At 41.9% G+C, this 57183-nt stretch carries 63 protein-coding genes (1 of these 63 only partly in view); 37 read left to right on the top strand and 26 right to left on the bottom strand.

All coding sequences use genetic code 11. From position 1 onward, the window contains the following. From BLS28_RS11335 to BLS28_RS11300, 8 genes are all read left to right on the top strand, one after another. On the top strand, positions 1–199 hold the 3' portion of the coding sequence (locus BLS28_RS11335) for a sigma factor-like helix-turn-helix DNA-binding protein (RefSeq protein ID WP_143020736.1). Its footprint begins 185 nt before the window's first position; only the last 199 of its 384 coding nucleotides appear in the window; its start codon lies beyond the left edge, outside the window; its stop codon occupies positions 197–199. Then, the gene (locus BLS28_RS11330) at positions 183–680 is read left to right on the top strand and encodes a hypothetical protein (protein ID WP_091166777.1); all 498 of its coding nucleotides are present in this window, start codon (positions 183–185) and stop codon (positions 678–680) included. The genes BLS28_RS11335 and BLS28_RS11330 overlap by 17 nt, the downstream gene beginning before the upstream one ends. A gap of 110 nt (positions 681–790) precedes the next feature. Then, positions 791–1345 carry a DUF1572 domain-containing protein gene (locus BLS28_RS11325; protein ID WP_091166776.1) on the top strand — a complete coding sequence of 185 codons (555 nt, stop codon included), beginning with the start codon at positions 791–793 and terminating at the stop codon, positions 1343–1345. A gap of 291 nt (positions 1346–1636) precedes the next feature. Continuing rightward, positions 1637–1957, top strand: coding sequence for an ArsR/SmtB family transcription factor (locus tag BLS28_RS11320; protein ID WP_090528388.1), 321 nt, complete (start codon positions 1637–1639; stop codon positions 1955–1957). Beyond that, positions 1954–2919: an SRPBCC domain-containing protein gene (locus BLS28_RS31320; RefSeq protein ID WP_091166773.1), complete on the top strand. Its 966-nt coding sequence runs from the start codon at positions 1954–1956 to the stop codon at positions 2917–2919. The genes BLS28_RS11320 and BLS28_RS31320 overlap by 4 nt, the downstream gene beginning before the upstream one ends. A gap of 541 nt (positions 2920–3460) precedes the next feature. Next, positions 3461–4990 (top strand): glutamine-hydrolyzing GMP synthase, encoded by a 1530-nt coding sequence (guaA, locus tag BLS28_RS11310; RefSeq protein WP_091166967.1) that lies wholly within the window; start codon positions 3461–3463, stop codon positions 4988–4990. After that, positions 4947–6200: an ABC transporter substrate-binding protein gene (locus BLS28_RS11305; protein WP_143020735.1), complete on the top strand. Its 1254-nt coding sequence runs from the start codon at positions 4947–4949 to the stop codon at positions 6198–6200. The genes guaA and BLS28_RS11305 overlap by 44 nt, the downstream gene beginning before the upstream one ends. Next, on the top strand, positions 6197–7369 hold the full coding sequence (locus tag BLS28_RS11300; RefSeq protein ID WP_091166770.1) for an RsmB/NOP family class I SAM-dependent RNA methyltransferase: 1173 nt from the start codon (positions 6197–6199) through the stop codon (positions 7367–7369). The genes BLS28_RS11305 and BLS28_RS11300 overlap by 4 nt, the downstream gene beginning before the upstream one ends. Positions 7370–7972: 603 nt before the next feature. Here BLS28_RS11300 and BLS28_RS11295 read toward each other — a convergent pair. From BLS28_RS11295 to BLS28_RS11285, 3 genes are all read right to left on the bottom strand, one after another. Further along, the gene (locus BLS28_RS11295; RefSeq protein ID WP_091166768.1) at positions 7973–8545 is read right to left on the bottom strand and encodes a MarC family protein; all 573 of its coding nucleotides are present in this window, start codon (positions 8543–8545) and stop codon (positions 7973–7975) included. Positions 8546–8557: 12 nt separating this feature from the next. Beyond that, on the bottom strand, positions 8558–9721 hold the full coding sequence (locus BLS28_RS11290; protein ID WP_091166765.1) for an MFS transporter: 1164 nt from the start codon (positions 9719–9721) through the stop codon (positions 8558–8560). A 97-nt stretch (positions 9722–9818) separates the two neighbouring features. After that, positions 9819–11375: an amino acid permease gene (locus tag BLS28_RS11285; RefSeq protein ID WP_091166763.1), complete on the bottom strand. Its 1557-nt coding sequence runs from the start codon at positions 11373–11375 to the stop codon at positions 9819–9821. 83 nt (positions 11376–11458) lie between these two features. Here BLS28_RS11285 and BLS28_RS31140 point away from each other — a divergent pair, with 83 nt between their 5' ends. Next, positions 11459–11632, top strand: coding sequence for a hypothetical protein (locus tag BLS28_RS31140; protein WP_189549455.1), 174 nt, complete (start codon positions 11459–11461; stop codon positions 11630–11632). A gap of 13 nt (positions 11633–11645) precedes the next feature. Here the strand turns inward: BLS28_RS31140 and BLS28_RS11280 are convergent, their stop codons facing one another. Continuing rightward, positions 11646–12008: a hypothetical protein gene (locus BLS28_RS11280; protein ID WP_091166760.1), complete on the bottom strand. Its 363-nt coding sequence runs from the start codon at positions 12006–12008 to the stop codon at positions 11646–11648. A gap of 151 nt (positions 12009–12159) precedes the next feature. On the opposite strand from BLS28_RS11280, the gene BLS28_RS11275 reads away from it, so the two are divergent. The 3 genes from BLS28_RS11275 (at position 12160) to BLS28_RS11265 (ending at position 13853) form a co-directional block, all read left to right on the top strand. Further along, positions 12160–12498: a single-stranded DNA-binding protein gene (locus tag BLS28_RS11275; protein WP_091166759.1), complete on the top strand. Its 339-nt coding sequence runs from the start codon at positions 12160–12162 to the stop codon at positions 12496–12498. Between the two features lie 262 nt (positions 12499–12760). Then, positions 12761–13213, top strand: coding sequence for a hypothetical protein (locus BLS28_RS11270; RefSeq protein WP_091166757.1), 453 nt, complete (start codon positions 12761–12763; stop codon positions 13211–13213). A gap of 160 nt (positions 13214–13373) precedes the next feature. Continuing rightward, entirely contained in the window at positions 13374–13853 is a 480-nt protein-coding gene (locus BLS28_RS11265) for a hypothetical protein (protein WP_091166754.1), read from the top strand. 177 nt (positions 13854–14030) lie between these two features. Here the strand turns inward: BLS28_RS11265 and BLS28_RS11260 are convergent, their stop codons facing one another. Continuing rightward, a complete protein-coding gene (locus BLS28_RS11260; protein WP_091166753.1) occupies positions 14031–14648 on the bottom strand; it encodes a class I SAM-dependent methyltransferase in 618 nt (205 codons plus the stop codon). 41 nt (positions 14649–14689) lie between these two features. Here BLS28_RS11260 and BLS28_RS11255 point away from each other — a divergent pair, with 41 nt between their 5' ends. Next, positions 14690–15175: a rhodanese-like domain-containing protein gene (locus tag BLS28_RS11255; protein ID WP_091166751.1), complete on the top strand. Its 486-nt coding sequence runs from the start codon at positions 14690–14692 to the stop codon at positions 15173–15175. A 239-nt stretch (positions 15176–15414) separates the two neighbouring features. On the opposite strand, the gene BLS28_RS11250 is transcribed toward BLS28_RS11255, so the two are convergent. The 5 genes from BLS28_RS11250 to BLS28_RS11230 all read right to left on the bottom strand — a co-directional run bounded on the left by BLS28_RS11250 (position 15415) and on the right by BLS28_RS11230 (position 21255). Continuing rightward, a complete protein-coding gene (locus BLS28_RS11250) occupies positions 15415–15942 on the bottom strand; it encodes a DUF6624 domain-containing protein (RefSeq protein ID WP_143020734.1) in 528 nt (175 codons plus the stop codon). A 146-nt stretch (positions 15943–16088) separates the two neighbouring features. Continuing rightward, positions 16089–17522 (bottom strand): PAS domain S-box protein, encoded by a 1434-nt coding sequence (locus BLS28_RS11245; protein ID WP_091166746.1) that lies wholly within the window; start codon positions 17520–17522, stop codon positions 16089–16091. A 68-nt stretch (positions 17523–17590) separates the two neighbouring features. After that, a complete protein-coding gene (locus BLS28_RS11240) occupies positions 17591–18295 on the bottom strand; it encodes an SDR family NAD(P)-dependent oxidoreductase (RefSeq protein ID WP_091166744.1) in 705 nt (234 codons plus the stop codon). 118 nt (positions 18296–18413) lie between these two features. Beyond that, positions 18414–20195 carry an aromatic amino acid hydroxylase gene (locus BLS28_RS11235; RefSeq protein WP_091166742.1) on the bottom strand — a complete coding sequence of 594 codons (1782 nt, stop codon included), beginning with the start codon at positions 20193–20195 and terminating at the stop codon, positions 18414–18416. A 100-nt stretch (positions 20196–20295) separates the two neighbouring features. Continuing rightward, on the bottom strand, positions 20296–21255 hold the full coding sequence (locus BLS28_RS11230) for a lysylphosphatidylglycerol synthase transmembrane domain-containing protein (RefSeq protein ID WP_091166740.1): 960 nt from the start codon (positions 21253–21255) through the stop codon (positions 20296–20298). 255 nt (positions 21256–21510) lie between these two features. On the opposite strand from BLS28_RS11230, the gene BLS28_RS11225 reads away from it, so the two are divergent. From BLS28_RS11225 to BLS28_RS11215, 3 genes are read left to right on the top strand one after another with little or no spacing between them, the layout of a single operon-like run. Then, the gene (locus BLS28_RS11225; protein WP_091166739.1) at positions 21511–22380 is read left to right on the top strand and encodes a carbon-nitrogen hydrolase; all 870 of its coding nucleotides are present in this window, start codon (positions 21511–21513) and stop codon (positions 22378–22380) included. 17 nt (positions 22381–22397) lie between these two features. Beyond that, entirely contained in the window at positions 22398–22769 is a 372-nt protein-coding gene (locus tag BLS28_RS11220; protein ID WP_091166965.1) for a four helix bundle protein, read from the top strand. Positions 22770–22780: 11 nt separating this feature from the next. Next, entirely contained in the window at positions 22781–23848 is a 1068-nt protein-coding gene (locus tag BLS28_RS11215) for an agmatine deiminase family protein (RefSeq protein ID WP_091166737.1), read from the top strand. Between the two features lie 206 nt (positions 23849–24054). Here the strand turns inward: BLS28_RS11215 and BLS28_RS30780 are convergent, their stop codons facing one another. After that, the gene (locus BLS28_RS30780; protein ID WP_176844434.1) at positions 24055–24225 is read right to left on the bottom strand and encodes a hypothetical protein; all 171 of its coding nucleotides are present in this window, start codon (positions 24223–24225) and stop codon (positions 24055–24057) included. A 14-nt stretch (positions 24226–24239) separates the two neighbouring features. Between BLS28_RS30780 and BLS28_RS11210 the strand changes: the two genes are divergently transcribed. Further along, positions 24240–24647, top strand: a complete 408-nt coding sequence (locus tag BLS28_RS11210) for a LiaF transmembrane domain-containing protein (protein WP_091166735.1) — start codon at positions 24240–24242, stop codon at positions 24645–24647. A gap of 86 nt (positions 24648–24733) precedes the next feature. Here BLS28_RS11210 and BLS28_RS11205 read toward each other — a convergent pair whose 3' ends face one another. From BLS28_RS11205 to BLS28_RS30775, 3 genes are read right to left on the bottom strand one after another with little or no spacing between them, the layout of a single operon-like run. Then, positions 24734–25117 carry a hypothetical protein gene (locus tag BLS28_RS11205; RefSeq protein ID WP_091166733.1) on the bottom strand — a complete coding sequence of 128 codons (384 nt, stop codon included), beginning with the start codon at positions 25115–25117 and terminating at the stop codon, positions 24734–24736. 36 nt (positions 25118–25153) lie between these two features. Next, complete coding sequence (locus BLS28_RS11200) at positions 25154–26359, bottom strand: hypothetical protein (RefSeq protein WP_091166730.1); 1206 nt, start codon at positions 26357–26359, stop codon at positions 25154–25156. 29 nt (positions 26360–26388) lie between these two features. Further along, on the bottom strand, positions 26389–26526 hold the full coding sequence (locus BLS28_RS30775) for a hypothetical protein (RefSeq protein WP_167516053.1): 138 nt from the start codon (positions 26524–26526) through the stop codon (positions 26389–26391). 50 nt (positions 26527–26576) lie between these two features. Between BLS28_RS30775 and BLS28_RS11195 the strand changes: the two genes are divergently transcribed. The 6 genes from BLS28_RS11195 (at position 26577) to BLS28_RS11170 (ending at position 31796) form a co-directional block, all read left to right on the top strand. Next, complete coding sequence (locus BLS28_RS11195) at positions 26577–27431, top strand: LiaF transmembrane domain-containing protein (RefSeq protein ID WP_091166729.1); 855 nt, start codon at positions 26577–26579, stop codon at positions 27429–27431. 36 nt (positions 27432–27467) lie between these two features. After that, positions 27468–27803 (top strand): DUF4288 domain-containing protein, encoded by a 336-nt coding sequence (locus tag BLS28_RS11190; RefSeq protein ID WP_090528450.1) that lies wholly within the window; start codon positions 27468–27470, stop codon positions 27801–27803. Between the two features lie 28 nt (positions 27804–27831). Next, positions 27832–28866 (top strand): sensor histidine kinase, encoded by a 1035-nt coding sequence (locus BLS28_RS11185; protein WP_256337400.1) that lies wholly within the window; start codon positions 27832–27834, stop codon positions 28864–28866. Next, the gene (locus BLS28_RS11180; RefSeq protein ID WP_091166727.1) at positions 28863–29609 is read left to right on the top strand and encodes a LytR/AlgR family response regulator transcription factor; all 747 of its coding nucleotides are present in this window, start codon (positions 28863–28865) and stop codon (positions 29607–29609) included. The genes BLS28_RS11185 and BLS28_RS11180 overlap by 4 nt, the downstream gene beginning before the upstream one ends. A gap of 371 nt (positions 29610–29980) precedes the next feature. Then, a complete protein-coding gene (locus tag BLS28_RS11175; RefSeq protein WP_091166725.1) occupies positions 29981–30523 on the top strand; it encodes a L,D-transpeptidase family protein in 543 nt (180 codons plus the stop codon). Between the two features lie 229 nt (positions 30524–30752). Next, positions 30753–31796, top strand: coding sequence for a ligand-binding sensor domain-containing protein (locus BLS28_RS11170; protein ID WP_091166723.1), 1044 nt, complete (start codon positions 30753–30755; stop codon positions 31794–31796). A gap of 44 nt (positions 31797–31840) precedes the next feature. Here BLS28_RS11170 and BLS28_RS11165 read toward each other — a convergent pair whose 3' ends face one another. Together BLS28_RS11165 and BLS28_RS11160 are read right to left on the bottom strand one after the other, a co-directional pair. After that, on the bottom strand, positions 31841–32731 hold the full coding sequence (locus tag BLS28_RS11165) for a flavin reductase family protein (protein ID WP_091166721.1): 891 nt from the start codon (positions 32729–32731) through the stop codon (positions 31841–31843). Between the two features lie 355 nt (positions 32732–33086). After that, positions 33087–34082: a fumarylacetoacetate hydrolase family protein gene (locus BLS28_RS11160; RefSeq protein WP_091166719.1), complete on the bottom strand. Its 996-nt coding sequence runs from the start codon at positions 34080–34082 to the stop codon at positions 33087–33089. Between the two features lie 564 nt (positions 34083–34646). On the opposite strand from BLS28_RS11160, the gene BLS28_RS11155 reads away from it, so the two are divergent. The 6 genes from BLS28_RS11155 (at position 34647) to BLS28_RS11130 (ending at position 40635) form a co-directional block, all read left to right on the top strand. Further along, positions 34647–35804: a homogentisate 1,2-dioxygenase gene (locus BLS28_RS11155; protein WP_091166718.1), complete on the top strand. Its 1158-nt coding sequence runs from the start codon at positions 34647–34649 to the stop codon at positions 35802–35804. 86 nt (positions 35805–35890) lie between these two features. Further along, a complete protein-coding gene (gene hppD / locus BLS28_RS11150; RefSeq protein ID WP_091166716.1) occupies positions 35891–37036 on the top strand; it encodes a 4-hydroxyphenylpyruvate dioxygenase in 1146 nt (381 codons plus the stop codon). A gap of 127 nt (positions 37037–37163) precedes the next feature. After that, entirely contained in the window at positions 37164–37634 is a 471-nt protein-coding gene (locus tag BLS28_RS11145; protein WP_091166714.1) for a YciI family protein, read from the top strand. Then, entirely contained in the window at positions 37635–38291 is a 657-nt protein-coding gene (locus tag BLS28_RS11140) for a DNA alkylation repair protein (protein WP_091166712.1), read from the top strand. A gap of 441 nt (positions 38292–38732) precedes the next feature. Beyond that, positions 38733–40214: a PAS domain-containing sensor histidine kinase gene (locus BLS28_RS11135; RefSeq protein WP_091166710.1), complete on the top strand. Its 1482-nt coding sequence runs from the start codon at positions 38733–38735 to the stop codon at positions 40212–40214. Between the two features lie 16 nt (positions 40215–40230). Continuing rightward, entirely contained in the window at positions 40231–40635 is a 405-nt protein-coding gene (locus BLS28_RS11130; RefSeq protein ID WP_091166708.1) for a response regulator, read from the top strand. A 54-nt stretch (positions 40636–40689) separates the two neighbouring features. Here the strand turns inward: BLS28_RS11130 and BLS28_RS11125 are convergent, their stop codons facing one another. The 3 genes from BLS28_RS11125 to BLS28_RS11115 all read right to left on the bottom strand — a co-directional run bounded on the left by BLS28_RS11125 (position 40690) and on the right by BLS28_RS11115 (position 43535). Next, positions 40690–41160: a hypothetical protein gene (locus BLS28_RS11125; RefSeq protein ID WP_091166706.1), complete on the bottom strand. Its 471-nt coding sequence runs from the start codon at positions 41158–41160 to the stop codon at positions 40690–40692. A 25-nt stretch (positions 41161–41185) separates the two neighbouring features. Further along, positions 41186–42166 (bottom strand): type I phosphomannose isomerase catalytic subunit, encoded by a 981-nt coding sequence (locus BLS28_RS11120; RefSeq protein WP_091166704.1) that lies wholly within the window; start codon positions 42164–42166, stop codon positions 41186–41188. A gap of 139 nt (positions 42167–42305) precedes the next feature. Further along, positions 42306–43535, bottom strand: a complete 1230-nt coding sequence (locus tag BLS28_RS11115) for an NADP-dependent isocitrate dehydrogenase (protein WP_090529643.1) — start codon at positions 43533–43535, stop codon at positions 42306–42308. A gap of 212 nt (positions 43536–43747) precedes the next feature. On the opposite strand from BLS28_RS11115, the gene BLS28_RS11110 reads away from it, so the two are divergent. Both BLS28_RS11110 and BLS28_RS11105 read left to right on the top strand, forming a co-directional pair. Next, positions 43748–44458 carry a hypothetical protein gene (locus BLS28_RS11110; protein ID WP_091166703.1) on the top strand — a complete coding sequence of 237 codons (711 nt, stop codon included), beginning with the start codon at positions 43748–43750 and terminating at the stop codon, positions 44456–44458. Positions 44459–44540: 82 nt separating this feature from the next. Next, positions 44541–44963: a hypothetical protein gene (locus tag BLS28_RS11105; protein WP_091166701.1), complete on the top strand. Its 423-nt coding sequence runs from the start codon at positions 44541–44543 to the stop codon at positions 44961–44963. A 73-nt stretch (positions 44964–45036) separates the two neighbouring features. On the opposite strand, the gene BLS28_RS11100 is transcribed toward BLS28_RS11105, so the two are convergent. The 4 genes from BLS28_RS11100 to BLS28_RS11085 form a co-directional block, all read right to left on the bottom strand. Continuing rightward, positions 45037–46830 carry a DNA polymerase III subunit gamma/tau gene (locus tag BLS28_RS11100; protein WP_091166699.1) on the bottom strand — a complete coding sequence of 598 codons (1794 nt, stop codon included), beginning with the start codon at positions 46828–46830 and terminating at the stop codon, positions 45037–45039. A gap of 94 nt (positions 46831–46924) precedes the next feature. Next, complete coding sequence (locus BLS28_RS11095; protein ID WP_091166697.1) at positions 46925–48373, bottom strand: capsule assembly Wzi family protein; 1449 nt, start codon at positions 48371–48373, stop codon at positions 46925–46927. A gap of 401 nt (positions 48374–48774) precedes the next feature. Continuing rightward, a complete protein-coding gene (locus BLS28_RS11090; RefSeq protein ID WP_090528506.1) occupies positions 48775–49011 on the bottom strand; it encodes a hypothetical protein in 237 nt (78 codons plus the stop codon). 86 nt (positions 49012–49097) lie between these two features. Further along, entirely contained in the window at positions 49098–49718 is a 621-nt protein-coding gene (locus BLS28_RS11085; RefSeq protein WP_129571863.1) for a hypothetical protein, read from the bottom strand. 148 nt (positions 49719–49866) lie between these two features. Between BLS28_RS11085 and rpsF the strand changes: the two genes are divergently transcribed. The 5 genes from rpsF (at position 49867) to BLS28_RS11060 (ending at position 53037) form a co-directional block, all read left to right on the top strand. Continuing rightward, positions 49867–50235, top strand: coding sequence for a 30S ribosomal protein S6 (gene rpsF, locus BLS28_RS11080; protein WP_090528512.1), 369 nt, complete (start codon positions 49867–49869; stop codon positions 50233–50235). Then, positions 50235–50498 (top strand): 30S ribosomal protein S18, encoded by a 264-nt coding sequence (rpsR, locus tag BLS28_RS11075; protein WP_022833472.1) that lies wholly within the window; start codon positions 50235–50237, stop codon positions 50496–50498. The genes rpsF and rpsR overlap by 1 nt, the downstream gene beginning before the upstream one ends. A 15-nt stretch (positions 50499–50513) precedes the next feature. After that, positions 50514–50957 carry a 50S ribosomal protein L9 gene (rplI, locus tag BLS28_RS11070; protein WP_091166691.1) on the top strand — a complete coding sequence of 148 codons (444 nt, stop codon included), beginning with the start codon at positions 50514–50516 and terminating at the stop codon, positions 50955–50957. A gap of 206 nt (positions 50958–51163) precedes the next feature. After that, the gene (mtgA, locus tag BLS28_RS11065) at positions 51164–51835 is read left to right on the top strand and encodes a monofunctional biosynthetic peptidoglycan transglycosylase (protein ID WP_218117281.1); all 672 of its coding nucleotides are present in this window, start codon (positions 51164–51166) and stop codon (positions 51833–51835) included. A gap of 116 nt (positions 51836–51951) precedes the next feature. After that, a complete protein-coding gene (locus BLS28_RS11060) occupies positions 51952–53037 on the top strand; it encodes an alpha/beta hydrolase (protein WP_091166689.1) in 1086 nt (361 codons plus the stop codon). A gap of 2 nt (positions 53038–53039) precedes the next feature. Here BLS28_RS11060 and BLS28_RS11055 read toward each other — a convergent pair whose 3' ends face one another. The 3 genes from BLS28_RS11055 to gyrB form a co-directional block, all read right to left on the bottom strand. Next, complete coding sequence (locus tag BLS28_RS11055) at positions 53040–53336, bottom strand: YciI family protein (RefSeq protein WP_091166687.1); 297 nt, start codon at positions 53334–53336, stop codon at positions 53040–53042. A gap of 32 nt (positions 53337–53368) precedes the next feature. Then, entirely contained in the window at positions 53369–53980 is a 612-nt protein-coding gene (locus tag BLS28_RS11050) for a YdeI/OmpD-associated family protein (RefSeq protein ID WP_091166684.1), read from the bottom strand. A gap of 159 nt (positions 53981–54139) precedes the next feature. Further along, positions 54140–56098, bottom strand: coding sequence for a DNA topoisomerase (ATP-hydrolyzing) subunit B (gyrB, locus tag BLS28_RS11045; RefSeq protein WP_091166682.1), 1959 nt, complete (start codon positions 56096–56098; stop codon positions 54140–54142). 427 nt (positions 56099–56525) lie between these two features. Here gyrB and BLS28_RS11040 point away from each other — a divergent pair, with 427 nt between their 5' ends. After that, positions 56526–57119 carry an OmpH/Skp family outer membrane protein gene (locus BLS28_RS11040; RefSeq protein WP_090528531.1) on the top strand — a complete coding sequence of 198 codons (594 nt, stop codon included), beginning with the start codon at positions 56526–56528 and terminating at the stop codon, positions 57117–57119. The last annotated feature ends 64 nt before the right edge of the window (positions 57120–57183 follow it).

Genomic DNA, 57183 nt, shown 5'->3' with positions numbered 1-57183 from the left:
TATGCCATTCTTAAATAATAAACCTATTAGCCTGATGACACCATTACAGCGTCAGGTTTTTTGCGATATTTATTATCAATGCAAAACAACATCGCATATTGCAAAAGAACTGAACAAAACAGCGGAAGAAATAAGGAAAATATTAAAAGAATGTTTTACCATTATCAGGAACGGGAGGAACGATGAAAAAATACATTGACAGCGGCATTCTTGAAGTTTTTGTAATGGGCGCAGCTACCGACGAGGAAGTAAGGGAGCTAATGTACATGAAGGCCAAGCATCCGGAAGTGGAGGAAGCCCTGAAGCAACTGGAAACTGACATGGAAAAGCTTGCAGGTGAAATGGCTATTGCACCGCCTCCGCATATGTGGGAAAAGATAGAAGATGAGATAGACGGCCTTATCCACCAGGGAAATCCGGCACAACCAATTAAATTCCGCACTTCAGACGATGGCCGTAATAAGCATAAAAAAACACCTCCCGAAGATCAATTCATCCCGATTGAATCGGAATCGAACCATATGCGCCTGCATAAATCGTGGCGCTGGGTCTTTGCTGCTGTGTTTGTGTTAGGGAAGATCTTTTTAGGCTTCGCGATATATTTTTACCTTGAAAACCGTCAAACCAGGCAACAATTACAGGAGTTAAAAACCGAGATCAGGGAATTGAAGAAAAGATAGAGGTTGGTGGTTGGAAATTAGAGGTTAGATTTATTTAAAAAAACATTTGAGGTATCCCGAGGGATGCCTTTTTTGTTGTTTATTAAACCACCACCTCTTAACTTTAACTTATGGAAAACGACTATCTAACCAGTGTAAAAAAGCAGTTTGCCTATTACAAATCCCTCGGCGAAAAAACGTTTGAACAGCTTACCGACGAACAATTATATTGGCAATACAACCCCGAATCAAACAGCATTGCCATGATCGTGAAGCACATGTCAGGCAATATGATTTCCCGATGGACTGATATTTTTACTACTGATGGCGAAAAACCCACCCGTAACCGGGAAGCTGAATTTACCCCTTCTACCCCCACCCGCCAAACAATTACCGAAACCTGGGAACAGGGATGGCAATGCCTTTTTGATACGCTTGATAAACTAACCGCCGACGATCTCGGTAAGATCGTCTATATCCGCAACCAGGGCCATACAGTTATGGAAGCCATTAACCGGCAGCTGGCCCATTACCCCTACCACGTTGGCCAGATAGTTTTTTTAGGTAAGATGTTGTGCAATGAAAACTGGCATTCATTATCTATCCCGAGGGGGCAATCTGAAAACTATAATGCAGATAAGTTCGCCCAGGAAAAACGGAAAGTTCATTTTACTGATGAGAAATAGTTTATCTATCATCAAGTAGTTAAGCTGTCTAAAAACGATAATTATTGAATGTAGAGGCGCATAATTGCGTCTCCTGCTTGCAATTTACGTTACCTGATACGCTTTTGAAATCGGCTTGTCCTTCGGGAGACGCAATTATGCGTCTCTACAAAAAATATTTTCCTTCATTTTTTAATAATACCACAGAACGCTCAACTTTCAATCTCAGCTCTAAAACATTTTCCAAATAAATTTCCGCAACCAATTAATTGCATTTATATTGCAATCGAACGGTTGCAAAAAAAAGATTTTATGAGAAGAGATGTATTTCAGGCCATTGCCGATCCTACCCGCAGGGCCATCATTAGTTTGCTTGCTTTGCAGGCTATGACACCCAATGCCATTGCCGAACATTTTCAAAGCAGCCGGCAAGCTGTATCCAAGCATATCCAAATCCTGAGCGAATGCCAGCTGGTTAATCAAAAACAAACCGGCCGCGAAATTTATTATCATTTTAACGCTCAAAAAATGAAAGAAGTGGATGTTTGGATGGACCAGTTCCGCGCCCTGTGGGAAACCCGTTTTAGCCAGTTAGATAACGTACTACAAAACCTAAAAAACAAACAGTCATGACAAACAACGAAACCGTATTTACCAAAGACCTGCAAAACAGACGGCTTAATGTGGTAAGAACTTTTGACGCGCCACTCAATTTAGTATGGCAGGCATGGACCGAAAGTGAAATTCTTGACCAGTGGTGGGCACCAAAACCTTATCGCACCGAAACAAAAACCATGGATTTTAGGGAAGGCGGCTACTGGTTATACCAGATGGTTGGCCCGGAGCATACTGAACATCCAACATGGTGCAAGGAAGAGTATAAAACCATCGTAGCTCCGCAAAAAATTGCCAATGCTGTTTCCTTTTGTGACGAAAATGCTGTAACCAATACCAATTTCCCTGTTATGAACTGGGAGAAGAACTTTACCGGCAAGGGTGAGCATACTACCGTTAACATCGATATCTATTTTGACAAAGTGGAAGATATGCAAACCATTGTTGGTATAGGCTTCCAGGAAGGCTTCACTGCCGGCTTAAGCAACCTTGATCATTACCTGAGCACAGCTTTCAGAATCAGGAAAGATCTGAAACCGGGCAATGCTGCAAGGGTTACCACTTATTTAAATTTCCCCGGAAACACTGAAGAGGCTTTAACCTTTTACAAAGAGGTTTTTAAGGGTGAGTTTACAGGTAAAAAACTCACGCGGTTCAGCGATATAGAGTTACCGGCTGAGGTCCGGATGAACGAAGCTGATAAAAAATTGATCATCCACGGCGAACTTACCATTATGGGAGGCCACGTACTGATGGCTACCGACGCGCCGGAGAGTATGGGCTTTAAACTGCAGACCGGCAATAATATGCACATCAACGTTGAACCCGAAAGCCGCGAAGAAACCGAGCGCCTGTTCAACGAACTTTCGGTTGGTGGTGTGGTTACTATGCCATTGAGCGATATGTTCTTTGGGGCATACTTCGCGGAGCTTACGGATAAATACGGTATTAACTGGATGCTGAATTATCAGAACGTTTGAACCGGGATTTGGGGGGGGTTGGTTTACTGGGATTTTAATTGCGATTTTAATATAGCTTAACGTCCCATCAGGGTCTCTCGCAGAGGACCCTGATGCATACACCATTCAGGTCCGCTGTTCAATCCACTTGCGCTCGTTTGCAACCTACCGTGTACCCATATCTTTTTATTAAAGAAAATGTCATTTCGAACGAGCCAGCGCAGGGAAAAGCTGGGCGCGAGGAGAAATCTTATACGCCATACATAGCGAGTTTGCTGCTTGTAGAAGATTTCTCCTCACCTCCAGCGCACCATCCCGCCCAGGGTTCGTTCGAAATGACAACTACTTTTGTTTAATCAGAAGGTTTGATAAGATATGGGTACACGGTAGGTTAAAAACGGGCGCTTAACGTGGCTTAGCGATTGCATCGCAACTCGCATTACAAATGCCGAACCATATTAAGCACTCATCACAGATGAGCGCAAGTTCATCGGCAAATCATCAAATAAAAAAATCCGAAATCCCAACTCCCAATTCCGAAATCAAAATCCTATCTTTGCCCATGCAAGAAAAAATCCTCATTCTTGACTTTGGTTCGCAATTCACCCAACTTATAGCGCGCCGTGTCAGGGAGCTCAATATTTATTGTGAGATCCACCCCTTCAATCATTATCCCGAAATTGACAGCACTGTAAAAGGTATCATCCTTTCCGGCAGCCCTTATTCTGTAAGGCAGGAAGATGCTCCTCATTTCGAGTTTGAAAAATTCCACACCACACGCCCTATTTTAGGTGTTTGCTATGGTGCTCAATACGTTGCCCATTTTCATGGCGGCGAGGTATTGCCATCAAGTACCCGTGAATATGGTCGCGCCAATCTGGAATATATCAAAAAGGAGAATCCATTATTTAAGGATGTTCCCGGTGGCTCACAGGTGTGGATGTCGCACGGCGATACCATTGCTACCATTGGCGATAACTTTGAGGTAATTGCAAGTACCGATAGCGTTAAAGTTGCCGCTTACCAGGTAACCGGAACCCAAACTTACGGCATCCAATTTCACCCGGAAGTTACCCACAGTATTGACGGTAAACAATTGCTGCAAAACTTTTTGGTTGACATTTGCGGATGCAAACAGGACTGGACACCTGACTCGTTTATCGAAACCACAGTTGCCGCTCTTCGCGAAAAACTGGGCGATGATAAAGTAGTACTTGGTTTATCAGGCGGTGTTGATTCGTCGGTTGCGGCAGTATTGCTGCACCATGCTATCGGCAAAAACCTGCATTGTATATTTGTAGATAACGGCCTTTTGCGTAAGGATGAATTTGAGCAAGTACTTGATTCATACCAACACATGGGCTTAAACATAAAAGGCATCGATGCCAAACAACGTTTTTATGACGCGCTTGCGGGCTTAACCGATCCTGAAAAGAAACGTAAAGCTATCGGCCGCGTGTTTATCGAGGTATTTGATGATGCCGCACATGAGGTACAGGATGTGAAATGGCTTGGCCAGGGCACTATTTATCCCGATGTTATCGAGTCGGTATCAGTAAAAGGTCCTTCAGCTACCATCAAGTCGCACCACAACGTTGGCGGTCTGCCTGATTTTATGAAACTTAAAGTAGTTGAACCGCTTAACACTTTGTTTAAAGATGAGGTAAGGAAAGTAGGTAAAGCTTTAGGGATCGATCCTAATATTTTAGGTCGGCACCCTTTCCCGGGCCCAGGCCTGGCTATCAGGATTTTGGGAGACATCACACCCGAAAAAGTGGCGATACTACAGGAAGCTGATGCAATTTATATAAACAATTTACGTGCTGCCGGGGTTTACGATAAAGTTTGGCAGGCCGGCGCTATATTTTTACCGGTACAGTCGGTAGGCGTAATGGGCGATGAGCGTACTTACGAAAACGTGATCTGTCTCCGTGCTGTTGAATCGGTTGACGGGATGACCGCCGACTGGTGCCATTTACCGTACGACTTGCTGGCCAAGATCAGCAACGAGATCATCAACAACGTAAAAGGAATTAACCGGGTAGTATATGATATCAGTTCAAAACCACCGGCCACTATTGAGTGGGAATAAGTGGTTACCGTTTTTTTGCATAGCCTTGCTGCTGGCCGCGTGTTCACCCAAAACGCGGCCGGTAGCAACTACCGTAAAAAAACCGACTGATACCGAAAAAAAGCCCGATAATACCTCCGAAAAACCGGTCAAAGCTCCGGAGCAAAAGGTGGCTACTATAGCCATGATCCTGCCTTTGAATCTTGAGCATTTAAATCCGGCTCAAAAATATAGCCCTATACAATTAAGCCAGGCCAATATCGCTGTTGAATATTACCAGGGATTTAAGCTCGCCCTCGATTCGCTTACTGCTTACGGAAATAATTATAGGCTACAAATCTTTGACTCGAAAGACGAAGCCATGCAGGCACATGACCTGGCTTTAAACGCGTTTATACGTTCAAGCGATTTGATAGTGGGCCCGGTTTTCCCGGATGGCGTAAAATCCTTCTCCGGCGCATTGTCGTATTCAAAGGGACCAATTTTATCTCCTTTATCGCCTGCCAATCCAAGCACAATTAAAAGCAAAAATTTAATCACTGCTATTCCTCCGCTTGAATATCACGCATGGGGCGCTGCCGAATACATTAACAGAACGGTTAAACCTAAAAAAATCTTCATTCTGCGTTCGGGCTTTAACCAGGAAAGTGATTACGCTATTAACTTTAAAAAGGCTATTGACAGCTTAAGTAAAAAGAAGGTAAAGGTCACCAACGTATATGTTATACGGGGCAAACTGAGTAGCCTGCTGCCGCAGCTATCAAAAACCGAAAAAAATGTGTTTGTGATCCCTGCAACCGATCAGGCATTTTTAGGTGTAACCCTCCGATCTTTAGATACATTGAACAAACACTATCCGGTTATGGTGTTTGGGCACCCGAGCTGGGAGAAGTTCAGTTTCCTGAAACCGCAACTTTTACAACGTTTGAATACGCATATTACCTCTACCGAAAAAATAAATTACAAAGCGGGGGCTACAATAACATTTTTACGTAACTATAGGCGTGCTTATCACGTTGAACCGACCGAATACGCCATTAAGGGTTTTGATGAAGGATTGTATTTTGGAAAGCTACTCTTTACGGATAAAGGCATGCAATCCATAGAAGGAACGGATTTTACAGGTTTGCATAATGGCTTCCATTTTGTCAAAAAGCCGGGGCAGGGCTGGATCAACACCCACGTAAATATATTAATGTACACTAACTTTGAGCTAAAACAGGTAGAATGAAGGCTATAAATCAGCTTAAAACGTTTCAGCGAATTTTGGGTGAATACCCTGCCGATACGCCACTAAGTAAATTTTTACCCGGCTTTTACCGGCAAAACAAACAAATGGGCTCAACCGACAGGCGGGTTGCCAACCGGTTAGTATACAATTACTTTCGCCTGGGCAGGGCATTGCCTGATGTTTCTGAAGATGAGCGGCTGCTGGTTGCCGAATTTTTATGCAATACCCAAACCAACTCTTACCTGCAACACTTCAAACCAGAGTGGGCTGTATGTGTTGGTTTTAGTGACGATGATAAACTGGCCCTTGTAAAAACCGCCTACCCTGATTTTAAACTGGCAGATGTTTTCCCATGGAGCAGCCAGCTTTCAGAAGGGATTGATAAAGAAGCTTTTCTGAAATCATTTTTTTGCCAGCCCGATCTGTTTATCCGCGTGCGCAACGGTTATGATCATTTGGTAAAAGCCGAACTAACCAAAGCCCAGGTTGTATTTAAAGACGAAGGTAATGGCTGTTATTCGCTGCCAAACGGTACGCGCCTCGAAACCATATTTCCTAAACAACACTGGTTTGAGGTGCAGGATTATTCATCGCAGCAAACAGGGAATTATTTTAAGCCTCAGCGCTGGGATAGCTGGTGGGATGCCTGCGCGGCATCGGGCGGTAAATCACTATTACTGCATGAGGATGAGCCTAATATTAAACTGGTTGTATCCGATATCCGCGAATCTATCCTGGCCAACCTTGATGAGCGCTTTCAATTGGCCGGATTAACCAAATACCAGAAAAAAGCACTTGATCTTACCCAAAACATTGATTCAGTGATGCATGACTACGCTTTCGACGGGATCATCCTGGATGCCCCCTGCAGTGGCTCGGGCACCTGGGGACGTACACCCGAAATGATAGCCCAGTTTGATATGCACAAGATCGAGTTTTTCCAAAAGCTTCAGAAGAGTATTGCCCAAAACGTAGTAAAATACCTCAAGCCCGGTAAGCCGCTCATCTACATTACCTGTTCTGCCTTTAAAGGTGAGAATGAAGATGTAGTTGATTATTTAGTAAACGAGCTTGGTTTAAAACTGGAAGAGAAAGCGGTATTAAAAGGCTATGAGCGTAAAGCAGATACCATGTTTGTGGCGAGATTAAGCCCTTCTCCTATTGTTTAATAAAATATATAATTGCTGCCGTCGCTCGGCTCCAGCCGAGTGACCACTATTAAGCGGCGTCTCGCCGTCGAATTGCTAAGCCTTTTTAAGCGCGCAGGCCAGAGGCCTGGGGATAATCGTCACTCGGCTGGAGCCGAGCGACAGCGTTAGTATTGAATACTATAGTACCCTTTGACGCAAGTCTTGAATAGGGGGATATCGTGGAGGCTGACTTGTGCCTCTGCAAACTCATCTCAGAGAATTTCACATTGGTCTTTTTATCACAGCTGTAATAATCCCCCCTGCAATTAAACCAATAGGCAAAATAATTTGACCGGGTACAACCACCATTGAAACAATAGCTAAAAGAACACCGACTCCTATTTTTAATAGCGCTAAATTAAAGAATGGTTTTTGCGCGTTATTAACGTCAACTATCTTTTGAGCAGTTAAATTTTTAGTACTTGTTCTATCAAATCAGCAGGGATAGCCTGTTTTTCGAGCCGGCATAAATTACCTCATTGTCAAGGCCCTCGTTTTTTAATCTTGAAGCTTGCAGGTAGGCTTTCCTTTTTAGTTCTTCGTCCATTGGTTCAGGTTAAAATATTCAAACAAATCAGGGGATTACAAATGCGTATTACTCCTAAACAGCTTAATAGCTATCGCCAAAAGAATTATCCCAAAGGCCTTACGCAGCACGCTTAACCCAATCGGACCAAGCAGCCTTTCAAGCCATTTTACGTTTTTAAGTACTAAATAAACCACAAGGGTATTCAGTACAATACCTACAAGGATATTCTGCGTTTGATATTGCGATTTAAGGGAGAGCAACGTGGTCATGGTACCGGCGCCTGCAATAAGCGGGAAAGCAAGCGGTACAATGGATGCAGCCTGTGGTAATTCCTCTTTAAAAAAATCGACACCTAAGATCATCTCCATGGCTATAATGAAAATCACCAGTGAGCCCGCTATCGCAAATGAAGAAATATCCAGACCTATTACAGCTAACAGTTCATCCCCTATAAAAAGAAAGGTTACCATAAGCACCAGCACGGCTATACTGGCCTTTTCCGACTCGATATGACCGACACGTTGCCTGAGCTGGATAATTACCGGTATACCACCCAAAATATCAATAATAGCAAAAAGGATCATCGTAACCGAAATGATCTCCTTAAAAATAAATGGGTGCGGCATGGTCTCTTAAATTTATTCTTTTTTCTTTAACCGGATGCTTAGCAGCAACGCAGCTAAAATATAGCATGAAGATAAGAAGAAAATAGCATGTACCGATAGCAAAGCTGCAAAGCCGGCCGTAACCGGACCAAGGGTTTGACCAATGGAAGCATATGACTGATTGATGCCCAATATTTTGCCTTGCTCTTGATGATCAATATGATCGGCAATTATCGCGTTGAGCATAGGATTACGCAGACCGTTAAACAAGCCATAAATACAAATACCTATAACAAAAGGAATAAAATGATTGGTGAGCCCGGTTACAAACATCGCCGCAAGGCAAAGAAAAGTAGAGAGCAACAGGATCATTGATTTAGATGAAAACCATTTGGTGAACAGCGGCACACAAAGCTGCATGATAATACCACTCACGCCGAAACCTGCGTACAGAATACCGATCTGCGTGGGGTTGATCTTCAGTACATCAACAGTAAAAGTTTGAAATGCTATGATCATGGTAAACTGCGCCATGGTAAGCATAAAACCGGTAAACACAGCTGTGCCGATAACCGGTCGTTTAAGGGTAGTTATCAGCGAGGTAAACGAAAATTTAGTTTTTTCTGAATTCTTTTTCGTTTTATCGGGCGGGTTGGTTTCCTTTAAAAAGAACAGGCTGCAAAGTGTGCCTATAAGTGAAATGCCCGCCGCAAAAAAGAAAGGTACCTGCATACCGTACCTGTTAAGGAAGCCGCCCACAGCCGGCCCAATCACAAAGCCAAAGCCAAAGGCCGAGCTCAAAATGCCGAACCTTTTGGCACGGTTATCGGGTTTAGCCGTATCCGATACCATGGCCTGCGCCACGGATACATTACCGCCGGTAAGCCCATCAAGGATGCGGGCTGCAAAAAGCATGATCATGCTCCTCGCTTCGGCAAAAAGGATAAAGGAAATACAGGTACCTGCCAGGCTGATCACTAGCAAAGGCTTCCTCCCCCATTTATCAGACAGGGAACCCAGAACCGGTGTGGCAAAAAACTGAGCTACTGAAAAGGAAGCGGTGAGGATGCCTAATGTTTCGCCGGTAACGCCAAAGGTTTTACCGTATGAGTAAAGTATCGGTACAATAATGCCGAACCCTAACGAGTTGATGATACATACAAATACTAATACCCACAGGTTTTTATCGCCCTTCATGAAGCGGTTTTATTGGTTTACTGGTATAAAAAGAGAATGTAACAAAAAAGGTTCTGAAAATTCAGAACCTTTTTTGTTTATGATAACATTGTTATGATTACTCAACAAATTTAGGGTTGATAGGGTTATTGGCACCTTCAACTTTACCATGGCGTACATGCGAACGTTTGATACTGTAACCAAAGTAAACGGCAAAACCGATCAATAACCAAACGATAAGCCTTGCCCAGTTTTCCCAGCCTTCACTCGCAATCATACACAGGCATATGAGGGCACCAAGCGGGCAAACTATCATATAAGCCGGAGTTTTGAACGGGCGTACAATGTCGGGATCGGTTCTCCTTAAGATAAGGATACCTATACATACGAGCACAAAAGCGAAAAGCGTTCCGATACTTACCATGTCGCCTACATATTTATCGGGAATAAAACCGGCAAATAATGATACGAACACAAAGAATAACCATTGCGATTTATAAGGGGTACGGAATTTAGGATGTAGTTTTGAGAATACTTTAGGAATTAAACCGTCTGTACTCATGGTATAAAATACACGTGTTTGGCCCATAAGCATTACCAGGATCACAGACGAGAAGCCCGCAAGTATAGATACAGTAACAAATGACGCCAACCAACCGTAACCAGGCATAGCGGTTTTGATAGCATAGCTTACTGAAGCTTCTTTACCCTGGATAAGGAAATCTTTGTATGACACTAAACCAGTCAACACATGCGAGAATAAGATATAAAGTACTGTACAAAACACCAATGATATCAAAATACCTTTTGGCATGTCTCTCTGCGGGTTCTTAGCTTCCTGAGCAGCAGTTGAAACAGCATCAAAACCGATAAAGGCGAAAAACACAACGCTTGCACCGCGTAATACGCCAAGCCATCCGTGATTAAAGGTATCGGCATAGTCAACTACACCGGCACTCACTTTAATTTTTCCTGCATCGGCAGGGATGGTATATGGGGTATGGAAAGCCGGGTTAATAAAGTGCCAGCCTAAACCAATGATCATCAACACAATGGCAACTTTTACAATTACGATGATATTATTCACAACTGCCGATTCTGCAGTACCACGAATCAATAACAGCGTTAACAGGAACAGGATCAGAATAGCCGGCAGGTTAACGATACCTCTTGTACCCATCTCGGCGGCGTACATACCTGCAGTGGTATTTGACACTTCCATAAACGAGTGCGACCATGCGTATGGTATATGCACGTTAAAGAAAGTGGTTAAAAATTCATTAAAATACTGCGACCAGCCAATTGCAACTGTAGCGGCACCAAGCGCGTATTCAAGCACTAAATCCCAGCCAATGATCCAGGCAATAAACTCGCCCATGGTAGCGTAAGAGTAGGTATAAGCAGATCCTGCGATGGGGATCATACTGGCAAATTCTGCGTAGCACAATCCGGCCAGGGCGCAACCGGCGGCTGCTATAAGGAAAGAGATGGTAACCGCAGGGCCGGCATGTTCACCTGCCGCGGCTGCCGTACGAACGAAAATACCGGCACCTATAATTGCGCCGATACCGAGTGCTATAAGTGAGCCAACGCCTAAGGTTCTCTTGAGCGACTTCTCCGTCTCTGCCGAAGCAGCCATTAGTTGAGCAATCGGTTTTTTAATAAATAATTTCATTTTAAATTAGTAAGATCAGTCAAAAATTAAAAATTTACATTTCCCCAAACGTACTTAAATTTATTGAAAACATAAAGCGCCGAATGAAACAACAGTTAAGTATTAATTATCAAAATATTAAACTGTTAAATGCTATTAAATCTATAGAGAATCAGATTTTAAAGCTGAATGCAGAACGCCTAAAGCTCAAAGCAAATAAACCGGCAAATCTTACAGCGAACTGCTGCTCACTGCAAACTGTTACTGCCACTCACTGAAAACTGCCCACTGTTATTGCTCCCCTTCCCGTTTCACCAGCAATACTTCATCATTATCTAATAACAGGTAGCCGTACTCATAATTAAAAAAATAGGTCGACCCGGTTTTAGTTTGATAGAGGCTGGTAATATGGTCGAAATCAAAACCTTTTGCGGTGAGTTTTTTACGGGTTGTTTTGGTTTTGCCGGTTGGGTTCAACTCTTCCAGCACACGGCGGTTACGGCGCAGGATATTATTGATATTACGCACCAGGTTATAGCTGTTACTGTTAAGCTGATTGTTATAATTATTGCGGCACAGATCATTACAAAACTTTTTGTCGGCACGGCCTTGTAGTGGTGTACCACAATCTAAGCATACTCTTTCCTGGTTCATGACATAAAGATAGCGATTAATTTATCCGTTTGCAAACGCTTACAAACGGATACTATCGACTATAAACGGTTAATATCCGGTTAAATTTTCTTGCCCTCCCCACCTTTGTATCGTTAATTCAAACAAACATTAAACAGTAAATATTAAAACGATGAACTCATTAAGAAACAGTGTGCGCCTGGTAGGCAACTTAGGTATGGACCCGGAAGTAAAAGTATTCGACAGCAATAAAAAAATGGTACGCCTTTCCATCGCCACCAACGAAAGCTATAAAAATGATAAAGGCGAAAAAATAACCGATACCCAATGGCATAACCTGATTTTCTGGGGCACACAAGCCAAACTTGCCGAAGACCTGCTTAAAAAAGGCGATGAGTTGGCCATTGAAGGCAAACTGACCAACCGCAACTATACCGATAAGGATGGCATTAAACGTTACGTATCCGAAATAGTGGTTAACGAATTTTTAAAAGTGGGCGTTAAAGGCTGAAAAGAAAAGGGCGAGGTGCCTAAGGCTACAGGGCATTGGCGGGTAAAACCTGTGAACGCGGTTGGTTTGGTATCTCCAAAGGATGAATAATCCCAAGTTTCCTATACGACAGGACAACGTCATGGCTTGTTCTTATAAGAACGTATAGGAAACTTATTTTTGTTATTACTTTGATGTTCTTTGTCGTCAAATACGTCAATGGAATTCTTTCAAACACTTAGTCTTGCTGATTATGATTAGATTTACTTAGCTATCTTGAACCATGAAAGAAATTCGACTATATGGAGTAATGATGAAAGCCCATAGACTCTTCCATATAAATAAGCACTTATCAGATTGGGATTTAAGCCCTGTTGAAGGAAAAGGGCTGTACGTAAGGCGAAACGAAAATTATGGACATATTGAAATCAAAATCTACAAATCATTGGAGTACGATACCAAGATGATTTGGAATCTAAACAGTGACCAATTACCTGATGAATGGGGAGCCAAAGAGGCGGGTGAACATGCATTACGTTTTTTTATAAGTTACCTTGAAGGTATAAGAGGAGAAGACATCCCATTAATTTTTGAAGTTATTGGAGGAAGCTATCACCCCGTTGACTCAAAAGCCCGAAACTATACAACCGCCACAATATATGCTATTGTAGATTGTTTTGCGAAAAACGTTATTGAATTCAGAAGTCACCGACTGATTAAGAAAAACATATATTAAAGTGCAATCATCTTCGCTTGAATTACAAACCACGTAAGCATAGACCCTCAATTAAAGGTATCGATCAAACGCAGAGGCTTAATCCCGAGGGTATGCGGGCGCAGATATCGTCTAAAAACGAATGACAACAAATAGTAATTAAATACTTAACGCTTGATACATGTTAAAGTTATATAAAAAAGATGCCGCGGTGATAAACTATTGGGAAACCTGGGATAAAGATGATAAAACAGGATTAATTCACTGGGGAATTGTCGGCGAAGTAGGGCAAAATGAAGAAATACATTCAAGCTTGCTATCAAGCTTTCGAAAAAAAATCCAAACGATCATAAACAAAAAAATAGACGAAGGTTATAGACACGTTGACATAGATGATCACTACACACTTTTAATCGAATATATAATTGAAGGTATAGGGACTCCAGAAGACATTGAAAAAAGAACAAGACTTCAAAACAAAATGGACGAGGTTTTAGGATGGACAGGTCTTGGACATTGTGACGGCGGAAGTACTGGTGGCGGAACAATGGAAGTTTGCTGTTTAGTAATAGATTTTGACTTAGCTAAGACTGTAATTGAAGTAGCCTTACAAAATACGGAATTTGCAAATTACGTTCGGATTTACGACGAAAACCAATGATAATCGCAATTAGGAAAACATTTGTTTAATCAGGATATAATATTAACTTACACATTTTAGAAATAATAGTCTATAACCTAAGTTGCCCAACTATATAGACAGCATCCAGGTTTGTTCTGCGAACACACAGAGGAAACTTATTTTATAATATACATAGCGTTAGAAAAAGAGCTTTTTTCATGTGTAACATCGTTCGAAACTGCAAAATATAAAGTTTTGCACCGTATTAAATGGTGTAATATGATCTTCGTTGATACATTTTAGTTTTTGAAAACCGTTAGACATGACCTGCTCCAGTTGCAACTTAGAATATCGGTTTACCGAAAGGCCGCTACATTTTTCAGGGCCATTCTCTGAAAATGTACCTACAATAAGGTTACGTTTAACTGCGTTGCGCGCAATGGAAATGTATGACGCAATTTGTTGCTGCGTGGTTAAAAAATGGAAAGTGGCGCGATCATGCCAAACATCATAAATTTCTGACGGCTTAAATTCGGTGATTTCTGAAACAATCCATGTTACCAAATTGGCCTTCGGTCCAAGTCTCATCTTTGCGCGGTTTAGTGCGGCTTCGGAGATATCAAGCACCGAAATATTACGATACCCTTCATTCAAAAGATGGTCAACCAGGTTGCTGTCGCCTCCTCCAATATCGATGATTTTGGCATCTTTAGGAAGGTTGAAACTATGAATGAAATTTAATGATGTTTGTGGGACGGTTTGTGTCCAACTTACCTCATTAGATGATTTTGTTGCGTAGACATGCTCCCAATGCCCTTGCCTATTTTCTTTCATAAATAATTCTGAACTTTGACAGCAAATATCAGATAATTAAAATGAAACACATTTTCTCCATCTCACTTATAAGTTTATTTTTCCTTATATCAATATCTTTCCAAACCAAAGCGCAAATATCAAATCAACCCTTAAAGATGCCCGAAATCGGATATCCCTGGAAAAAGAGTGAATTACTTGAACCTTCTGTTTTGGCTGGTTTTATACAGTCGGGAAAGGAAGAGATAGCAATCCTGAACATTGGAGCAGTTGAAGATTTGCCTGGAGCCTTACATATAGGTGCAGTGAGCGATGAACGGAACATGACAAAACTGCGGCAACTATTAACAAACTTACCTAAGCATAAGCCTGTAGTTATTTACTGCGGGTGCTGTCCTTTTACCAAATGCCCCAACATTCAGCCTGCCTATCAAGAATTGTCGAAAAATGGCTTCACTCAGATTAAAGTGCTCGATCTTCCTACAAATTTACAAACTAATTGGATTTCCAGAGGATATCCGATAGCTAAGAAACAAACGAATAAATAGCATATAAACAAAGCCCTTGCTTTATTACTAAGGGCCTTGCATCATTTTTAGAGGAAACCTTATTTTAATTATAATGTAATTTCCATCCATGCCGGTATTGTCATTTAACAACCTGCTCCCTGGCTAATTTCTCTATCTCGGGCAGTTGCTTCTTATATTTCCCGGCGTCCCAATTTTTAACATAATCTTTCATTGGTGGCATCCCCATTGCTTTACGTCGCTCGTCCAAATGATCAACATCAGCAATAGGATATATATATCTTGCCTGTTTGTTTATCTGTAAATCCTTGGCTACCGTAAACTTGTTTCTTGCCGGTCCGCATATTGATCCTGTCTTCAAGGATAGCAAGGTTGCTTGAAAGTATTTCGCCATTTTTTTCCGCAGCTCTGATCATTTGTAAATAGTTTTGCTGCGTTTGCAAATCGGCATGTTGGATTACCAGGAACAGTACCTGACTTCCCGTAATACCTACTTTTTGCGGCCCCAGCCAACCATACTTTGTTAGTATAGCATTCACCCTGATCAAATTTTGACTGTCGGTTTTATGCATAACTTCTTGCAGGCTATCGGCAACATTGATTTGTGCATTATCTCTTTTTGCCCACAGATATTTTATTCTAACAGATTGGTCTGATTGATAAACGGAATCCAAAACAATCATTAACGATCTGTTTAACTTACTACTGTCAATGGTGAATGTGGTAACCTGCGCAAAAGAAGCTGCACACACAAATAAGAAGAAACTAATGCAAATCAAATATTTCATTCTGCACAGGCTTATATCCACTCATTTGCTGATTACTTATATCTGCGTTTTACCCCAGGATACGATCATGGGATAAAGATCGGCCGTTTTTACATTATTATTTACTTTAAGGTATAAAAAATATAACTACCGATTAAAAGCACCACTTACATATCAGCCTCGGAAGCCCTGATATATGCCGTTCTTTCCACAATGGAATGAATAACCCCGTCAAGTTGCTGCGATGTTGTATCAATATGCCCGATAATCTCTTTATTGAGCGGGTTTTGAAGATCTTCATTATCAAACAAATTAACTAAACCTAAGATAGTTGCAACCGGTTTGCGCAACTCATGCGAGCTGATATTAGCTATGGTTTGCAGCCTATGATTTTGTTCTCGTATATTATCTTCGGTCTTTTTGCTTTCTATCAGCACTCTCAGAATATTTACAGTGCGCTCAATAATACTCAACTCATCATCATTTGGCTCACGTACTGTATGGTAATAAATGCCAAACACAGCCAAAACTTTGGTATTTTTTGAACTCATTACCGGCGATGACCAGCAAGCCTTAAGGCCGTAGGGTTTAACAAGCCCCACATAATCGCCCCACAGGGGATCATTTTCGATATCACTTACAATAACCTGCTTGCGGTGAAATGCCGACGTACCGCATGACCCTACATTTGGCCCTACTAATAAGCCTTCTAACTGATCGCTATAAGCCTGCGGCAGACGCGGACCGGCAAGCGTATGCAATTTTTCCTGTGCATCATCAACTTCCAAAACAGAACAGATCATATCCGGGAAAATCCTTTCAATTCCCATAAGCAGTTCGCCTGCAGATTGTGCCAGTGTGTATTGCGATGCAGCATTTAACTCCAGCACCCTTTTTTCAAGCTCTAATACCCATTCCTGCATTTTTATTTCCGTTATATCACGTACAAAAACAGCCAGATGTTCCTGATATGGGTATATATTGATGCGAAGCCAGCTGTTTGAATTTGCATTTAAATATTGTACCTGTGTTGATTTTTTGCAGGTTAATGAAAGTTGAAACTCGTTCTCTACCCTTTCAGTTAAACCAAGACTTTTAATCTCCATAAAATTGGCCTGATCAAGTTCGGTTAAGCTAAGGTTAGTCATGGACTGGAAGGCCGGGTTAAAGGAAATTATATTCCAGCTGGCATCAAGTACAATAAAACCTTCATTAAGGCTTTGAATGGTATGCTGAACAATATCATCTGCCGATTGGGCAATCATACCGGCAAGTGTATTACCGCTTGAATAAATCAGGTTATCATCCTCATTCAATATTACCGACCAGATAATACTAAAGTAACATCCGTCTTTTGCTTTAATACGGCTTTGGTAACCAACTAATTTTTTATTAAGCAGAAGGCTGCCCTGTGATTCTGCCTGGCGTTCTTTATCTGCCGGATGGCACAGGGCCTCGATATTGATGCCTGTTAATTCATCATCGCTGTAGTTAAGGATATTACGAAAAGCATGATTGGTATGCATGATCACGCCATTCATATCCATGACAAAAAAAATATCTTTTGAATGAGTAAAGAGTGACGTAAACCTTGTGTCCATACGCAGCAGGCATAAACATATTTATAATAACTAAGTTATAAAAAATGTTTGCAATATTATCTAATATTTCAGGGAGTACTTGCTGCTACGGGTATTATTTTCCCGTTAAAAAATTTACTCCCGGTTAAAGCAAAATCAGCTATATATTTACCCATTTCAAACGCCATTACGGGCGATTGATAACCCGGAAAAGCCTGTTCCAGCATCTCGGTTTGCGCCGATCCTAAAGCCAGGCAATTTATTTTGATCCCTTGTTCGGTTAACTCCTGTGCTAAACATTCGGTTAGCGTGTGCAATGCTGATTTACTTGCTGAGTAAGCCGCGAGGCCCGGAAATTTAGCGCTCCCCTGAAATCCTCCCATGCTGCCAATATTAACAATGTGCGAGCCCGCAGGCATTAAAGGAAGCAATGCCTGGATAGCACGTACATGACCAATAAAATTGCTTTGCAGCATCTCTACAAAATCCGACTCGCGTAATTCGGTAAACGCTTTATTGATAAGCACACCTGCATTATTAATCAAAATATCAACCCGGTTATCAAAATGCGAAGCGATAAACTGCTGCAAACCTTCATAATCATCATGCACTATATCAAATTTCAAGGCAAACAATTGGCAATCGGGGTTTAAACCATGTGCTATCTCCAGCAAACGTTCCAGTTTATCCTGTGAACGGGCCAGCGCTATCACCTTATGGCTGCCCGAAAGTATCAGTTCAATTACGGCTTCAAAGCCCACGCCGCTGCTGGCGCCGGTTATTATGATGTTCATATGCCCCCTAACCCCCTAAAGGGGGAATGATTATTTGTTATTAATTTCGTTTCCCACGCGTACTTGCCTCGTTCCTCACAATGACGCGTGATTTATCCTCTAAGATGATAAATCAACGCTAAACTACCAATTTTTGCTCAACCGGGTGTTTAATCAGGTAAAAGCCGTCGCTGATGAGCTTACCATATTCAGGCTCGCTACGGCCCTTTTCTTCAAGAAAATGCTTGATTTCGGCTGCTAACACCGGGTCTACGCCTTCATGGTCAAGTATTTCCAGTATCTCCAGGGCACAAAGCCAGTCATCATGATGGTCTTTTTGCAGTTGCTGCCATACATTGCCTAAAAAGCCATAATCGCCATGATTTGTGCGGCAATTGCGTACCTGCTGGTAAAGCCTGTGCAGTTCTTTGGTTTTATGATCATGCCGGGCGTGGTATGTTTCTGTTTTGGATTTATAAACAATGGTTTCATAAGCCTCCCTGTCAGCCGCTCCGCAAAATACCGAAATGATCTCTTCGCCAACAGCCATGTCATAAACGCCCCAGGCCGGATCAAACAACACCGTTCCATTATCATCAGTAACGGTTACGTTATCAAAAGTGACCAGGCAGATTTTGCCAGCCTCTGAAAGGATATTTTTAACAATGCCTTTTACGGTGATCCCGCTTTCAAAATGCAGTTCGGTTCCCAGCCCTTTTATTATACCCGCCGCTTTCAGATCATACTCCGAAAAATCCTCCAAAGATGTATCGTGATAGCCTTTCAATTTGCCAACCGGCGAGCTGAAACCATCTTTATGATAATCTTTACCATGGCCTCTTAACTGTTTATTGTTCAGAGCCAGCGCGGTGGGGCCGGTGGTTTTTATAAAATAAGGTTTGCCGGCTGCATCTGTCTTAAAATCGGTAATGTTACCCGAAACCTGCAAGCCCGAACTGTAAACAGCCGTACAGGTATTTTTGCTTTCAACAGCCTTGTTTAATCCGTAAGCACCACCTTTTCTGAAAGCCATCGTATTGGCAAACTCTTCCAGCACGCTGATCAGGTTTTGAAAATCGGGGGTTACAAAAAGCTGGGGCTGTGGCTTGGTGATATCATAAGGATATTTAACAGCGTCAATAGTATACCATAGCTTTTGTACATCTTTATTCATACAGGTTGAACTTTCACCGATAGATGAAAGCAGGCCTGCACCATAGATTTTTGGCTGTTCAAGAGTGCCTATTAAGCCGTACTCTACCGTCCACCAGTGTAAGCGGCTTAGCAACGCCATTTCCGAAGGTTCACCCATATTCTCCTGGCAATAAGTTACCAGCTCTTCGGCTTTAAGGATTTCCTGTTCATCGGCATCGGGCATTTCTTTTAATATCGATAAAGCCCGGATAGCCTCATAAAGCTCAAAATCCTGTGCCGAAAACATGGCCTTGGCCCCTATCGATCCAAAATAGCTCAGGTATTCATGGTAATCCTTATCGGCAATAATGGGCGCATGCCCTGCCGACTCGTGGATAATATCGGGCGCCGGGGTGTATTCAATATGTTTTAACTGGCGAATGTCCGCAGCTATAACCAGCACCCGGTAAGCCTGGTACTCCATAAAGGCTGCCGGCGGGATAAAGCCGTCGACCGTAACAGCACCCCAGCCAATTTTGCCGAGGGCGTCATTCATCTCCTGTAAATCGGGAATATGTTCAATAGTTAAACCTGCTTTTTGCAAGCCGGGAATGTACGGGTAGTAAGCAACATCCTTTAGATAACTATAATTTTGGCGCATGACATAGCGCCACACCGCATGATCGATAGGCGTATAATGCTCGTAGTGCTGGTCGACAATAAATTGTTTTAAATGACCGGGCAATGCCGCAACCTGCGGATTATTAAAATCATTAAAATGGCTCATTGATAACTTGCGATTTATAATACAACGCCAAGTTTAGCAGATGGTTGCCATGAAAACAAGTTTCAGTTTATTATTCTGAAATTAAAACAGAGGCAGAATATTATTCTTCTATCGGGTGATTTTCCAATTTTGGTTCTTCGCCTTTTTTAAGACTGGCCTCAAGCCGCTTAGGAGCTAATACATAATATACACCTAATAAAGCTACAATAATTGAGATTAGATAAAATCCAAAGCTCAGGTAAACCGCCATATCTTCGGCTAAGTTAAATTGACGGGCAAGGGTAAGAAACAGCGCGTCGCGGATACCGCCGCCGCCCAAACTAAAAGGTATAATTGCCGCCAGCGATGAGAAAAGAAATGACAACAGGTAAGGGGCAAATTTGCCGTTAAAATCCTGCGCAAGCAGTAAGCAAACAATGGCAAGCAATTGCATACTTTGTACACCTATTGCTTTTAAGTGGGCCTGTATAAAGTTGTGAGTGTATTCTTTAAAAAACTTGCGGGCTACAGCGTAATAGATCACAGAACCAACCGATACTATACCAAGCGGCCAGGCCAGATGATAAGGAAAACTTGGTATTAAAATTACCAAACCAACTACAATGGCCCCTATGGCCCAAAAACCGCTAAGTCTGTCAAACAAGATAGCCCAGAATACTTTTTTGGTAGGCAAATGATAGCGTTTATGCAGCAGGTAAATTTTGTAACCATCGCCGCCGATACCGCCGGGTAATAACACGTTATAGCACAAGCCAAGAAAATATAAACGCAGGTTGAAGCGCCAGTCTAACCGCAAACCGATGGATTTAAAGTAGCTTAACAACCGCCATGACGAAAAAAGCATCGACCCGATATAACAGGCAATAGCGGCAGCTAACCAGGCGCGGTCGGCATGGATTAAGCGATATTTAATTTTCGCAAACGGAACCTTACTGAATACATAGTAAAGCAACCCCCCGGTTACTGCTATGATAAGGATTACTTTTATAACGCCCCAAAGCTTACCTTTCCAGGTTTTGTGTTCGGCACCTTCGTCAATGATGTCTTCTGTTTGTGTCATTCGGCTGCAAAGCTATGTTATTTTTTTATTTGGATGTACGGGATAGTCAATTAACAATTTTTCTTCATTTTGTTTTCACAAACATTAAAACCAGTAAATCAGTTAATTATTACGGGCTATTCTTACCAGGATAATTCATAGCTCAAATAATTAAACCATGGCTATTGTAATCAAATATTCAACGCTGTGTAATCATAACATCAAATCGGTAAAATCCTGACAACAAAGTGTTATTTTTGCGCAAATTTTTTGGAGATGAGTAAAGTAAAAGTTGGTTTAGTACAAATGAGCTGTACTGCTGATAAAGAGCAGAACCTGCAGAAAGCAATTGTTAAAGTAAGGGAAGCGGCTGCTAAAGGCGCGCAAATAGTTTGTTTACAGGAACTTTTTACCTCGCTTTACTTTTGCGATGAAGAAAATTACGACAATTTTAAGCTGGCCGAAGCCATTCCCGGCCCATCAACCGATGAGCTTTCAAAAGTTGCTGCCGAGCTGAATGTGGTGATCATTGCTTCGTTATTTGAAAAACGTGCTCAGGGTGTTTACCACAACACCACTGCCGTGCTTGATGCCGACGGAAGCTATTTAGGAAAATACCGCAAAATGCATATTCCTGATGATCCGGGCTTTTACGAAAAATTTTACTTCACGCCTGGCGATTTGGGTTACAAAGTATTCAACACCAAATTTGCCCGTATAGGTGTATTGATCTGCTGGGACCAATGGTACCCTGAAGCAGCGCGTATCACCGCTTTAATGGGTGCCGATATATTATTTTACCCAACCGCAATTGGCTGGGCTACCACTCAAGACGAAGCTACCAACGTTGAGCAATACAACGCATGGCAAACCATTCAACGTTCGCATGCGGTAGCTAATGGCATACACGTAGTAAGTGTGAACCGTGTTGGCGAGGAAGCCGGTGTAAAATTCTGGGGCGGTTCGTTCTTTGCTAACCCATTTGGTGCTATTATACATCAAACATCACATGATCTGGAAGAAGTTATAGTACAGGAACTTGATCTGGATAAATCGGATTACTACCGCAGCCACTGGCCGTTTTTGAGGGATCGCCGCATAGATTCTTATCAGCCGATAACAAAGAGACTGTTAGATGAGGATTAGTCCATGGTCGATAGTCCATAGACCATTGTAAAAAGTATGGCTTTAAATTTGAAAACCTCCAGGTCTGGCAAAAAGCTCTGGAGCTAACTGATGAGATTAATTCACTTACAAAAAACAGTTTTCCGAAGGAAGAGTTATTTATTTTAACGTCCCAAATAAAAAGGGCTGCTGATTCTGTAGTACTTAATATCGCCGAAGGTTGCACGGGACAAACCAATGCAGTTTTCAAAACTTTTTTAAGTTACGCATTAAGATCAGCCATTGAAGTTGTAGCATGTCTGTTTATTGCCAAAAAACGAAAAATTATTAAGGAAGATGATTTTCATAAATTATATAATGAATACCAGGCATTATGTAAAATGATAACAGCTTTGAGAAATACACTATAAAACCTTCTACCATGGACCATCGACTATCGACTATGGACAAAATTATACTTACCCCCGCCTCGCAAGGCTTTTCTTTTCCCGCCGAGTGGGCTAAACATACCGCCACTTGGTTAAGCTGGCCACATAAGGAAGCTTCATGGCCGGGCAAGATCGATACCATTTACGCACCTTACATTGAGTTCATTAAGGTAGTTACCGAAGGCGAACTGGTACGTATCAACGTAGTAAATGAGGATATGAAAGCATCTGTAATTTTTCAACTGCAGAATGCCGGTGTGGATTTGAATAAGATCGAGATCTTTGAATTCCCGACCAATGATGCCTGGTGCCGCGACCACGGTCCGGCGTTTTTGATCAACCCAACTACAAGTCAAAAAGCTATCGTAGACTGGGGTTATAACGCATGGGGCGGCAAATACCCTCCATTCGACCTGGATGACGTGATCCCTACCAAAATAGGTAACCACTTTGGTTTGCCGGTATTTAATCCCGGCATAGTAATGGAAGGTGGCTCGGTCGACTTTAACGGTAAAGGCACTATTTTAACTACCACTGCTTGCCTGCTTAACAAAAACCGGAACCCGCAGCTTAACCAGCAACAAATTGAGAGCTACCTGCAAAGTTATTATGGCGCAGAACAGATCCTTTGGCTGGGTGATGGCATTGTAGGAGATGATACCGACGGACATATCGACGATATCACCCGCTTTGTAAACGAAGATACCGTAGTTACCGTTGTGGAGGAAGATAAGAACGATGAAAACTATCACCTGCTACAGGAAAACCTCGAAACGCTGAAAACCATGCGCCTGCTTAACGGCAAACAGCTAAACATTGTTGAATTGCCCATGCCTGATGCGGTTGTTTATGAAGATACCCGTTTACCGGCATCTTATGCTAATTTTTACATTGCCAACTCGGCCGTTATTGTGCCTACTTACCGTTCAAAGAACGACGATAAAGCGCTTGATATATTAACCAAATGCTTTCCCGACCGCAAGGTTGTGGGCATTGACAGTACCGACATTATCTGGGGCCTCGGCAGTTTCCACTGCCTGAGCCAGCAAGAACCGGAATAAGACCTCACCCTGCCCTCTCCAAAGGAGAGGGTTCTTTTTTGATCAAAAATTGTCATTTCGACGAACCGGTGGGGGCATGGGGTGGTGTGAGGAGAAATCTTATACACCTTGCTGTGAGATATATGGCGCATAAGATTTCTCTTTCGCTCGGGCGCTCATTCCTTCCGGTGCTCTGTCGTATGACAATTTGATTTTTGAATAAGAACCTACTCTTTCTTTTCTTGCTTCTTTGATCTTGCTTCTTGACTCTTGACTTCCTGGCTCTTGCCGCTCCGCTTCTTTTCACCGCCCTTATCCCCTACTTTACCGACATCTCCCCTTACATCGCCAACAATTGATTGACCCGCCTGCCCTGTTGCAGTAGTTTTGGGTAACATTAAAACTTAAAGCGATGAACAACGATATAATAAACACCGAAAACAAAAGAAATGGCAAAATCATGTTAGGAATAATTTTACTGGCAGCCGGTGGTTTATTTCTGATAGATCAGCTTAATGCCTTCCTACTTCCCGACTGGCTTTTTAGCTGGCCAATGTGGTTCATAGCCTGGGGCGCTTACATGGGTGCCAAACATGACTTTAAAAAACCATCATGGATCTTTATGATACTGTTAGGCATCATATTCCTGGTAAATGATAACGTTTATAACGCCGACCGTATAACCTGGCCAATTGCATTGATGCTGCTTGGCACCTGGATAGCCATCAAACCGGCCAAACAAACCGACCGGGACTTCTGGGAAAAGAACGAAAAAGCTAAACAACACTTCGACTTTGAACAACCCAAAACCGAAGCTTAAACTCAATCATCCATCATATATCAAAGCCGGGGCATTTTTAAAAAGCCCCGGCTTTTTGTTTTATATAAACCGCGGGCAAGTAGAGCTTATTGCAGTGTTTTCAGTGCGTATATTATAATAAATATACCCAAAAGGCATATTGCGGTGGCGGCAATTAAATTACCTATTACATCTTCTTCAGGAAAAAGAATCTGATCTTTCCCTTTTAAATACTTCATCTCTATATTTTTCCCTACCCGGTGCGTCTCACAAAAATTTGCGCCTATCTGCTTTGAGTATGTCGCCCCCTCATAAAATACTTTCATAAAGTACTTAGCTTTAGTTCCACTACACACGCCCGGAAGCTCAATTATTTTCATTTTTACAATGCTTCCTTCATTTTGTATCTGCAACTGTGCTTTACAATTCAGCATTCCAAGCACAGATAATATTGCTATTAATATGCCTGCTGATATCGCCAGTATTTTCATTGAGTTTGACCGGATTTGAGCCCTTAATTTACCAACTTATTTACTGACATAAAACCATGGCATTTTAAAAAGTCCGGGTTTTAGATTTATGTATACAGTATCCCCAACTTTGACCTGGTAATAAAGCGATTTGGATACTTCGGTTTCTTCGCTTTCTTTCGGCCCCCATTTGCTTAGTGTTAATTCATATGAAGTATGTTTCCCCGTCAATACCCTTTGGTTAAGCACCCGTGCTGTGTACACTTTTGGTTCGGCGTAATCAAAATTACAATTGATCAGGATAGGTGCTGTAAAACCATATAACAGAACAAACATCACAGCGCTGAACCAGGTAGTTCTGTTGTTACGTGCTTTTTCCTTCGCGCTCATTATTATCCCAATAAAAGCTGCGCCTAAAACAACCATAATTACGGCTGCAGGCAAAAGTGCATCTGTTAAATGCATTAATTTAAAATCAACAAAAGTTCTTACCAGAAGCGCAAACGGCGGCAGTATAAATGCAGTGTTCAGTGATGGATATACAGCCTGTTTCTTCCTATCGGCACTGTTAAGCGTAACCACATCTCTCTTTGAATAAAACACAAACATCACTACTAAAGGCCATACAATGCCTGTTAAAACAGCAAAATCATAAGGCCGGGGATACATAAACACCCAAAAGCACACAGCTGCTCCGGCATAATTAAAGTACGAGCAAAATCGCTTTAACCGTTTTAACTCGGCCAACCGCTCTTCTCCGGTGTAGCCGTAACTATCGTCGTTTTGGATCTCCTCAATTCCTATCCGTTCCTGTTCGGCATCAAGATCCTTACAATTTGCCAATATCCATTCCAATATCCCGCGATGGTCAGAAAAGTAGCTGTAATCGCTTAAAACTATTGCTTTATTTGATTTATCGACAGGCCGTATCGTTATCCTTTTACCCTGGGCGGTATCGTAACCTTTAATATCATTCGTCAACAGTTCCCGGCTGCTAAAATATCCTACTCTTTTTATACCGTTATTGGATATAATTATCTTACTTGCTTTTAATTCGAGATAACAATAAATACCCAGCGCTATCAGCGCAATACCGATTGACGGCAGCCACCAACTTTTATCGGCGATAGAAGTATAAGTCAGATAAGCCCCTCCGATAATCATCGTCGCAATAAAGATGTATAAAAATATTTTCCATCCAATACTGAGGGTGTATTCCTTTTCAAACACAGTGCCGCGGAATGGGCTAAAGTCCTGTTTCATCTTAATATGATAAAGTTTAGTATGGTTATTTATAGATAAAAAACCGTCGCAACATACAAATTTTTATTTTTGCCGGATGATAAAAAATCAACCGCAACTTTTTCACCGCCAAAACATCCCCCTTCACCGATTTCTTTAAATACGTCGCCAGTTTTTGTTTGGCTCAACTATAATGTTACCTTAGTTTTGGATATGATTTCAATTTGCAGATAATACAATGAACAACGATATAGAACATCCAAAAGATCCCAACAAGGGTAAGTCTGTTGCCGGGATCATTTTACTTGCTGTAGGCAGCATACTGCTGCTTCAGCAGTTCAACCTCTTCTTTATACCACATAATATTGTTTTGTGGCCATTTTGGCTTGTCTTCTGGGGGCTTTATATTGGCTCAAAGCATCAGTACAAAAAAGCCTCATGGCTTTTGCTGGTAGGCTTAGGTGTATTGCTTCTGCTCAGCAAAAACATCAATAATTCCGACCGTATTCTTTGGCCCTTAGCTGTAATTGGATTTGGTATGTGGCTGATATTAAGGCGCAACAAACATTTTGATCCGCAGCAATGGAAAAACGATTTCAAAGGAGAGAAATGGGCCAACTGGGATAAAAAAGAGCCCTTCCAATTTGAAAAAGCCGAAACTGTTGACTACACCGTAAAAGAAGAAGGCAGCGAGATCCCCCCGGTTGATCCTTACGCACAAAAACAACAGCAATACAACACCAAATATTCTGGCGATGATTATATCGATACTGTATCCATTTTTGGTGGGGTTAACAAAACCATTCTTTCCAAACAGTTCCGCGGTGGTGATATCGTAAACATATTTGGCGGGGCCGAGCTTGATTTTACCCAGGCAGATATTAACGGCCGCATTATCATTGACATTACCCAGATCTTCGGCGGCACCAAAATTATTGTGCCATCAAACTGGCAGGTAGTATCTGACCTGGCGGCGGTTTTTGCCAGTGTTGATGATAAACGCATCAGGAGCACCGCAAGTGTAGGCAGCGAAAAGGTGCTGGTGCTTAAAGGCGTATCCATATTTGCAGGGGTGGATATCCGCAGTTATTAATTAATCAAGGCAGCTAATTACGAAAAGCATAAAAACATGAACTGGTACGTAGCAAAATTAGTTTTCAGGGTGATAAGCGGGGATGGCGACCATCAGGCGCAATTTGATGAGCAATTAAGATTGATCAGCGCAGATAATGAACTGGTAGCTTATGAAAAAGCTAACCGGATAGGTCACGCCAACCAGGATAGCTTCAAGAATATTGAAAAACAAACCGTTAAATGGCAATTTATTGATGTAGCCGAGCTTAACCAGCTTGGCGAACTTACCGACGGTGCTGAATTGTATTACAACATACACGAAACACCCGATGCCGACCTGTACATTGCATGGGCGCATCATAAGTCGGCCTTATTGGGCATCAGAAATTAAACCTTAAAACCACAGAAAGTAACCCGTTTTGGAAGTTCCATCAATACAATCATCAAAACTATACGCGGCATTTGTAATATGCGGTGTGGCCTGGGCTGCATTGCAAACTTACATCATCCATAGTTTTGGTTTTTTATGGTTCACCGCCGCTACCGATGGCCTGTTAAGCGCCATATTGCTTTCATGTGCATGCTGGCTTATCAATAACAACTTACGTTACTACCAACCGGGCAAGGGCAGCTATATTAATCTCTTTATATGGTGTGTTGCGCTTGCAGGGATCTGTACGGCCGGCTGCCGTTACCTTTTGCCGTTAATTAACAGCGATACGATTTACACCGGTTTCCTGGCCCAATCGTTAACCATCCGCTTTTTTACCGACTTTTTAGCTATAGGGTGGATGGCGATGATCAGTTTGTTATGGTTTTCGCAATTGGATCAGAAAGAAACCCTGAAACGCAAAACCGAAGCTGAGCAGTTGGCCCGCGAGGCCGAATTATATAATTTGAGGCAGCAACTACAGCCCCACTTCCTGTTTAACAGCTTAAATTCCATCAACGCGCTTATTGGCTTTAAACCAGATGAGGCCCGCAGGATGATCCACCAGTTATCCGACTTTTTGCGCGGAACACTTAAAAAGGACGATCAGCTGCAGGTTAGCCTTACCGAGGAATTGGCGCATCTTAACCTCTACCTCGACATAGAAAAAGTACGCTTTGGCCACCGCCTACAAACCGAAATAAGCTGTGACCCCAAATGCGGAAGTGCCATATTACCATCCATGCTGTTACAGCCTTTGGTTGAAAATGCCATTAAATTTGGCCTGTACGACACCATAGGCGAAGTTACAGTGAGCATTCGCGGTGAAATTGAGGATGGCTACCTGAACTTAATGGTACAGAACCCTTACGATCCGCAAACATCTAAACCAAAAAAAGGTACAGGTTTTGGTTTGCGGGGAGTGCAACGGCGATTATATTTGCTGTATGCCCGCAATGATTTAATGGAAACCCATGCGAGCGATGATCTGTACACAACCATTATAAAAATACCGCAACTATGAAGCGAGCTTTAATTATTGATGATGAACCTTTAGCCCGCATGGTTGTAAGGGAATACCTGCTTGATTTTAAAGACATTGAACTGATACAGGAATGCAACGACGGCTTTGAAGGCCTTAAAGCCATTCAACAGCACCAGCCCGACCTGGTCTTTTTAGATATCCAGATGCCCAAAATTACCGGCTTCGAAATGTTGGAACTGGTTGAACAGCCTCCTGCCGTAATATTTGCTACCGCATTTGACGAATACGCCATCAAAGCTTTTGAAGCACACGCGGTTGACTATTTATTAAAACCATTCAGTAAAGAACGCTTTAATAAAGCGGTTGAAAAATTCCTGGCTTCAGCCACGCCAAAACCGGCTGTTAAACAAACGGAAGAGTTGCTGGAAACCGCCGCTACCCAGTCGCCTGCGCAGCATGAGCGTATTGTGGTAAAAACTGGCACTAAGGTAAAGATCATCCCCGTTGCCGATGTTGAGTATTTGCAGGCTGATGATGATTATGTAAGTGTGATCACCAAAGAAGGCTCGTACCTCAAAAACAAAACCATGAGCTTTTTTGAGCAAACCCTTGATCCTAATCATTTTGTTCGTGTTCATCGCTCCTACATCGTAGCCATACAACAAATCACCCGTATCGATCCATACGAAAAAGACGCGCACCTGGCCATCCTGAAATCGGGTGCCAAAATCCCGGTAAGTAAAACAGGGTATGTGAAGTTGAAGCAGGTGTTGGGGATATAGCACCAACTGCTTACAACAAAAAATGTCATTGCGAGGAGGGACGACGAAGCAATCGCATGCTATACAGAGCGGCTATGCATCCGTGCGATTGCCGCGCTGCGCTCGCAATGACATGGAGACTATAACCTGCATTTTTAGCCAACAAAAAATCTCCCCTCCCACATAATTTCCTTCCAATAACTCCGTTAACTATAATTATAGTTAAAAACCTAACCAATGCCTAAACCAATTACGTTGTTGTTGCTGATTCTATTATTAGCACTTCACAAAACCGAAATCCCCGACAGCAAACGGGCCACCGATGTACGTCTTAAAATATGGCCTAAACTTCAGAAAGAACTTAAAGATAAAGGCTTTGCCCCTATGGCCCAGTGTACCTCCGTATCATTAAAGACATCAGCGTACTTGAAGTATGGGTAAAATCGGCTAATAAATACCAGCTCTTTAAAACTTATGACGTATGCACATATTCAGGCGGATTAGGTACCAAAACCCGCAGCGGCGATGGTAAAAGCCCGGAAGGCTTATATACCATAGAACCCAAACAACTTAACCCGGTAAGCAACTATTACCTGGCTATTAATGTAGGCTATCCTAATGCCATTGATAAAGCTAAAGGTTATACCGGCAGCGCCATCATGGTACATGGGCATTGTGCTTCTATAGGTTGCTATGCCATGACTGATGCGCGCATTGAAGAAATTTATACCCTGGTTTACGAGGCGTTTGTAGCCGGCCAAAAGCAAGTTCGTGTTGATATTTTCCCTTTCCGGATGGATGACGCAAACTTAAAGCGCTATGCGGCTTACAAACAGGATGCCTTTTGGCGCAACCTCAAACCGGCTTACGAATTATTTGAAAAACGACAGCTACCAGTTGATTATCATCTTAAAGGGAAGGAATACGCGTATTGACCGTTGATTTTTTTAATTACGCGGTTGGGGCTCAAATATTTAGCTTGTGATCGGTGTTATCAGCTCAATGTCAATCCAAATAAGTATTTGCACTCCCTGGGAGAGGAGGCTTCGGCCACCAGGCATAATATGGAGGCTTTATTTACAAAGTTTACATTTTTATTTACAATCCTGGTTCTTCTGACGGAGAGGTATCAAAGTAATTTCGCTGGATCAACTTTGATATGATATGAAAAAGAAAAGAAACGTTTTCTCCTGCCTGATTATTCTGCTGGCAGGAGTAATTTATTTCCCTGTACAGGCCCAGCAAAAACATGCCGAGAACGTAGTTCCTTTCGCCGGGCCTAACCGAATTACCCGTAATATCATACAAGATAAAAAAGGCAACATTTGGATTGCTGCTTTTGATGGCATTTTTCGGTACGATGGGAAATCTTTTACCAATATCACAAGTAAAGTGACTTCGGCCCGCTTTTTTTCTGTTTTAGAAGATAAGAAAGGCAACCTGTGGTTTGGCTCTATCGGTTCAGGTGCTTACCGTTACGATGGTAAATCCTTTCGCAATTTTACAATAAAGGATGGCCTTCTCAATAATGATGTTGTAAGTATTTATGAAGATAAAAAAGGCAGCATCTGGTTCGGCGTTCGGGGTGGAACAAGCCGGTATGACGGAACATCATTTCGGAATTATATCATAAACGGAAATGGGATGAATGAAGACCCAACAGGGAAAACATTTCCGGATAGGGCACCTTATGAAGTTAATTCAATTATTGAAGACAGAACGGGCAAGCTTTGGTTTGCAACAAGAGGCAACACCTTTGTGTACGACGGAAAAATATTTAACGTTTTCAGCCGTAATGGTAAACCTTTTACCAACGTTCGTTCTGTAATGGAAGATAAAAAGGGCAATATCTGGCTCGCCGGCAGTGATGGACTGTGGCGCTATGATGGTAGTTCATTTACCAATTTCACCCGGAAATTTGCGGGTTACGTTTACGAAGATAAAAAAGGAAACATTTGGACAAGTTCAGAAAATGCTGATAACCCTAACAGGGTACTTTCTGGTTTTAGCGCTAATACAGCGGCCTGGGCGCTTTCTCGTTACGATGAAAAATCCTTGTCTGATAAAAAGCCATCAGTAACCGAAATAACTAATAAGCCAATGGTTTTTGGGATTTTAGAAGATGATAAAGGAAATATTTGGTTTGGTGCTGTAGGTGGAGTGTACCGGTATGATGGAAATACTATAACAGACTTTAAAGGGATGTAGCTGATGATCCGTACTACACTGGCAGAAGAATACATATTCAGCTATCATTCCATCAGCAACGCCATCAAAGCTTCTTCAACCCGCTCTTCTTCAAGCAATTGCTTAGCTTTCAAATGTAATTGCAACTCACGGGTCTGACTATCGCCGATGGTGGCATCAAGTACTTCTTTTATCTCCGGGGTAAGCGCAAAGGCTTCAATAGCTTCATCGCCGGGTATAGCTTCGAGGTTACCCAATTGCCCGAGGTTGTTACCTGTAAGGATCCTTGAGTTACGGATAGCATAAGGCAGTGCATCAACACCTATGCCCATTTTGGTATTGGGTTTGGCTACTTTAAACAGGTTATCTTTAGTAACCCGGCAATACCAGTCGCCGCCAAGCCGGGCAACCAGGTCCATTTTGGCCTGGTTTATTTTGCCCTCTGCATCTAAAACGGCATCATTAATATGGACCAGCTTAATTTCGGCAAGCACAAGATTACCTGCACCATGACTTTGCCCCAATTCAATCACTTCGTTAACCACACATTCCAGTTGTACGTATGACTCGGCCACACGCGGGGGTTTTACCAGTTGCGAAGGTAACTGCGTTAAACCCGATTTAATAAACTCATTAACGCCCTGAGGATATTCTACGCTTGAGAGCGAAGTTTGCTGTACCATATCATAGTTAACAATATTGATCACGCATTCGGGCACTTCCCTGATATTTTCGAGCGTGTGTTTGGTGGTATTGTCCCTTACCCTGCGCGATGGCGAAAAAATACAAATGGGCGGATTAACGCTGAAAATATTAAAATAGCTGAATGGGCTCAGGTTTACATTCCCGGCTTTATCAACCGTTGAGGCCAGGCAAATCGGTCGTGGTGCTACCGCAAAGTTCAGGTAGCTTTGCAGTTGAACAGGAGAAAGATCGGATATATGGATGGTTGGCATGGGTAAATATTATAAAACATGCCATTGCGAGCGTAGGGTGGCAATAGCGCGTAAGCAAAGCCACACTGTATAACATGCGGGTGCCACGCTACGCTTATAATGACTTGGTTGTAAGTTGTTGGTTATTAAATATTTTTTTTGATCGATATTATAAACATGAGCGTTGCCTGCGGCCCGTGCTATACGCTCATACTGCACAGGCATTAGCCACAAGGCCGGTATCCGCTCCTATCACTAACGCGCCCCGCACACCATCTCTAAAACGTATTTTATACGTCATTACCATTTTTTCCGGAGTTTCCCTAATGATTTCTCGCAATAACACAATTATTTGCAATAGTGTGGTATATTCTTTTTACTTCTTTAACTTCAAGATCGAAAAATTACTATCCGCTTTTTCTATAATATTCCCCAGCATCCCTAAACCGGTAACTTCCATTTCAACCAGATCACCCGGCTGCAGCCATTGTGGTTCATAATCGGCATTATTAAGTACGCCGGTGCCATTCAGTTCAAGAAAACAGCCTGTGCCAACCGTGCCCGAACCTATTACATCGCCCGGTAAAACATCGCAACCATAGGCAGCTCGCTCAATGATCTCGGCAAAGGTCCAGTCCATATCGGCCATATTACCTGCCGATACCTGTTTGCCATTCACCACGCATTTCATCTCCAGGTTATAGGCATTCCCTGTATGACCAGGTTTTGCAGGTACTTTATATTGCTCCAGTTCGTCGGGCGTTACCAGCCAGGGACCAATCACCGTCGAAAAATCCTTACCCTTTGCCGGGCCAAGGTTCAGCAGCATTTCTTCCATTTGCAGGGTGCGGGCGCTCATATCGTTCATGATCATGTAACCGGCAATAAAGCTATCGGCTTCGGCGGCGGTAATGTTACGTCCTTTTTTATTGAGAACAACGGCAACTTCCAGCTCAAAATCAAGCTTTTGAAAATGATCGGGCATACATTCAATTTCGCCGGGCCCTTGTACAGCGTTATGGTTAGTGAAATAAAATATAGGATACTGATCAAACTCGGGTATCATATCCAGCTTACGGTTACGCCTTGCCGAAGCCACATGCTGACGGAACGCATAACCATCGCGGCATGATGTTGGGTGCGGCACCGGGGCCATTAGCTCAAAAAACAGTTCCTCTTTAGCCTCTATCTTTCCCGACCGGATTTCTTCATTAACCCGCGCGGCATGTTCCATCAGTTCTGGCCCTCCCCATAAAAATTCGTTCATGTTATCAGGGATCAGCTTATCGCATGAGTTTAAATTGTAGATGTGGCCATTAACAAAAACGCCAAGATGTTCGCGGTCTTCGGTTTTATAGGATACTAATTTCATAGAGTAGCTTAATTGGTATAATCAAAGCTAATGATTTTGATTGAGGGAATTATAGTGAATGGTTGATTAAGTTGAGTGGTCTCTCTCGCGGGCGTATATAAAGATATACTGCCACCGCTCGGCTCCAGCCGAGTGGTAATTATTCCCAGGCCTCTGGCCTGTATACATCATGCCGGCGGCCAGAGGCCGTTTTATAGTCGCCACTCGGCTGGAGCCGAGCGGCGGCGTAAGAATTAAAAAATAACTAACCACTCACCTAATCAACCACTCACTATTCAACCCTAAATTTGCATCCTAAAAATAATCCCCCTAACTTAGTATCATGTTACGCGTACAAATGCATTTCCTGTTTTCATTGGGGTTAACCTCCATGAGCGATGCGTCATCGTTCAGAGATGCTATGCTTGCCAAGATCGTGCTGGCGCAATACTAATTTCCCCTCCTCTTTCCTCTATCTTTTTTAACCATTATTTATTAAATGGTCAGGCTAGGCGTTACGGACTTTTTAGCCCGAACACAAATCAGCATTTTATACGTTTTATTGTTAACCAATTAAACCAATTCATGCCTCTATATCATAGTTTAGGATCAATTCCGCCTAAGCGGCATACGCAATTCCGTAAGCCCGATGGTAGTTTATATGCCGAAGAGCTGGTGTCAACAGAAGGTTTTTCAAGCCTTTATTCGCTGGTATACCACGCCTACCCACCCACCATTGTAAAAACCCTTGGCGAGCCCTACAGCGTGGAGCCCAAAATAGCACGCGAAAAACACCTGAAGCATACCAGTCTGATAGGTTTCAATATCCAGCCCGAGGATGACTACCTGCAAAGCCGCAAGCCGGTACTGGTAAACAGCGATCTGCATATTTCGCTGGCAGCGCCGCGCCAAAGCATGACCGATTATTTTTATAAGAACAGCCAGGCCGATGAAGTAGTTTTTATTCACGAAGGCACAGGTACTTTAAAAACAGGCTTTGGTAATATCAAGTTTCAATACGGCGATTACCTGGTGATCCCCCGCGGCACCATTTACCAGATGGAGTTTGACGGCATGGGCAACCGGCTTTTCATTGTGGAAAGCTTTAGCCCTATCCGGCCGCCAAAACGCTACCGAAACCAATATGGTCAATTGATGGAACATTCTCCTTATTGCGAGCGCGATATCAAACTACCGGCCGATCTGAAAACTTATGATGAGCATGGCGATTTCAAGATCCTGATCAAAAAGCAAGGTCTTATTTATCCCTATATATATGGCACTCATCCTTTTGATTTTGTGGGCTGGGATGGATTCCATTATCCCTGGGCGCTATCTATCCATGATTTTGAACCCATAACCGGGCGCTTACACCAGCCGCCTCCGGTACACCAAACCTTTGAGGGTAATAACTTTGTAATCTGCTCCTTTGTGCCCCGCAAGTTTGATTACCATCCGTTATCTATCCCTGCACCTTATAACCACAGTAATGTGGACAGCGACGAGGTGTTATATTATGTAGATGGCGATTTCATGAGCCGCAAAAGCGTGGTAAAAGGGCAGATCACCCTGCACCCCGGTGGCATCCCACATGGCCCGCACCCCGGCTCGGTTGAAAAATCAATAGGCAAAGAATCAACAGATGAGCTGGCGGTGATGATCGATCCGTTCAGGCCGCTGATGCTCACGGAAGACGCGATTAAGATTGAGGACGAAAATTATTATAAGAGCTGGCAAATGTGAGGTTAAAGGCGAAAGGTAAAAGCTGAAAGGCAATTAGCCGTAATGCCAAAATCACTAATCATTAACTCACTAAATCACTAATTAAAATGCACACACAAACTTTAGATAAAAAAGTCTCCCCTACCGGGGGAGATTTAGAGGGGGCTGACTTCCTACCCCTTAACGGTACCGATTATGTGGAATTTTATGTTGGCAATGCCAAGCAGGCGGCCCATTATTATAAAACGGCCTTCGGTTTTCAAAACCTGGCTTATGCCGGCCCCGAAACCGGGGTGCGCGACAGGGCATCGTACGTTTTGCAGCAAGGCAAAATCAGGATAGTGCTCACCACTCCTCTTCACTCTGATCACCCTATTGCCGATCATGTTAAAAAACATGGCGATGGTGTGAAAGTATTGGCCCTTTGGGTTGACGACGCCTACGATGCCTTTGAGCAAACCACCAAACGAGGTGCCCAGCCTTACCAGCAACCGCAAACCCTGACTGATGAAAACGGCGAAGTACGAACCAGCGGCATTAAATTATACGGCGAAACGGTGCACATGTTCATTGAACGTAAAAACTACAAAGGCTTGTTTTTACCGGGATATCAAAAGCTGGAAAATAATTACAATCCGACAGATACCGGCCTGCTATATGTTGACCATTGCGTGGGCAACGTGGGCTGGCATAAAATGAACGAATGGGTTAATTTTTATGAGGAAGTATTAGGTTTCCGTAATATCCTCACCTTTGATGATAAAATGATCTCGACCGAGTATTCGGCTTTAATGAGCAAGGTGATGAGCAACGGGAACGGCTATGTAAAATTCCCGATCAATGAACCTGCCGAGGGTAAAAAGAAATCGCAGATTGAAGAATACCTTGAATTTTATGAGGATGAAGGTGTACAGCACCTGGCCCTTGCAACGCATGATATTGTAGCCACCGTTACCGAGCTGCAGAATCGTGGCGTTGAGTTCTTAACTGTTCCTTCAACCTATTATGATGACCTGATCGACCGCGTTGGCCATATTGATGAAGACCTTGAGCCATTAAAACGCTTAGGTATTTTGGTCGATCGTGATGACGAAGGATACCTGTTGCAGATCTTCACCAAGCCTGTTGAAGACAGGCCAACCCTGTTCTTTGAAATTATTCAGCGCAAGGGTGCCAAATCATTCGGTGCCGGTAATTTTAAAGCCCTATTTGAGGCCATTGAACGAGAACAGGAAGTAAGGGGAAATCTTTGATTGATATCGGATTTCGGAATTTAGATTTCGGATTTTTAATATTGAAATTATGATTTGGAGCCGGGCGGTTGCCCGGCTTTTTATTTGCCAGCATTATTTATATTTGATATAATCAATAATTACTTTTATGAAGAAAGCTTTACTCATCATTGCCGCTGTTGCATTAAGCTTTAACTGCTTAGCTCAGGATACTGCTGCTTCAAAACCTGTTTACGATGCTGTCCTGGCTAAAAAGCTTGGGGCTGATGATTACGGCATGAAAAAGTATGTGATAGCCTTTTTAAAAGAAGGGCCAACGCAACTCAAAGATTCGGCGGCTAATATGCAGCTGCAAATGGCGCACCTTAAAAATATTGGCCGGCTTGCTGCCGAGGGTAAGTTAGTTGTGGCCGGTCCGTTTCTGGATAACCAACCCTTACGTGGGATCTTTATTTTTAATGTAGAAACCGTAGAAGAAGCCCAAAAACTCACCGAAACCGATCCAGCCATCAAAGCAGGGGCCTTAGTGATGGAGCTTCATCCTTTTTATTGCAGCGCGGCGCTGATGCAGGTAGTGCCGATTCACAATACCCTCCAAAAGAAAAGCATGACCAATTAAATGGATGACGTACTATTTGTACTTGAACAGCTTAAAGAAAAAGCTGATGCTGCGTACTTAAAAGGCATGGCCCGTTTTGGTATTGATAATTCGAGGGCTTTAGGGGTAAAATTGCCGGAGATCCGCAAACTGGCTAAGATCATTAAAAAAGATCATGAGCTGGCTTTAGCACTTTGGGATACGCAAATACATGAAGCCCGGATGCTGGCCTCCATGATAGCCGATCCTAAACAGGTTACCCCCGAACTAATGGACAGCTGGACCGGCGACTTTTATTCATGGGATATTTGCGACCAGGTTTGCGGTAATCTTTTTGACCGCACCCCATTTGCCATTGATAAAGCTGTTGAGTATAGCAGTCATGAGCAGGAATTTGTAAAACGTGCCGGTTTTGTTTTAATGGCCGAATATGCAGTTCATAATAAAACGGCGCCCGACGAAATATTTACAAACCTGTTTCCTATTATGGAGCGGGAAGCCTGGGATGACCGGAACTTTGTTAAAAAAGCTATTAACTGGGCTTTACGCCAAATAGGCAAACGGAATAATATATTAAAAGTTAAAGCCATTAACACTGCACAAAATATTTATGGCCAGCCCAGCAAATCAGCCAAATGGATTGCAAAAAACGCGCTTGATGAACTAATAAGCAAATAACGATTTAATATTTTTCCACAAAGTTAAACTCCGGCAAATTGCCTGTAAAATAGGACATTATAATAACCAATAATAGTTCACCCATATTTATTAACTTAGTACCCGCTATTTTTTACAATTAAATTACATCAAACAATTTCATGAAGGATACCTTCATTTTTCAACACAAAAAATAGAGTCTGAGCATATTTTTGTAAAATATTACTTCAATTAGTAGTAGATATAGTCAAATATTCTCCAAACCGTAAATACCAGTAAAAGAATACATTATAAAGTATCAAAAATATTATATTTGAACCCGGGCAAATGTGGAATAATGATTGAGAAGAAGACACGACACACAACTAATGGTTATAAATTATAAAAAGTTCAAATCATGGCACACGTTTTAATCATATGCACGTGTCAAAAACAAATTGAATTAGTGAACAGATTGTTGATATGAGTTTTTTTGAAAAGGGTAAACTTTCCGGCGATGATGTACATCTTACCCCTTTGATCAATGATCTGGATACGGGGATCTGGAAATACAATTTCAATACAAGGGAAGTAAAATGGTCAACGGGCTTCTATACACTGTTAGGCTATCAAGTGAATGAAATTGAATGTGATGCTTATACTTTTTTTGAACATCTGCTTTACCACGGCGATAAACCGTTTTTTTTCAACGCCATTAACAACAGGATAACGGAAGACACACCGTCACTTCAATTACGTTTTTTAACAAAAAAAAACGGGTACCAGTGGTTTGAAACCGCTATCAGGAAACTGGACGATGAGCATGGCTGTATGGTTTATGGCTCGCTTATAAACATCAACCGTTACAAACAAGACGACTTATTATCGGCAAATAACCAAATCACCAATGATGATGCCTTTAAAACAGCACGCTTAGGCATCTGGGAAATTGACCCTCAAAACCTCAATACCATTGTGCTGTCAAAACAGGTATATGATTTATTTGATCTTCAAAATCATTTAAAACTGAGTGTTGAAGAGTTTATTAGTTTTTTTGAGCCTCCGTACCGGCCTGTTTTACAAAATGCTATTAACCATACCGTTGAAGATAGCAGGCCTTTTGATATTGAATTGCTTTTACGTTCGGCCAAAAACAATATGTTATGGTTAAAAGTAAAGGCTGTACCAGTGATTGATCACCTGGGCAAATGCACATCTGTTAAAGGGGTTATTCAGGATATCGACAGCGAAAAAAGAAAGTTGCTGAAACTTGAACAGTCGATAAATTTACTGACCGACCAAAACCGCCGCCTGCAAAACTTCGCGTACATTGTTTCACATAATCTTCGTTCGCATACGGGCAACCTTCAATTTATGGTAAACCTGTTTGAACAAACCGAAACAACTGAAGAACGGGAGGAGATCTTTTCGCATATTAAAACCATCAGCGACAGCCTGGATCTGACCATCGAACACATCAACGAAATAGTTAAGATTCAAACTGAAATTACCAAAGAGCGGAAGGTGGTTGAGTTGGAGCCGATGTTCAAAAACATTTGCTCGGCACTAAAAAATAATATTGAGACCATAAACGCCCACGTAGAGAGTGACTTTACGCAATGCCGCGAGATCAGTTATATACCGGCTTACATGGAAAGTATTTTACAAAACCTGCTTACCAACTCTTTAAAATACAGTCACCCCGACAGGCAGCCCGTTATAAAATGCTATACCTTTACAGAAGGGAAACATATTTATCTCATTTTTGAAGATAACGGCATTGGTATCGATCTTAACCGTTATGGCGATAAGATTTTTGGCATGTATAAAACATTTCATCAAAATACGGATGCCAAAGGCATTGGCTTATTTATAACCCGTAACCAGATTGAAGCATTAGGCGGAAGCATTAAAGTTGACAGTACAGTAAACGTTGGCACAAAATTTACTATCAGATTGGTATAATTAAAATTACCAAGAGATGATTGCAGAGCGAAGTCCGGCTAACACCTGGATTGTGGATGATGACAGTATTTACGTTTACGGCCTAAAAAAATTAATAAGCATAAAGGAGCTGAATACCCAATTAAGCCATTTTGTAAATGGAGAAGAAGCCATTTACGCATTGAAAAAAGCAAACGAAGATTATAACTTACCCGATGTAATATTACTGGATATTAATATGCCGGTTATGGATGGTTGGGAGTTTATGCATGAATTTGCGAAAATAAAGCCCCAAACGGGGAAAAAGATCGCTATTTATATCGTGAGCTCGTCAGTTGATCTTAACGATATCTACCGGGCTAAAAATATTTCTGAGGTTTCTGACTATCTGTTCAAACCTGTAAGAATAAATCAGTTAAAAGAGGTTTTTGACAACGTTTAACTGCAAGTGAACGAGCAAGTAAATAAATACGGAACCTAAAAGGCTCCGTATTTATTATTGCTTCATTAATACCGAAGTAGAAATAAAGTATTGGGAGGTATCTTTAAATGTAAGCTGAACTTTTCCGCCTACATTGCTCACCACGCCGTATGAAACAGATTTATTAGACAAAGTAAACTTTATCCGGTTACCGCTTTGCACCCAGGAACCTGAAGCAGATGCCCCCTTTTGCCCAATAATAGTGTAACTATTATCAGTCCTTGAAACATAACAATCTTCAGCGCCTACGTAAGCGGCTGTCCATGTGCCGTCACCTTTCAGGTTAGTTTGGTTATCACTTATGCATGGAGATACAACGTTTGTATAGGTATCTGAGTGACCGGTGGTGATGTTTATATTCGTTTCTGATATCAGCGAATACTTACCTGCATAAGCATTTACAGGTTCACCCTTTTCTTTTTTGCAGGCATTACCCGCAAGTAATGCTACTGTGGCCAGACTTAAAAAATATATTTGTTTTTTCATAAACGCAGGAAACAACCGTATGCTATTATTCAATATAGCTTTCCAGTATTTTAAAGCCGCCTGTTGTTTCCAACTCAACTTTATCGATGCTTTTTGGTAACAGGATACATTCGCCCATTTTAACCGCATATGCCTGGTTGTTATATTTTACAGTATAACCGCCTTCAACACAAACATGGATCACAAATGAATCAAGTGCCGAATAGTCTTTCGATGTACTTTCGTCAAAATCGAGCACATTGGTAGTAAAATAAGGGCAGGTAACCAGTTTTACAGTCTCGTTCTTTTTAGGTTCATATCGGGTTTTATATTCGGGATAATGCTTGTAATCAATAGCGGCAAGAGCTTCTTCGGTATGTAACTCGCGTTTATTGCCTTTATCATCAACACGGTCAAAATCGTAAATACGGTAAGTAATATCAGATGTTTGCTGAATTTCGGCAATCAATAAACCTTTGCCAATAGTATGCACCCTGCCTGCGGGTAAAAAGAAAACATCATCAGCTACTGCATCCTCTTTGTTAAGGATATCCATGATATGACCGCTGTTTAAAGCATCAACATATTTTTGCTCGGTCATTTCCTGATTAAAACCGGTAATCAGTGTCGAACCCGGATCGGCTTCAATGATATACCACATTTCGGTTTTACCAAATGAGTTATGGCGTACTTTGGCCAACTTGTCATCGGGGTGTACCTGTACTGAAAGATCATCATTGGCATCAATAAATTTCACCAATAACGGGAAGATGTTGCCAAAGTGATCATAAACCTTTTTACCAACCAGCTCATCTTTGTATTGCTCTAATAAGTCGGCTAGTGATTCACCTTCCAAAGCGCCCGAAGCTACAACCGAAACATCAGATTTTACGCCTGATATTTCCCAGGTTTCGCCGCAGTTGGGCAGGCTGCCAAAATCTTTATGCAAATAGGTTTTTATCTTTTGACCGCCCCATATCTTGTCTTTATATATGGTTTTAAATTTTAATGGATATAATGCCGACATAGTGTTGTGTATTTTTGCCCGCTAAGTTAGGAGTTAAATAGAAAATTGAAAACGCTAAATTGGTTTACTCAGCTTAATGTGTAACAAAAAAGCCCATACTATAATGTATGAGCTTTTTCTTATTTAAATCGCCTGGCAATTATTTACCTAAGCGTTTTTTCAGGTTTTCGTCAATTGCAGCCAAAAACTCTTCGGTGTACAGGTAATCGGTACCATGCTCCACTTTTGGTTTAATGGTGATGGCCAAATCTTTGGTCATTTTGCCGCTTTCAACAGTTTCAATACAAACTTCTTCCAAAGCCTTGCAGAAATTGATCAGTTCAGTGTTCTTATCTAAGATGCCACGGAATTCCAAACCTCTTGTCCATGCAAAAATAGAGGCAATTGGATTGGTTGAAGTTGGCTTACCGGCCTGGTGATCACGATAGTGACGGGTTACAGTACCGTGGGCAGCTTCAGCTTCCATTACAGTACCATCAGGAGTAACCAGGGTTGAGGTCATTAAACCTAATGAACCAAAGCCTTGTGCTACAGTATCTGACTGTACGTCGCCATCATAGTTTTTACAAGCCCAAACAAAGTTGCCGTTCCATTTCAGGGCCGATGCAACCATGTCGTCAATTAAGCGGTGCTCATACGTGATACCGGCTGCTTCAAACTTTTGTTTGTAATCATTTTGATAGATCTCTTCAAAAATATCTTTGAAGCGGCCATCATATTTTTTAAGGATGGTATTTTTGGTTGAAAGGTATAAAGGCCAGCCTTTCATTAAAGCCTGGTTAAAGCAGGCATGCGCAAATCCTTTGATAGACTCATCGGTATTGTACATCGTTAATGCAACACCATCACCTTTAAAGTTAAATACCTCGTATGATTGCTCGGGGCCGCCATCTTCAGGAGTAAACTTAACGGTTAATTTACCTTTGCCTTTGGTTAAGAAATCGGTAGCACGGTACTGATCGCCAAACGCGTGACGGCCAATACAGATAGGCGCTGTCCAGTTAGGTACCAGGCGGGGTACATTGGACATAACAATAGGCTCACGAAAAACAGTACCATCCAATATGTTACGGATAGTACCGTTTGGCGATTTCCACATTTGTTTTAACCCAAACTCTTTCACCCTTGCTTCGTCGGGAGTAATAGTAGCACATTTAATACCAACGCCGTATTGCTTAATTGCGTTAGCTGCGTCAATAGTTACCTGGTCGTCGGTTTGGTCGCGGTACTCTATACCCAGATCGTAATATTTAATATCAAGATCAAGGTACGGGGTAATCAATTTGTCTTTAATGAATTTCCAGATTATTCGGGTCATTTCATCGCCATCCAGTTCAACTACCGGATTCTCTACTTTTATTTTTGACATGCCTGATGTGGTTTTTGTTATACAAACGGCCCAAATATATAAAATTGACTTTATCAATTTTATCAAATAACGCAATGAAAAATTATAGATTTCGTTATAATGACAATTATTAGTACCGGCATTGTTGTTTTTATAAACTTTGGTGCTATTTTTATAAAATAAAACGCTTACCATAAAACAAGCTCCTTTTATACAGGTGCTGCCGTTTATTTATGATAAAATCCATACTAAAAGCCTCCATTATAATCCTGCTGTGTTCTGTATCTTTTTTAGCTAAAGCCCAAATAGGCTTTGATTATGCACAATATGACGTTGGCTTTGCCGCAGGCATCAACCAGGCCAGTTCTACCGATGTGCAAACCCTAAAAACAACACCTTCCATAAATCTTAACTTTACTTACAATCAAAGCCCGTTTGTAAATTATATATTTAATGTGGAGGTAGGCCGTTTAAAAGGCGGTTCGCCGGCTACAAGTACACAAAGGCAATTTGAAAACCATTTCAGTGCTTACACTTTCAGGGTGCAGGTACAGGCAGGCGAATTGATTGACTACTCGAGAAGTGCTATAGCCAATGCTTTTAAAAACCTTTACCTGTCGTCGGGATTAGGATACATTAATAATAATGTTGTATACAGGACAGAGGATGCGCTTTTATTGGAGCAGGGCCGGGTATTGCCCTACGAACGCAAAACAAATGAAATATTTATACCACTAAGGCTGGGTTATGAGTTTAAGCTGTTTAACAGTTACAACCAGCCTGCAGTTAAAATTGACCTGGGTTACCAATACAATTTTATTATGGGCGATAATCTGGACGCCTACGTTGCCGGCGCGCATAACGACGCGTATTCGCAGGTTACTTTAGGTTTTAAATTTGCCATTGGTGGTGTTACATCTTACCGGAAACAGATCCATTATTAAGCTTAGGCTAAATCTTTTTTGATTGATTTGCTTTTTGGCAGGATTTTTACTGCGTATATTTATATAATAAAAGAACAAACCTATGAACAACGATCAAATAGACGATGCAGGTTTCAATGATGATCTGCCTGATCGCGACGAAAACCTAAAAGATGAACTGGGCGAAACCATTGATAAGGAGGACCTAAATTATAACCCGGACGATAATAGCTACGAATACGATGTTAAAAGCGATGACCCGGATTATGACCATCCCGATCCGTATCATACTGCCGCAAAAAACGGCGAGGATTTTAACTCCACCTATGACGAGGCAAACCCTTACGATGTAGACGGCGAATTTGACGAAGACCGTTCGCTTGAAACCGATGTAGATGAATTGGGAATGCACATTGACAACGGAGAAAGCGTTGAGATTGATCCGGTTGATGCCGCCCTTTCTCACACTCCCGAAGACGACCGGGACGACCTTGACGAAGAAGGATACCCCAAAAATGATAGGTAACCCCTGAGATAATTTATTAACTGCTGAGTTGTGGATTTTTAATCAAGTTCACTGCTCAGCATTTAAAACCCGGTTAATCAAAATCAAGATTAAACCGGCTCTTCAACTCCAGCAGCTGCGGGTTGCGGGCTGCCATATGCTGAAACTTTTCGGGCGCGGTATAAGGCTTACGTACTACCTTTTGTTCATCAACCCTGGCGTTTACCTCGATAGTAAAATTTTTAAGTGCACTGCGCAGGTAATTCAACATAACGGGCTTTTCATCCCTGAAAATATTTTCCTGCACCATATTGCCTACTATTACTTCAAAAACATAGGGCTTTAGCATGCGCGGCGCGCCCGCTGTAAGAACGGTTAGCAAAGTTTTTTTACCTTCTTTTTTTGCAAATGCAGCAAAATCGCTCCAGCATTGCAAAAAGGCATCCATGGTAAAATCCTCTTTATCCTCTCCTTTTAAATATGGGTCCTCTTCTTCAAGTAATTCTTCCTGCGTTTTAACTTCACCGGTTAATGAAGGGGTGAGCGTACTTCGCAAAGGCATTACTATCTTAGGCTTTTCAGCAGGCGATGTTATTGTTTCTTTTACCTGTACAGATGGCGTTACAACCTCTTTTGGTGGGGCACTGTATACCGGTGCGGCTTCGCTCACCACAGATACAGCAGGGCTTGCCTGCGCTCCGTTAACAGACGTTACTGTTGAGGTATCAGGTTTTTTTTTTAGTCCCCCGTCGGTCGCGGAAGTTACAGTGAGTGGTGTGGTTGCCAGGTTAAACACCGATGGCAGGTGGCACATCTTAAGTAATGCCAGTTCAACCTGGAGCCGTTGATTTTTGCTGAGCTTATAACTAATATCGCACTGATTGGCAATATTCATGGCCGAGAGCAAAAACGACACCGATGCCTGCTGCGATTGCTGCAGGTATTTTGTTTTAATGCCTTCACTCACCTCAAGCAGCTTTAATGTCGATTGATCCTTCCCCACCAACAGATTTCTGAAATGTTCAGAAAGCCCGGCTATAAAATGAGCGCCATCGAACCCGCGCGAAAGGATCTCATCAAAAAACAATAATACTTTAGCGGTATCTTCCTTAAGCAGGCTCCCGGTTATATTAAAGTAGTAATCGTAATCAAGTATGTTCAGGTTATCAATAACCGAGCGATAGGTTACCTTCCCCCCCGAAAAACTCACGATCTGATCAAACATCGAAAGCGCGTCGCGCAAACCGCCATCGGCTTTCTGGGCTATGATATGCAGGCCGTCGGGTTCATAACCTATGCTTTCCTTGCCGGCAATTGATGCCAGGTGGTTGGCCATATCCTCAACCCTGATGCGGTTAAAATCAAAGATCTGGCAGCGCGAAAGAATGGTTGGCAGGATCTTATGCTTTTCGGTAGTAGCCAATATAAATATGGCATAATGAGGTGGCTCCTCAAGTGTTTTCAGGAACGCGTTAAAAGCGGCCTGCGACAGCATGTGCACCTCATCAATAATATAAACCTTGTAACGTGCCGCCTGGGGCGGGATCCGTACCTGTTCAATCAAACTGCGGATATCATCAACAGAATTGTTTGAAGCAGCATCAAGCTCATGAACATTAAAAGAATTTCCGTTTTCAAAAGCCTTGCATGAAGCGCATTCGCCGCAGGCTTCGCCATTGGGCTGCAAATTGGTACAATTAATGGTTTTAGCCAGGATCCGCGCGCAGGTAGTTTTGCCCACACCACGTGGACCACAGAACAAAAATGCCTGTGCCAGCTGGCTATTTTTTATAGCATTTTTGAGCGTATTGGTTATATGTTGCTGACCAACAACGGTTTCAAAAGTAGCCGGGCGATACTTACGGGCCGAAACAATGAAATTATCCACAAGTGCTAAGGTAGTGAGAAATTAGATTTGGTGAAAGAGCGGTTTTGCTAATTTTTTTACACACCGGCCTCTTCACATGTTAAACCCGGCATTATTACATAAATGTTTTTGACAGCTTTAAAATAATACCAAACGAATTGTAAAGCAGGCCCCCATGATCATATGCCAGATCATATCCAACAGAATAACCATTTCTTAAAGGCCTCAAACCTTCAACAAACGTCGAATATTGATTCACTTTTTTAAAGGTACCATAATGGGGTGGATATTTTAACTTCCCTCCTAAAGAACGATATATTTCGGTGCCATTTTCAAATGTTCCCATATTTTTAGAATAGGATAATTTGGCTGTATAAAGCCAGTTGTTTACATAAACCTGCGTTGCAGCATGCAAAGCAAGTACCCTGTTATTTATAAAAAACTGCCATGTTTTTCCTGCTTTGCTCTTCACATCATTTATTGTGGTTATAAATGGCGTACCCAAGCCAATGTCATTATATGACCAACCCTCTGCATATTCATAATTATTATAATAATTTTCGGCGCCAGACTTGGTTGGTTTTGAACTTAATGTGCCGGCCTGGTTCGCCGTATATAAAAATTCGAATAAAAATTTCTTCCAGTAAAAACTACTCTGAATTGGTTTATTATTAACTAAGCTTATACCATTTAAACCATCGGCTATATTTGCAAGAGACTTTAAAGCACCTATGTCATAAAAGCTTTGACGATATACCGAAATTGTAAGTGCATCAAATTTATATTGAGCACCTATATCTATTGAACCTAAATGATTACCAACCTTACTGCCCTGATATAGTTTACCAGAAAGCACATACCAATAGGTGTCGACTGGAGACAATTCAAACCGTTTAAAAACACGCCTTTCATTTCCCCATAATGCTTCGTGATTATAAGAGGCCAAAAAATCAAATCTCCATGATGGCTTACCTATTTTTAAGGACAGGGTATTTTCCATGTAATAGCCTTTAAAATCTGACGGTTTTTCGCCTGTTCTTACTTTAACACTCCCTAAATACCCATTTGCCAAAGTTGCTTTAAATGCAAACAGTTTTCCCAAAACCGGGATACTATAAAAGTCAGGTATACCTAAACTTATCTTGGGGATACCCAAGGCATTACCAGAGATTGAAAAAGAACCTGAAGAAAGAGTTGAATCAACAAGCCCCACAATATCCTTTGAACGGCCAGCTTTCAATTCAAAAATACCGGCGTGGGCCTTTACAAATCCCTCAACTAAAATAAACTTGCTATTATTTCCGGCATTTCCTCTACCTTCAAAGGATGCGGCCCAGTCGTAAGTTTTTGTTGTATCATAATCTTTCCGAATTTTTCCGATTAAGCTACCGGACCCACCCGATAACGGAATACTGCCAAACTGATTTGCCCTTAACCAAAATGGCACTGAATTGTTGGTAGTGACAATGCCCTGGGCCTCCAGGCTAATATGCACATCCTGATTTTGTGCTTTTGCTAAAAAAAAAGATAATAATATCGGCAATAAGACGACTAATTTTTTCATAACAGACAGTTTCGGCTAACGATTAATTTCAAATAACGAAAAATGATAATTTATTAAAAATAATATTGTTTTTTTATTAAAATCACATTTATAATACTATTACTAATACAAAAACAATTGTAATGTAGCAAATAAATTACATCATTCGCATTTTAACTTGAAATTAAATTTAACTATATGTTTAACCATATGAGATTCAGGTAGAAAAAAATTAAATCATGGAGAAAAAAATAGACACAAAAGAATATGCGCTATGATTGTTACGCAATTTTGTTTTAACTCAATTTGTGAAACAAATTGCCCTGATCACCTTTTAAGGCAACAACGGAAAATAAACAGGAATAAGCAAAAAGGAACTTAATATGTCGCGGTCAAACAAACAAGACTTAACACATAATATATTAAATATCATCATCAGGCAAATGATCATCATCTTCGGGGTCGGGCTCACCAATACTGCCATCAACCTGTATTTCATGCAGATCTTCTTTATCCTCAAGGATATCATCAAAATCTTCATCTTCCTGGTCATCCCAGTCGCCTTCAAGGGGATCATCCCCTCCGCCATACATTAAGATCTCATCGAAAGTAAGCGGATTGCTTGTTCCTTTTTCGGCTTGAATAGTTGCGGGTTGCATAGCTTATGAGTTTTTAAGTAAAACCATAAGCTATGCCATAAGTTTTAGAAAAAATTTTGTTTTTATCAACACAATTTCTCCCTCGTTTACAGAATATCTATCGATACTATTTCCTTTACAGTATAATACCCCTTGGCTTGCGGCAGATACACTTCCATATCCTTCCAGGTTATCTGGAGTTTTTTACCGGCAAGTTTAGCCGGTGAAGCATCTATAAATTTCTCAGACCCGGAAAACTGCCTGAGCCAGATAAATGATTTTTCGGCCGCTGCCTTATCTGTTATAACAATATAATTAAATCCCTTTGTATCAATCCGTTTAAATACGCCGGTAGTAACCTGGGTACCGGTATCCTCAGCATCGCCATCCTTTCCCATTTTCATGGCGAGTTGCATAAAAGATCCGCATTTTTGCTTCATCAGGTTTTTACCGATCTCCACGCCTACTTTACTCATTGCCGGTTCATCGGTTACCTCAACATTTTGCTCTTTGGCTACATCCATTAGCAAGTCGGCATGGTTTTCAAAACACTTTTCAAAAGCATCATTGGCAGCCTGTTTGGTAGATATCTTTGCCACGTCAATTTTGGACAATTCTTTACAAAGCGAATCAAGCAGGCGTTGTTGCGCGGGCCCTATTGTTTGTGCTTTTATTGCGCTGGTTGTTGTTAAAAAAAATGCGATAAAAAGGAGCAGGTTCTTTTTCATAATAATAATTTGACTGCTAATATAGCGCTGCCGGGCTAATTTGCTGTTATACACGTAGCATTTCATCTAAAAACATTTGATTGTTTCAATAATTACCTCTACATTTGCAGCCCCGTTATGGCGGGCAAATAATTAAAAATCAAGTATAATGCAACAGTACGAAATCGTGATCGTTCTAACCCCGTTGCTTTCAGAAGAGACTGCTAAAGAGGCAAATGCCAAATACAGCAAAATTCTTACTGATGGCGGAGCCGAAATTGTCCAGGAGGATAATTGGGGTTTGAGAAAATTAGCGTACCCAATCCAAAAGAAAACTACAGGGTACTATCACTTAACTGAATTTAAGGCTCCGGGTGAATTAATTAACAAATTGGAGATAGAGTTAAGGCGCGATGAGCGTGTTTTGCGTTTCCTGACCATTGCTTTGGATAAACATGCCATTGCTTACAATGACAAAAAACGCAGTGGTGCTTTTAACAAAAAACCAGCAGCTAAAGCAGAGGAGGCAGCAAACTAATGGCTAACGAACAAATTAAATACGTTACCGCTCCAAAGGTGGAGGATAACCGTAAAAAATACTGCCGTTTCAAAAAGAACGGTATCAAGTATATTGATTACAAAGACGCAAACTTTTTATTAAAGTTCATTAACGACCAAGGTAAAGTATTACCACGCCGTTTAACCGGTACTTCATTGAAGTTTCAGCGTAAAGTGGCTCAGGCTGTTAAACGCGCACGCCACATCGGTTTATTACCTTACGTTACAGATTCATTAAAATAATAGGAGATTTAAGAAATGGAAGTTATTTTAAAACAAGATGTAAAAAACCTGGGTGATAAAGACGATATCGTAAATGTGAAACCAGGTTATGGCCGTAACTACCTTTTACCAAAAGGCTACGCCATATTAGCTACTGAAAGCGCACGTAAAGTTTTAGCCGAAAACCTTAAACAAGCTCAATTTAAGCAAGAAAAAATCCGCAAGGATGCTGATGCTATTGCAGCTCGTTTAGAAGGTGTTAAACTTAACATTGGTGCTAAAGCCGGCGAAACAGGCAAAATCTTCGGTGCTATCAACACTATCCAAATTGCTGATGCATTGAAAAAAGAAGGTTTTGAAGTTGACCGTCGTCGTATCACTTTTGACCAGGAGCCAAAATTTGTTGGTGAATACGTAGCCAACATCAACCTGCACAAGGAAGTTAAAGTACAGGTTCCGTTTGCAGTAGTAGCGGAATAATTATATTTCGGAATTCGGAGTTTCGATTTCGGATTTCTGGAAAAATTTTAGAATTTTAGAGGGTGTTTTGCTAAAGCAAAGCACCCTCTTCTTTTATCAGGAAATATTTTATAACTGTGTTCAAATTCTTCGGCAAAAACAACCAAAAATCAACGTCGGGCAAACGGAATTCAAAATCGGATTCAAAGTTTTATGGCATTCCTAAATTGATATTCAGGATTTTTAAACTGATATTCATCCTGTTTTTCGGTTTAAGCCTTTTGGGCGTAATTGGTTACCGTTTTATAAACCCTCCTTTTACCTGGTTAATGATCGAACGCGGCTTCCAGCGTAAATCGGCAGGTAAGGAATGGAAGATAGATAAAAAATGGAAAGATTTTGACGAGATCTCCGACAATATGAAACGTGCCGCCGTTGCTGCCGAAGACCAGACTTTTTTAGAGCACCACGGTTTCGATTTTAACGCCATCGAAAAAGCCATCGAAAAAAATTCGCACAGTAAAAAACTAATTGGCGGCAGTACCATATCACAGCAGGTAGCCAAAAATGTTTTCCTTTGGGAAGGCCGTTCCATACTCCGTAAAGGCATCGAAGCTTATTTTACCATATTAATAGAAACCTTTTGGAGCAAAAAACGCATCATGGAGGTTTACCTGAACGAGATTGAAATGGGCGATGGAATATACGGTGTTGAGGCTGCTTCGCAGGCTTATTTTCACAAACCAGCCTCCGATTTAACCCGGCAGGAAGCTGCCGCCATAGCCGTGATTTTCCCAAGCCCGCTGAAATGGTCGGCCACCAACCCAACCAAATATTTAAGGCACAGGCAATACCTTATTATGAAAAATATGAAAAGGTTGGGGCCGCTGGATTTTTAGCCCCCTTGCCCCCTAAGGAGGGAATGAAAATTCCTTTCCCGGCATTCCTTTTTTATTTCAGCAACGCTGTAACCTTTTGTAAATTAAGACTATCTTAATTTATATAACCACACGCCATGTTGAAACAAAGTATCAAGACCAGCCTCTATCTACTTGCTTTTATCTTTTTCGCAAACATTGCTGCAGCGCAGGTTAAAAGCGATACCCCTGCCCCTTTTACGGACAAAGACATGGTGCAATGGGATTATCACTCAACAGTTATTGGTGAAGATTATACCATCTACGTACATTTTCCTCCGGGTTATGATACTACTAAAACCAAATACCCGGTGTTGTACGTGACTGATGGCGACTGGAACATGACCGTTGCCATGAACTGCTTCAACATGCTCCGGCAGGATTATGAAACCACTGAAGCACTCATTGTAGGCATTGGTTACGGCAGCCAACCAAACCAGCGCAGCCGCGATCTGAACCCCACAACCGGCGGACCAAAGTTCATATCATTTATTGAGCGGGAAGTAATACCATTTATACAAAGTAAATACCGTGTAAGCGATAATAAAGCACTATACGGTTATTCGTTTGGTGGCATGTTCACTACCATGGTACTGTTCGAGCATCCAAATCTATTTAATATGATCTTTATAGGGGCACCCGGCAACAGCGGAAGTGAACTAATCCCTTCGGCTAAAAAATACTTTGCCAATAATCATGACATTAACTGCAGGGTGTTTTTAGGCGTAGGTTCTTTTGAGCTCTTAACCAGCAAAAACATTCGGGATTTTAAAATCTACATGGAAAACCAGCATTGTAAAGGGCTTGATATTGCTATCGCAATCACCCCAAATGCCGGGCATGGGGCAGCATTGGCGCAAGTAATGCAAAACGCAATAAAATTTGCCTATTGTAAACAGCATAAGGCTATTGATATATCTGCAAAGCAACTGGAACAATATGCAGGAAATTACCAGATAGCAGGCGATGACAAAAACAAATTCAAGACTTATGTTGCTGAAGGCAAACTATACTTCGTCCAAAATGATGCAATACCTATGGTAATTGTGCCATATGCAAAAGCGTCGTTCTTTATGTACGAAAATGAACGGGCCGATATTACTTTCCATACAGAAGGCAACAAAATGTACATGGTTTTCAGCTTTCCAAATGAAAAACCAACCCGGCTGGATAAAGTAAACTAAACCTATTCTGCACCGTCCAGCAGCGCAGTTAAATCTGGGTGATACACAGGAGTTAAGAACTCGGTGACGGTAAATTCAGCAAGTTTATGCTTGTAAAAGGGATCTTCGGTAATGATCTTCTCTATTTGCTCCCTTGAGCCCGCAAAGGCCAGGATTACCCCACCCGTGCGCGGCACCTTAGGCCCCCAAACAACAAATACCTTTTCATCATAATATTTATTAAGATGCTTTAGATGGACCTCCATATAAGCATCAACCTCTTCAAGAGGGGCGATATACTTAAGATCGATGAAAAACATAAGCGTTAAGTTTAATATTCGGTATTGGGAATTTATTTGTACTTCCAGTGCCTTGATTTACCCTCAGTAAGCCACTCAGCGGCAGTTTCCATACGCTTAAGCCGGGTGGCCTCGGTTTTGGCCTCGGTTATCCATTCAATATACTCCTTTTTCTGCGAGTAGCTGAACTGGTTAAGGTTTAGCCAGGCTTGCGGATGGGCTTCTAAAAATTTCACGAAGTAGTCAGGTACCACCAACTCGTCGCGTTGAGCGGGCGGCTTCTTTTGGGAAGCCGGCCTGGGTTTATTATCTTCATTTAGGGCCATCGCCTGCTGTATAAACTCAATAAGTGCTTCCTTTGGAGGAAGGTCATCAATACTGGTCAGGCGACCGAAGCTACCTGCAGCCTGATCGGCCAGGCTCAATATCTTTTGTGGGTCATATAATAACGATGCCTTCCAAAAACCAAATGCGCAATGTTGTTTAAAAGCGGCCATATTGCAAACCACACCTTTGTAATCAAAAAAAGGCATGCTCCATTTCATGGTTTCAATTATCATAGGCGAGGCTTCATGCACCACAGCTCTCAGATAGTTTAAAATCGGCTTTGCAAATTCGGGCGATTTTTCGATGTAGGCATCAATCCGGTTATCATAGTGTTCCATAATTAAAGTTAGCGATTACAACAGCTCCGGCAAAATTGATTTAAATACGCCCCGCCAAACCTGGCAGGGACCAAGCTCCTACAAAAAAACCCGCTTCAAAAGAAGCGGGTCTTAAAAAATGTATCAACCATCCCTCCCCTGCAGGGGTCGGGGCATCGCTTACGAATCTATCTTAGCATATTTAGCGTTTCGCTCAATGAACTCGCGGCGTGGGGCAACTTCATCACCCATCAGCATGCTGAAGGTATGGTCGCACTCGGCGGCGTTTTCAATGGTAGCACGTTTAAGCGTGCGGGTAGCGGGGTTCATGGTAGTATCCCAAAGCTGGATATCGTTCATCTCACCCAAACCTTTATAGCGCTGCACGTGCACACTGTCTTCTTTACCGGCACCTTTAAGGCGCTGGATAGCAGCATCGCGCTGTACATCATTCCAGCAATATTCATACTCCTTACCTTTTTTAACCTGGTAAAGCGGCGGTGAAGCAATATATACATAACCGGCTTCAACAAGCTCCTTCATGTAACGGAAAAAGAAGGTAAGGATCAGCGTGGTGATGTGCGAACCGTCCACGTCGGCATCCGTCATGATGATGATCTTATGGTAACGGAGCTTGGTTAAGTTAAGGGCTTTATCATCTTCAGGCGTACCGCGGCTTACGCCCAAACCGGTAAACATGTTCTTGATCTCTTCGTTTTCGTAAATCTTGTGCTCCATGGCTTTCTCCACGTTCAGGATCTTACCACGCAATGGTAAAATAGCCTGGTACTCGCGGTTACGGCCCTGTTTGGCGGTACCACCCGCCGAGTCACCTTCCACAAGGAATAGCTCGCAAAGGGTTGGATCGCTATTGGCACAATCAGACAGTTTGCCCGGTAAACCCGAACCTGTCATTACACTCTTGCGCTGTACCATTTCGCGCGCTTTACGGGCGGCGGCACGGGCGGTAGCGGCAAGGATTACTTTATTTACAATCAGGCGGGCTTCTTTAGGGTTCTCTTCCAAAAAGTTACCCAAAATTTCACCCACAGCTACGTCAACCGCGCCCATTACCTCGTTGTTACCCAACTTACTTTTGGTTTGGCCTTCAAACTGAGGCTCCTGAACTTTTACTGATATAATGGCAGTTAATCCTTCGCGGAAGTCATCGCCGCTGATCTCAACTTTTACGTTTTTCAGCAGGCCCTCTTTATCGGCATAAGCTTTTAAGGTACGGGTTAAACCGCGACGGAAGCCTGCTACGTGCGTACCACCCTCAATGGTGTTAATGTTATTTACATATGAAAAAACATTCTCGCTGTAAGTATCATTATACTGCAGGGCAAGTTCAACCGGGATACCGCCCTTATTACCATCTACATAAATGGGCTCAGGGATGATCGATGTACGTGTTCCGTCCAAAAACTTAACAAACTCGCGCAAACCACCTTCTGAGAAAAACTCTTCGCTACGGAAAGTACCATCTTCCTGGGTTTCACGCTCATCGGTTAAACTCAGGCGAATGCCTTTGTTCAGGAATGACAACTCACGCAAACGGGCAGCAAGCGTATCATATTTATACTCGGTAGTGGTAGTAAAAATTTCCGGATCGGGCTGAAAGGTTTGGATAGTACCTGTTTTATCAGATACGCCAATTTCCTTAACGTCAAACATCGGCTTGCCGCGTTCGTATTCCTGGGTAAAGATCTTGCCTTCACGGTGCACAAGGGTCTTCACATGGGTTGATAATGCGTTAACGCAACTCACACCCACACCGTGTAAACCGCCGGATACTTTATAAGTATCCTTATCAAATTTACCACCGGCGTGCAAAACGGTCATTACAATTTCAAGCGCCGATTTACCCTCTTTTGTATTGATACCCGTAGGGATACCACGACCGTTATCTGATACGGTTATGGAATTGCCAACATGTATAGTAACTTTTATATCATCGCAATAACCGGCAAGGGCTTCGTCGATAGAGTTATCAACTACTTCATATACAAGGTGGTGCAAACCTTTAACACCTGTATCGCCAATGTACATCGACGGACGCTTACGTACCGCCTCTAAACCCTCTAAAACCTGTATGTTATCTGCTGAATAATTGGATTTATCCTGAATTTCTTCGCTCATATTTATTTAATGAAACAATCTTCAAAATTACAAAAAATACCCCGTATTAACGATTATTTGTGGATAAAAGTACTGTTGTGGAGAGTTGTCAGAACCGGGATTAGGGTGGATTTTCAGGATTTATTGGATTTTATTTGCCCTGCTGATTTTGTCTGAGCCCGAATTTTATGAAATTAAAGAATTTATCGAATTTGCTTATAGCTTCAAAAAGCTGGTTATTCCTTGATCCCTCCAAATCCCGGTTCAGGGAAAATCGGTGTAGTCAAAAATTAATCGGTGCAATCCCATAAACTAAACTAAAAATCAATCAACGTAATCTTTAAAAAACAAATCCGAAATCGAAAATCCGATATTCGAAATCATTAGGATACTTGCAATGAAAGATTATCTTTGTCAAAATTTTATAATAATTTTCAGATTGACAGAAATGAAAACCAGTGCTTCAGTTTTAACCAAACTTACTTTAGGATTAGCAATTGCAGGTAGCGTTGCGGCCTGTACTCAAAATAAAACCGCCGATAAACCGGCTGCTGCAACCACAGCAACTCCTGATAAAGAAACTATTGTTTATGTAAACTCTGATTCTTTATTAAACAAGTACGATTACTTTAAGGATATGTCAAAACGCCTTGAAGAAAAAGGAAAAGCATCACAAACCGACTTGCAAAACCGCGGTCAAGCATTTCAACGCCAGGTTGCCGAATACCAGAAAAATCAGGCTACCATGCCGGCTGATCAACGCCAGGCTACCGAGCAACAGTTACAGCGTAAACAACAGGAATTACAAGGCTACTCTCAAAATGCAGGTGCCGAATTCCAAAACGAGCAAGCTTCTGAAAATGCTAAACTGTATGATAAAATTGCCGACTTTGTAAAAGGTTATGCTAAAGAAAAAGGCTACAAACTGGTGTTAACCTATTCAAAAGCCAATCCAACCGTATTGTATGGTGATCCATCTTTAGATGTTACCGTTGACGTTGCCAAACGCCTTAACGAAGCTTACGCTAAAGACAAAAAATAATATCCTGATTTGAAAATTTGATGATGAAGTAATTTGAACATTACAAGTCATTTTCAAATATTCA

Source organism: Mucilaginibacter gossypii (assembly GCF_900100945.1).
GTDB lineage: Bacteria > Bacteroidota > Bacteroidia > Sphingobacteriales > Sphingobacteriaceae > Mucilaginibacter > Mucilaginibacter gossypii.
This window is presented reverse-complemented; position numbering and strand designations above follow the sequence as displayed.

Coding starts and splice junctions, on each gene's coding strand:
- BLS28_RS11255 (WP_091166751.1), top strand. CDS start 14,690: ATGAAACACATTTTCTCCATCTCACTTATAAGTTTATTTTTCCTTATA.
- BLS28_RS11305 (WP_143020735.1), top strand. CDS start 4,947: ATGATATCAGTTCAAAACCACCGGCCACTATTGAGTGGGAATAAGTGG.
- BLS28_RS11330 (WP_091166777.1), top strand. CDS start 183: ATGAAAAAATACATTGACAGCGGCATTCTTGAAGTTTTTGTAATGGGC.
- BLS28_RS11290 (WP_091166765.1), bottom strand. CDS start 9,721: ATGAAGGGCGATAAAAACCTGTGGGTATTAGTATTTGTATGTATCATC.
- BLS28_RS11240 (WP_091166744.1), bottom strand. CDS start 18,295: ATGAACATCATAATAACCGGCGCCAGCAGCGGCGTGGGCTTTGAAGCC.
- rplI (WP_091166691.1), top strand. CDS start 50,514: ATGGAAGTTATTTTAAAACAAGATGTAAAAAACCTGGGTGATAAAGAC.
- gyrB (WP_091166682.1), bottom strand. CDS start 56,098: ATGAGCGAAGAAATTCAGGATAAATCCAATTATTCAGCAGATAACATA.
- BLS28_RS31320 (WP_091166773.1), top strand. CDS start 1,954: ATGACAAACAACGAAACCGTATTTACCAAAGACCTGCAAAACAGACGG.
- BLS28_RS11140 (WP_091166712.1), top strand. CDS start 37,635: ATGGATGACGTACTATTTGTACTTGAACAGCTTAAAGAAAAAGCTGAT.
- BLS28_RS11325 (WP_091166776.1), top strand. CDS start 791: ATGGAAAACGACTATCTAACCAGTGTAAAAAAGCAGTTTGCCTATTAC.
- BLS28_RS31140 (WP_189549455.1), top strand. CDS start 11,459: ATGAAACAACAGTTAAGTATTAATTATCAAAATATTAAACTGTTAAAT.
- BLS28_RS11040 (WP_090528531.1), top strand. CDS start 56,526: ATGAAAACCAGTGCTTCAGTTTTAACCAAACTTACTTTAGGATTAGCA.
- BLS28_RS11155 (WP_091166718.1), top strand. CDS start 34,647: ATGCCTCTATATCATAGTTTAGGATCAATTCCGCCTAAGCGGCATACG.
- hppD (WP_091166716.1), top strand. CDS start 35,891: ATGCACACACAAACTTTAGATAAAAAAGTCTCCCCTACCGGGGGAGAT.
- BLS28_RS11095 (WP_091166697.1), bottom strand. CDS start 48,373: ATGAAAAAATTAGTCGTCTTATTGCCGATATTATTATCTTTTTTTTTA.
- BLS28_RS11260 (WP_091166753.1), bottom strand. CDS start 14,648: ATGAAAGAAAATAGGCAAGGGCATTGGGAGCATGTCTACGCAACAAAA.
- BLS28_RS11320 (WP_090528388.1), top strand. CDS start 1,637: ATGAGAAGAGATGTATTTCAGGCCATTGCCGATCCTACCCGCAGGGCC.
- rpsR (WP_022833472.1), top strand. CDS start 50,235: ATGGCTAACGAACAAATTAAATACGTTACCGCTCCAAAGGTGGAGGAT.
- BLS28_RS11170 (WP_091166723.1), top strand. CDS start 30,753: ATGAAAAAGAAAAGAAACGTTTTCTCCTGCCTGATTATTCTGCTGGCA.
- BLS28_RS11265 (WP_091166754.1), top strand. CDS start 13,374: ATGTTAAAGTTATATAAAAAAGATGCCGCGGTGATAAACTATTGGGAA.
- BLS28_RS30780 (WP_176844434.1), bottom strand. CDS start 24,225: ATGTTACCCAAAACTACTGCAACAGGGCAGGCGGGTCAATCAATTGTT.
- BLS28_RS11180 (WP_091166727.1), top strand. CDS start 28,863: ATGAAGCGAGCTTTAATTATTGATGATGAACCTTTAGCCCGCATGGTT.
- BLS28_RS11275 (WP_091166759.1), top strand. CDS start 12,160: ATGAACTCATTAAGAAACAGTGTGCGCCTGGTAGGCAACTTAGGTATG.
- BLS28_RS11090 (WP_090528506.1), bottom strand. CDS start 49,011: ATGCAACCCGCAACTATTCAAGCCGAAAAAGGAACAAGCAATCCGCTT.
- BLS28_RS11160 (WP_091166719.1), bottom strand. CDS start 34,082: ATGAAATTAGTATCCTATAAAACCGAAGACCGCGAACATCTTGGCGTT.
- BLS28_RS11105 (WP_091166701.1), top strand. CDS start 44,541: ATGAACAACGATCAAATAGACGATGCAGGTTTCAATGATGATCTGCCT.
- BLS28_RS11145 (WP_091166714.1), top strand. CDS start 37,164: ATGAAGAAAGCTTTACTCATCATTGCCGCTGTTGCATTAAGCTTTAAC.
- BLS28_RS11130 (WP_091166708.1), top strand. CDS start 40,231: ATGATTGCAGAGCGAAGTCCGGCTAACACCTGGATTGTGGATGATGAC.
- BLS28_RS11280 (WP_091166760.1), bottom strand. CDS start 12,008: ATGAACCAGGAAAGAGTATGCTTAGATTGTGGTACACCACTACAAGGC.
- BLS28_RS11060 (WP_091166689.1), top strand. CDS start 51,952: ATGTTGAAACAAAGTATCAAGACCAGCCTCTATCTACTTGCTTTTATC.
- BLS28_RS11295 (WP_091166768.1), bottom strand. CDS start 8,545: ATGCCGCACCCATTTATTTTTAAGGAGATCATTTCGGTTACGATGATC.
- BLS28_RS11270 (WP_091166757.1), top strand. CDS start 12,761: ATGAAAGAAATTCGACTATATGGAGTAATGATGAAAGCCCATAGACTC.
- BLS28_RS11225 (WP_091166739.1), top strand. CDS start 21,511: ATGAGTAAAGTAAAAGTTGGTTTAGTACAAATGAGCTGTACTGCTGAT.
- BLS28_RS11165 (WP_091166721.1), bottom strand. CDS start 32,731: ATGCCAACCATCCATATATCCGATCTTTCTCCTGTTCAACTGCAAAGC.
- BLS28_RS11110 (WP_091166703.1), top strand. CDS start 43,748: ATGATAAAATCCATACTAAAAGCCTCCATTATAATCCTGCTGTGTTCT.
- BLS28_RS11055 (WP_091166687.1), bottom strand. CDS start 53,336: ATGTTTTTCATCGATCTTAAGTATATCGCCCCTCTTGAAGAGGTTGAT.
- guaA (WP_091166967.1), top strand. CDS start 3,461: ATGCAAGAAAAAATCCTCATTCTTGACTTTGGTTCGCAATTCACCCAA.
- BLS28_RS11250 (WP_143020734.1), bottom strand. CDS start 15,942: ATGAAATATTTGATTTGCATTAGTTTCTTCTTATTTGTGTGTGCAGCT.
- BLS28_RS11190 (WP_090528450.1), top strand. CDS start 27,468: ATGAACTGGTACGTAGCAAAATTAGTTTTCAGGGTGATAAGCGGGGAT.
- BLS28_RS11135 (WP_091166710.1), top strand. CDS start 38,733: ATGAGTTTTTTTGAAAAGGGTAAACTTTCCGGCGATGATGTACATCTT.
- BLS28_RS11230 (WP_091166740.1), bottom strand. CDS start 21,255: ATGACACAAACAGAAGACATCATTGACGAAGGTGCCGAACACAAAACC.
- BLS28_RS11120 (WP_091166704.1), bottom strand. CDS start 42,166: ATGTCGGCATTATATCCATTAAAATTTAAAACCATATATAAAGACAAG.
- BLS28_RS11085 (WP_129571863.1), bottom strand. CDS start 49,718: ATGAAAAAGAACCTGCTCCTTTTTATCGCATTTTTTTTAACAACAACC.
- BLS28_RS11125 (WP_091166706.1), bottom strand. CDS start 41,160: ATGAAAAAACAAATATATTTTTTAAGTCTGGCCACAGTAGCATTACTT.
- BLS28_RS11235 (WP_091166742.1), bottom strand. CDS start 20,195: ATGAGCCATTTTAATGATTTTAATAATCCGCAGGTTGCGGCATTGCCC.
- BLS28_RS11245 (WP_091166746.1), bottom strand. CDS start 17,522: ATGGACACAAGGTTTACGTCACTCTTTACTCATTCAAAAGATATTTTT.
- BLS28_RS11195 (WP_091166729.1), top strand. CDS start 26,577: ATGAACAACGATATAGAACATCCAAAAGATCCCAACAAGGGTAAGTCT.
- BLS28_RS11210 (WP_091166735.1), top strand. CDS start 24,240: ATGAACAACGATATAATAAACACCGAAAACAAAAGAAATGGCAAAATC.
- rpsF (WP_090528512.1), top strand. CDS start 49,867: ATGCAACAGTACGAAATCGTGATCGTTCTAACCCCGTTGCTTTCAGAA.
- BLS28_RS11285 (WP_091166763.1), bottom strand. CDS start 11,375: ATGAAATTATTTATTAAAAAACCGATTGCTCAACTAATGGCTGCTTCG.
- BLS28_RS11215 (WP_091166737.1), top strand. CDS start 22,781: ATGGACCATCGACTATCGACTATGGACAAAATTATACTTACCCCCGCC.
- BLS28_RS11300 (WP_091166770.1), top strand. CDS start 6,197: ATGAAGGCTATAAATCAGCTTAAAACGTTTCAGCGAATTTTGGGTGAA.
- BLS28_RS11205 (WP_091166733.1), bottom strand. CDS start 25,117: ATGAAAATACTGGCGATATCAGCAGGCATATTAATAGCAATATTATCT.
- BLS28_RS11200 (WP_091166730.1), bottom strand. CDS start 26,359: ATGAAACAGGACTTTAGCCCATTCCGCGGCACTGTGTTTGAAAAGGAA.
- BLS28_RS11115 (WP_090529643.1), bottom strand. CDS start 43,535: ATGTCAAAAATAAAAGTAGAGAATCCGGTAGTTGAACTGGATGGCGAT.
- BLS28_RS11050 (WP_091166684.1), bottom strand. CDS start 53,980: ATGGAACACTATGATAACCGGATTGATGCCTACATCGAAAAATCGCCC.